Origin of the sequence: Streptomyces sp. NBC_00503 (assembly GCF_036346895.1) — a bacterium.
GTDB lineage: Bacteria > Actinomycetota > Actinomycetes > Streptomycetales > Streptomycetaceae > Streptomyces.
In genome coordinates this window covers 3,294,481-3,349,524 of the sequence record NZ_CP107855.1, presented here as the reverse complement: position 1 = coordinate 3,349,524, position 55,044 = coordinate 3,294,481, and the positions used below count along the sequence as shown (strand labels likewise).

Genomic DNA, 55,044 nt, shown 5'->3' with positions numbered 1-55,044 from the left:
GCATGCCTCCCCGCCGGGCTGGGTGCGGATCAGCCCGAGCAGGCGCAGTCGGGTCGAGTCGGCGACGACCTTGAGCGCGGCAGCGAGGTCGTCGGCCGCCTCATGGGTGAGCGGACCGGCGAGCACGGGGGAGCAGCAGAGCTCCGAGATGGGCGTAGGCATACCCGATCCAACGATGGCCATCTATGGATTGTTCCCCAAACGCATTGACAGTCATCTATGAATCCGACAGAGTTCAACCCATCGACAGCCGTCTATGAGTTGAGTTGGAGCCCCCCGTGCTTGACACCGTCCTCGACATCCTTGGCCGCACGGCCTCGGACGTCGGCCACTCCATCGCCGCGAACTGGCCGTTCCTGCTGATCAGCGTCATCGTGGCCTCGGCCATTCCGGTGTACATCGGCGCGGACAAGCTCTCGTCCTTCCTGCGCCGCAAGACCCTGATCGCGATCATCGGCGCGATCATCCTGGCGACCCTGACCCCGTTCTGTTCCTGCGGCACCACGGCCGTCGTCCTGGGGGCCCTCGCCTCCGAGGTGCCCTGGGCGCCGGTCGTCACCTTCATGGTCTCCTCGCCGATGACCAGCCCCGAGGAGTACGTGTACTCCATAGGCCTGTTCGGCTTCGACTTCGCGACCACCTTCTTCGTCGCCGCCATGGGCATCGGCCTCTTCGCCGGTGGCGTGACCTGGCTCATCGAGAAGACGGGCTGGCTGAAGGGCCAGGCACGTGTCACGGCCAGCCAGGCGTCCAAGAAGGTCGAAGAGGGCGGCTGCTGCGGCGCGGAAGACGACGAGGAAGCGACCGGCGGCGTCGCCGGCGGCGGAGTGAGCGCGGGCAACCCCGCGGGTGGCGGTGGCGGCCTGGCCCGCACCGCGCTGCTCAACCGCCCCATCGCCCCGGCCCCCGCCCCGGCCCCGGTCGAGGAGGACACCCTGGTCAAGCGCTGGAAGCTGGACGAGTTCGGCCGCGAACTCGCCGTCACCAGCAAGCGCCTGGCGCTCTACTTCCTCGGCTTCGCCACCCTCGGGTTCCTGGTGATCAACTCGATCCCCACCCACGTCCTGACCGGCTTCCTCGGCGAAGGCAATGCGTTCGCCGTCCCGCTGGCCGCCCTGATCGGCATCCCCGTCTACCTCAACTCGGACGGTTCGCTCCCGCTCGTCGCCACGCTCATGCAGGGCGGCATGGCCCCCGGCCCCGCCATGGCCTTCCTGATCACCGGCGCGGGTACCAGCGTCGGCGCCATCAGCGGCATGCTGCTCATCGCCCGCTGGCGCGTGGTCTCCCTGGTCGTCGGCATCCTCTTCTTCAGCGCCTGCGTCATGGGCTTCCTCGCCCCGCTGTGGCTCTCCTGATCCACCCGGCCTGAAGGCCCAACGCAACAGACGGCAACGGCCCGCCCCCTGCTCCGGGGCGGGCCGCAGCCATGTCCGGGGCGGGGCGCCGGAGCGCTGGTCCACTGCTGAGATACGGGCTCGATTGCTGAAATGAATCGGGCCTCTATGCGCCGCCCGGCAGTGACGGATCAGGCAGGGGCGCCGCAGGAGTCCTGTGCGAGCGTCGCCTTCATTGCAGAAAGCTGGCTGATGAGGGCGTCCAGGCGATCGGAACGCACCTGGTAGTACACCTCGTTCGCCCTCCGTTCGGAGGACAGCACCCCGGCCTCCCGAAGCTTCCGCAAGTGATGGCTGATGGTCGGCCCCGAGACGGAGAACTCTGCGGCGATCTCGCCCATGCAGACCTCGCCGGCGGGGCAGCAGGCCACGATGCTCGCGATCCGCAGACGCACCGGGTCGGCCAGCGCCTTGAACGCGGCCGCCAGATCCTCGGCTTCGACGGCGGTCATGGGTTCAGGGCAGCAGGAGGCGGATTTCCGGGCAGGTGCGGGCTCGATCATGCGCCCAATCTGGCTGATGGGAGCCCCCGCCGTCCAGATCTGACCGGGAGGCGGGACGCGCCGCCAAATCCATTGACGACTGTCTATGTGTTCTGTCATCCTCAATCCATAGACGCTCATCTATGAATTGAGGATGTCATGCCGTCCATTCGCCGCTCCATCCGCAAGTTCCGCCGGGCCCGCAACGACGCCTTCGTCGCCCGTGTCCGCTTCTGCGACGGCTGCGCCGAAGTCAGCGACCCCGTAAGCCGCTCCGACGACTTCCGCCGCGCCCACGACTCCGTACTCGCCCTCCATGGCGCACGCATCTGACCCCCCTGCCCCCACACCCGCACCGAACCCCACCCCGAGGACCGCCGTGAGCACAGCAACGCCCGCCCCCGAAGCGATCAGCCCCATCCGCCTGGCCCTGCGGGCGGCGCAGGTCCCGCCGTCCGCGACCGCCGCCCTGGACGCCCAGGCGAAGGCGCTGATCGCGCAGGGAGTGGACGTCATCAACCTCACCAGCGGCGAGCCGGCCTTCCCGACCGTCGAACCCGCGGCCCAGGCTGCCCTCGACGCCATCGCCACCGACTTCACCCGCTACACACCGGCCGCCGGCATCCCCGAACTCCGGGCTGCCACAGCCGACTTCATCAACCGGCACGGGACGGCGTACGAGCCCGGTCAGGTGGTCATCACGGCCGGAGCCAAGCAGGCCCTCCACTACGCCTTCACCACCCTCGTCGAACCCGGCGACGAGATCCTCATCCCGGCTCCCTACTGGGTCAGCTACCCCCACCTCGCCGCCCTGGCCGGAGGCACTCTCGTCCCCGTCCAGCCCGCCCCGGGCGCCGGACTGAAGGTGACCGCGGACCAGCTGCGCGCCGCGGTCACCGACCGCACCCGGGTCCTGCTCCTCAACAACCCGTCCAACCCCTCCGGCGTCGTCTACGACCGGACCGAACTGGCCGCCCTCGTCCAGGTCGCCATCGACCACGACCTGGCGATCATCAGCGACGAGATCTGCGACCACTGGGTCTTCGGCGACTCGGAACACACCTCCGTCGCCGCCCTCAGCCCCGAGGCCGACCAGCGCACCCTCACCATCGGCGGCGTCTCCAAGACCTTCGCCATGACCGGCTGGCGCATCGGCTGGGTCGCCGCCCCCACCCCCGTGGCGGCGGCCATCACCGCCATCCAGAGCCACACTGCCTCAGCCCCGTCCTCCATCTCCCAGAAGGCAGCCCTCGGCGCCCTGACCGCGGACCTCGCCCCCGAGCTGGAACGCCGGCGCCGCGAACTGGACGACCGCCGCCTGACCACCCTCAAGGCCCTGGCAGCGATCCAGGGCATCGAGGTCGACGGCGACCCGACGGGAGCCTTCTTCCTCCTGGCCGACGTCTCCGGCACCTACGGCCACACCCTGGCGGATCGCACCGTCATCTCTGCGGCTGACTTCGCGAAGCTCCTCCTCACGGAGGCCAACGTTGCCGTCGTCCCGGGCGCCGACTTCGCGGCCCCGAACCACGTCCGCATCTCCTACACGGTCCCGCCGGACCGCCTGGCGGAGGCGCTAGATCGAATCGCCGACTTCATCGAACGACTTGGACGGGCCTCCGGTTAGGTCCGACTCATGACCACGGAGTGTCCTCGGTCTCGCCAGCCCAGCCGTGAATCCTCGCCAGGTTCTGGTGTGGGCCCTGGTAGCCCAGTGACTCAAGGACCAGCAGAGACAGGTAGTGCCGGGTAAGCAGCCATGTCTCCATGATCAGGCCCGGGATCCGGTAGATCTTCTCCTGTGCTTCCTCAGGGTGCACGAGTGAGTTGCGGATCCTCGTCACGACGTCCGGTCCATCCAATTGTTCCCCGGTTCGCTGTCGAGCGTCGTCGATGAAGCTTGCGATGGCGGGCAGCTGGGTCCGGTCGATGTCTATGGGGGCGTTGATCCCCTGGAGGACCTTGCGTAGCTTCTTGTGCGCCTTCCACACTCTGGTGTTCTTGTACTCAGCGCGGGTGAGCACCCCGGTCAGGACGAGCCTCTGCCACATGGCGTGCTCCAGCCCAGCGGCGCCGATCATCACGCGCTGTTCCACGAATCCAGTGTCTTGGATCGCGGTGATCGCGTAGCTGATCTGAAGTCGCAGTGGCTCGGACTTGATGGGGTCGGAGAACGCCGGCACGAGACCGTCCATGAACCGGGCCAGCGCATCGGCATCCCACGGCTGCCACCAGCCGGAGGATAGTTTTTTGGCAGGGTCGCAGTGCAGGACTCGCCAGTCTTCCCAAGCAGCATTTCCGTCGGCCCCGATACCGACCGGAAGGAGCGGGGCGACCCACCGGCCCAGGCTGAAGGACATTCCGAACTGCAGGGCCGTGAGTACGTGGGCTGCCGCGGTGGCGGTGAACAGTTGCCCGTCGGCTCGGCTGATCTCCATCGTGTGTGTCATCGCGTAGAGACGGGTCTTGATCAGCTCGTCCCAGATCTCTCCGTGGTCCGGCCGGACGTCCAGAAGAATCTTCCAGCCGTCGACTTCGTGGGACCAGCGGCCGGCGGACCAGGACCGATGAGCACCGTCGATCCGTTCTGTCAGATGCTGCTGGCCTTTGAACCGAGGGAGGTTGAACCAGTGGGCCACGATGCGAGTGAGGGGCGCCTCGCCATCGCCGAGAGTGGCCCCGTTGGTCCAGCCTTCGTCGTGGTTCCGGACCCAGGCATGTACCTCGGCCTCCCCGTAGGGCCGCTGGATTCGCAGGGTGGCCGTGTTCCCGGAGTAGGGGTGGGAGTCTGCTTTTGGGGTGACAGTCCAGTCGAGGCTGAGGGCCGGCGAGCACTGGAGAATGATTTCCCCGGGCAGATGGGTGTCCTGCACACCGCCGATTCCTCCGTGGTGAAGGCCGACCGGCTCACCGACACCGTTGAAGGGGTAGAAGGGCTTGATCGGCGGGAGAGCTGAATCCCAAGGTGAACCGGACATGACGCTCCTGTCTTCGATCTAAAGCCATCCGTTGAGCGAGACCTGCGGCCCGTCGGAGAGAAAAGCGAGCAATGCGCTGCGGGTCGTTGGGACAAACTCGCCCGGCAGAGCGGCAGTGTCGACCCAGCGGACCTCGGAGTGCTTGCGGGGTTCGCGGTTTTCGGGTTCGCCGGTCCATTCGTGGGTGGCAAAGACGACGGTCAGGAAGCCGTTGGGGGCTTCGACGCCCCAGGCGCCGTGGATGATGTGGACGACCTTGAGGGACTCGGGCTTCACAGCGAGGCCCGTCTCCTCGTAGAGCTCGCGCACCGCCGTTTCCGTGATGGGTTCGCCCGGCTCGCTCTTGCCGACGGGGAGGTCCCACATGCCCTGGGCGAACTTGGCGTTCTCGCTGCGCTGGAGGAGCACGACGCGGTTGTTGACCTCGTCGTGGACGATGACGGCGGCGACCAGCAGGGTCATTGAGTCGAGCGCTGGCTTGAGGGCGGGGGAGCGGTCGTCAGTCTGCTGAGCCACGGAGCATTTCCCTTCATCGGGCTGATTGTTGGGCATGTTAGGCGAGGGCCTCGCGGGCGCGGCGGGCGAGATCTGCGGCGCCTGGGACACGTCGGCGCTGGTAGACCGCGAGTGTGGAGCGGATCGAGGTGATCGCCTTGCGGGTGCGGTCGGATGTCATGCCCTCCATGAGGGCGAGGGCCTGCGTCCAGGCGGCGACCGCTTCGTCGGCTCGGACCTGAGCGGCGAGGCTGTCGCCGAGGTCAGCGTGGGTGAGGGCGTGGACGCGCTTGTACTTCTGCGGGTCCCAGCGGGTGAGTGCGTCGCGGTGTTGTTGCTCGGTGCCGATGTGGTCGGCGAGGTCGGTGAGCGTGCGGGCTGTGTGACTGGCAACGGTGCCGGCGGCGGGGCCGCTGACACGGGAGTAGCTGGGCTGGGGTCCGTCCTCGCGCAGGAGAGCGTCTTCGGCGGCGAGGAGGGCGCGTGCGGCCAAGGGGTTCTCGCCGACGGCTGCGTAGGCGCGGGCGTGGGCGATGTGGAGGAGGGCTTCGGTCTGGCCGTCGACGTGGCCGAGGCCGCGGGTGAGGGCGCCCTCGACGAGGTCCACGCAGTGGTGTGGCTGCTTGAGGCTGAGGGACTGGTGGGCGAGGGCGCGCATCATCCAGGCCGCGTGGCCGTGGGGGTCGGCTTCGCAGGCGAGCTGATAGCCGACCTGGTAGTAGCGCTGGGCCGCGCCTTCGTGGCCTAAGTCGTGATGCTTCCACCCGGCGAGGTAGGCCAGCTCGGCGACGGCGCCGAATGCGTCCTGGCGTAAGGCTTCGGAGGGGAAACGGCCGCGGAGCATAGGTGCGGCAGTGTCGGCGAGGTAGGCGGTGACGGTGGTCAGGCCGTGGCCGCCGCCGAGGCGTTCGTCGGCGGCGCTGAAGGCGGCCGTGATCTGCCGCACGACGTCGATGTCCTCGCCGCCGACGAGGGAGCTGCCGGTGCGGGCGCGGAGCATCCGGGAGGTGGCTTCGTGGTCGTGGAGCAGCGGCATGGCGACACCGGCCGTGGTGAAGGCGGCGATGGCGAGGAAACGGCGGCGTTCGACGTCGGCTCGGCCGAGGTCGGTGACGGTCACGACCGGGTCGCCGTTCGAGGTAGCTTCGGTATCCCTGGACTGGACGCCGATCTCGGTCTGGGTGACGACGCGGCCGAGGCGGCGGGAGAGGGCTTCGGCGAGGTACTGGCCGACCTGACCCGAAGGCGTACGGATGCCGTTCGCCCAGTGGGAGATCGCCGACTTATTGGTCTGGAGCAGGTCGCCGTTCTCAGCGGCGATGCGGCGTACATCCTTGGCGAGTGCCTCGTACGTGCACCCGGCAGCGTTGATCGTTTCGTGCAGGCGGGAGTTAGGGATGTTCAGCGCTGGCACGATCGTCTCCGCTCCGGAGCTGTAAACCGCGTATACCGCTTGGCCTCGGTCACACCGTACCCACTCTGCGTAGCGGGCGGTTCACTTGTCGACAGCCGCCCGGTACGGCACACCACCGCGACCAGGCTCCCTCTGGACCGGGCGGCATCCACGTTCCGTACGCCCTGTCCGGGTCCGGGCATTCCTATGCCCCGGCCCGGCTGATCAGAGACGGAGAACCGGTGAACATCATCGACACCGCGACCATCACGGTCGAGCTGCCCGACGCCTTCGACCCGCGCTGGAGCCGTTTGCCCGGCATCCAGGTGGACGGCAGGCGCATCACCATCGACCCGGCCGAGTACTTCTTCCGCTTCGAGTCCAACACCTGGCTCGTCGCCGACTGGGACCTGGTCAGGGCCCAGCTCCTCGACGTGGACGAGACGACCGAGAGCGCGGTCGAACAGCTCGCCCTCGACTTCATCAAGAACCACGGCGAGTCCACCTCCGATGCCGCCCGCGTGCTGGCGACGGCGTACGGGGTCTACTCGTACCTCTTCTGCGAGGAGCACCTGGACGTCCTCGGCCTGCCGCAGATCACCGCCGATCACCTGCGCATGCTGCGCGAGGCAGCCACGCTCATGGCCCTCAACAAGGTCGAGCTGGACGGGCACATCTCCAACGTCGGCCCGTGCTGGTTCTTCCCGGCCGCCACTTCCGTCGTCTTCGACCTGGACGACGAGGTGGGCGGAATGCTGGACGAGGTCTACCACGGCGGCTGGTTCAACGAGCACCGCCGGATCGAGTCCATCAAGGCCCACACCGCGCTCGGCGGCCGGCTCGTGCACGGCTGCCAGTCCGTACCGAACCAGTCCGGCGGGGTCGTCGCGCCCTACGGTGCCTCGATGGCGAACTTCCTTGACGACCTGGCCGAGTTCAAGGCGGGCTGGATCGAGCAGGTCTACGCCCACCGCGTGACCGCGGCCGAGTAACGCCCAACCCCCGTACGGCTCCGGGGCGGGCTGACCCGCTCGCCCGCCCCGGAGCCCACCAGCCCCTGGAGACCCCCATGGACCAGAGCCTCACCGCCGCCCTACTGGACGACCTCTGCACCCTCGTAGGCAAGCCCATCCCCGAACGCGCCGACATCCGCATCTGGGGCATGTCCGGCGTCGAACGCGTCACCTTCCCCGACGGTGAAACCGCCGTCTTCAAGTACGCCAAGGAGCCCTTCGACCGCGAGGCCCAGGCTCTGCGGGTAGCCCACCAGCACGGACTCCCGGTCCCCGAGCTCCACGCCACCGCCATGCAGGGCAAGTGGCTCGGGATGCTCATGGACGACCTCGGCACCCCCGTACGGGATGCCGACGACCTCGATGGCGTCGCCGCCGCCGTGATGCTCCACGCCGCCCGCCCGGCGGGCGGCCTGCCCCTCCTCGACGGCGCGGGCCTTGCGGCCCTGCCCGGCCGAGCACTCGATCACCTCCAGCGGCTGCGAAAGTCCGACCGATGGACGGACTGCGACGACATCGAGACCGCACTGGGGAAGGTCTCCGCTGCGGCCGATGCTCGCGTCCAGGGGGCGACGCTCGACCCGTTCGGCTGGGTCCACTCCGAGTTCCACCCCACGAGCATCCACATCGGGGAGAACGGCTGGCACCTCCTCGACTTCGCCCGCGCCTTCACCGGCCCGGGCCTGATTGACCTCGCCTCGTACCACGGCACCACCGACGCACCGAGCCCCATCCGGCTGCGGGTGCTCCTGGAGCAGTACGTCGTCGCGGGCGGCCACGAGGACGCCCTCGCCGCCCGGGGCGGCCTGGCCGCCGAGGCATGGGCTCTGGGCTGGCACCGCATGTGGGCCGTGGAGTGGTTCATGGAACAGGCCATCTGCTGGATCAACGACCCGGCCAAGGACCCCGCGTACATCCCCGTCGTCCGCCGCCACCTGAACGACGTGGTCCAACTCCTGGAGGTCTAGGTGCTCGCCCAGATCTCCCCCTGGTACGCCCACGCCGCCCAGCGCATAGCCGCTTCCCCCGCCCAGGCGCTCACCGCACCGGCCCGGATGGAGTGGAGCACCCACGCGGGCCTCGGTCCCGGAGCAGAGATTCTGGGACGGGACCTGCGCGGCAAGCACCTCCTGGAGCTGGGCTGCGGCCCCGGCCACAACGTGGCCCACCTCGCCAAGCACCACCAGGCCCGCGTCACCGGCGTCGACCTGGTCGGACTCCAGATACGCCGCGCCCGCTCCCACTACGGCCACCTCGACGGCGCCACCTTCGCCGCCGGCCACGCGCTGCACCACCTGCAGGCCACCAGCCAGGCCTTCGACGCGATCTACTCGGTCTTCGGCGCCGTCGGCCTCGTCGCCCCCGAGCTCCAGCTCGCCGCGATCTCCCGCCGCCTCAAACCGGCTGGAGTCCTGGCCTTCTCCGTCCCGCACCCGGCACGGGCCGGAAGACAACCATCCACGGACGACCGTCCGCGCGAGGACTACGTCACCATGCCCGACCACACCCGACTACCCATCGCCCGATGGGAGTTCGACGCCCACCGCTGGGAGGCCCACCTCGGCCGCACCGGCTTGCGCATCACCTCGGCGCTGGAACTGCTGCATCCTCACCGCGACCCATGGCCGACGACCCTCCTGATCACCGCCCGCAAACGCTGACCCCGGAGGCACCGATGACCCTGCCCTACCTGCTCCTGGACATCGACGGCGTCCTAATCCCGTTCCCGGCTGCAGATGGCAGCACCCCACCCACCCACGTCCGCCACACCGTCCTGCCCACGGGCCGGCACCCCGACGCCCCCGTCCCGATCTGGCTCGACCCCAGCCACGGCCCGCTGCTCACTGACCTCCTGGCCAGCGGTCTTGTCACCCCGGTGTGGTGCACGAGCTGGCGCAAGGACGCCACCACCATCATCGGGCCGCTCCTGGGACTGCCGGACTTCCCCTACCTCGACCTTCCCCGGCCACAGATCACCACCAGCCATCCCGACGGCTACCTGTGGAAGCGCGACCACGTCGACGCGTGGCTCGGTAGAGCACCTGCCGTGTGGATCGACGACGACTTCACCGCTCTCGATCACGCTTGGGCCGCCGAACGCACCGCCCGCGGCCACTCCACCCTCCTCGTTCAGCCCGATCCGTACGTCGGACTCCAGCCGCAGCACGTCGCAGCCGTCGCGAGTTGGGCGCCATCCAGGGTGTTGCCTGAGGTGGGTGAATCCGTGAACTCGGCAGCAGTGATGGGGTGATGGCGGTGGTCTTATAATTCTGACGCCGCGTCTGCGGTAGCCTTCTTATAAGTTCTTCCGTCGCTCACCGGAGGCTCCATGGCTATGCCCCTCGTCGCCCCTGTTCCCGATGACATCCGAGCCAAGCTGGCGGCTCTCGGAACGAAGTGGGAGTACCTGCACCCGGCGCTGTATGCCGGCGAAGCGGCGCGACGGACGGCCACTCCAAACCACCCGGCGAACACGGCCGGGACCCGGGCATACCAGGAGCACGTACGGCTCCTTCGGGAGGAGCACATCCGCCACGAGGGCTGGAAGCGGCTCCTGCACGACCATCTCGAAACCGTCTGCAACCCGCAGAAGACGCTCGCGATCGGCACGATGGTCGGGGACTCGGCCACGGGCATACAGACCCTTCATGCCACCAACCTCCACAAGCGGGGTGCCGCCACCGAGCGAGCGGCCGAGGCGAACCTGCAGCCCGGCCTCTTCCCCACCCCCGTCGGGCCATATGAGGCTGTCCTCGACGCGGATGAGGCGCGGGCACTGAAGACCTGGTTCCTCGTCTCCTACCGGGTGGAGATCGAGGACGCGGTGCGGATTCACAGTGAGCTGTCGCTGCCCGTCCAGGTCGAGCGCGGATTCGTGGAGAAGTGGGCCCGGCGGATACCGCTGCCCGTCATCAAGATGGACGGAATCGAACGACCTGACGAAGATGGACCCGACGAGATCGACATCCCCGTCGAGTTTCGCTGAGGCCCGTCATGTGGGGTGGCCGCGATACTGGCCGCCCCACCCGCACCACCCAGATCCTGAGGCAGTCCCACCATGGTCACCCCGTCCCGCATCACGCTGGCCCGCAAGCGCCGGGGCCTGACGCTCGCGGAGCTTTCCGAGCTCGCGGGAGTCTCCCTGCAGAGCCTGTCCAACTACGAGACGGGCCGGACCACGCCGCGCCGCACCACCGTGGGACGCCTCGCCGAGGCCCTCGACTTCCCCGAGCACTTCTTCGAAGGTCCGGAGGTCGACGAACTCCCGGTGGAAGGGATCTCGTGGAGGGCACGAAGCAAGACCTCAGCCCGCACCCTGGATGCCGCCCGCGCCGCCGGCACGCTCGCCGCCCTTCTGTACGACTGGATCGACGAGCGCTTCCGGCTGCCGGCTGCCGACATCCCCTCCCTGGGAAAGCCCGATCCGGAGACCGCGGCCGAGATGGTCCGCACTCGCTGGGGCCTGGGCAGCGCGCCGGCACCCAACATGGTCCATCTTCTTGAAGCGCACGGTGTCCGGGTGTTCTCCCTCGCGCCCGAGTACGCCGAAGTCGATGCCTTCGCGCTTTGGCGGGGGCGAAATCCCTTCGTCTTCCTGAACACGATGAAGTCCGTCGAGCGCGGCCGCTTCGACGCGGCGCACGAGCTCGGCCATCTCGTCATGCACGGCAGCGACCGCGAGTGCTCCGGACCCGAGGCAGAGCGGCAGGCGAACGACTTCGCCAGCGCATTCCTCATGCCCGCAGCGAGCGTCATCGGCCACATGCCGGCCGGAGCCCACGTCGACCAGATCCTCAAGGGCAAGACGATCTGGAAGGTCTCAGCAATGGCGCTGACCTACCGGATGCACGATCTCGGACTCCTCACCGACTGGCAGTACCGTTCCGTCTGCACCGAGCTCAGCACGCGGGGCTACCGCAAGGCCGAACCAGAGGGCATGAAGAAGCGGGAGTCCTCCCAGGTCCTGACCAAGGTCTTCCAGGGACTGAGGTCCACAGGCGTGAAGCCGGCCGCGGTAGCCGCCGAGCTAGGTCTCACCTCGGACGAGATGAACAAGATGCTCTTCGGACTCACCATCACGATGGTCGACGGCGGTGGTCAGCGTTCCGCCACAGAGTCGCGGCGAGCCTTGTCGCTGGTTCCCTGACCGGCAGCGTCAGAGTTCATCGCTGCTCCAGGGGACCGTCTGACGTGTGCCGCAGCAGTGAATTCCGGTGTTGCGGGATCCCGGCCTCGCCGTGGAGTGTCAGAGGCCATTGACCTGCAGTGATGGGCTGAACGTTCCAGGAATGGCCGACAGGCGTTTCGTGGGCCTTCGCAGAGAGGCCTCTGACCTGCGGTTCTAGGGTTTCCGTCAAGCCCCACGAAGGCGACGAAGGCGGGGGCTTGTCGGAAGCGTTGCCGGAAACCCCGGAGGGGTTGCGCGGGTTGCTTCGACAAACATGCTGGTCAGATGACGTGCGCACACCCAGGTGGAGATGCCCTCGCGGACACTTTCCCGGGCACACGCCTGGTAGTCGTCTGACCGCTGACAGCCTAGCGGATCGTGCTGGGAGTGGTCGCATGGATTGCCGTGGGAGCGGGCTGAGGCCAAGGCGTGGTTGTGGCCTGGGGTTTCTGAGCGTCCGGGGTGGTGGGCGGGGATGCCGGACCGCGAGGGAGAATCCGGCCGTTGCGGTGTTGTTGGATCAGCCGGTGTCGGTGGTCAGGCGTGCGAGGCGTAGTAGACGAGGCCCCAGCTGGTGATCTGTGTGGCGTACAGGGCGGGCGGGGTGGCGCGTGGCCGCGACCGGAGCCCCGTCCCGGTCGCGGCCGCGTCGGCCTGGGGGCGTGGCGCGGGGGTCAGCAGCTGCTGGAGGAGGCGGGGGCGCCGATCGTCAGGGTGGCCGGGGCTGCGCAGCAGCCTCCGGCGGGTTCTTCCGCGGCCGCGGGCTGGTCGAAGAGGCCGGCGCCGCCGCAGACTCCGGTTTCGGGGAGGGTGAGTTCGACGCGTTCGGCGGCTTCGTGGTCGCCTGCGAGGGCGGCGGCGATGGAGCGGACCTGCTCGTAGCCGGTCATGGCCAGGAAGGTGGGGGCGCGGCCGTAGGACTTCATGCCGGCGAGGTAGACGTCCTTCTCCGGGTGGGAGAGCTCGGTGGCGCCGTGCGGGTAGACGGTGCCGCAGGAGTGCTGGTTGGGGTCGATCAGCGGGGCGAGCGCGGTGGGGGCCTGGAGGCGTTCGTCGAGGCCGAGGCGCAGCTCGGAGACGAAGGAGAGGTCCGGGCGGAAGCCGGTCAGGACGATGACCTCGTCGACCGGGTCGAGGCGGCGGCCGTCCTCGCCGACGAGGATCAGGCGGCCGTCGGCGTCGCGCTCGAAGGTCTCGGTGCGGAAGCCGGTGACTGCGTCGGCATGGCCGTTGTCGACGGCGGCCTTCGCGGCGAGGCCGAGGGCGCCGCGGGCGGGGAGCTGGTCGGCTTCGCCGCCGCCGAAGGTGGAGCCGGAGATGCCGCGGCGCAGGATCCAGACCGCGTGGGTGCCCTCCTGCTCCTTCGCGAGGTCGGCCAGGTGGGCGAGTGCGGTGAAGGCGGAGGCTCCGGAGCCGATGACGGCGGTGCGCTTGCCGGTGTAACGGGTCCGCACGGCCGGGTCCTTGAGGTCCGGGACGCGGTACGTGATGCGGTCGGCCGCGCTCTTCTCGCCGAGGGCGGGCAGGCCGCTGCCGCCGGCCGGGCCGGGGGTGGACCACGTACCGGAGGCGTCGATGACGGCGCGGGCGAAGATGCGGGCCTCGGTGCCGTCGTAGGCGGTGTAGTGGATGACGAAGGGCTGGGCGTCGCGGTCGGCGTCGACGATGCGGTCGCGGCCGGTGCGGGAGACGCCGGTGACGGTGGCGCCGTAGCGGACGCGTTCGCCGAGGACGTCGGCCAGGGGCTGGAGGTAGAGCTCGGCCCACTCCCTGCCGGAGGGGTAGGTGGCGGCATCGGGCTTGGTCCAGCCGGTGGGGGCGAGGAGCTTTTCGGCGGCCGGGTCGACGACCTCGCCCCAGGTGGAGAAGAGCCGTACGTGCGACCAGTCGCGGACCGCGGAGGCGGCGGCGGGGCCCGCCTCCAGCACGAGGGGCTCGATGTTGCGCTCGACGAGCCTGGCCGCGGCGGCGAGGCCGATCGGGCCGGCTCCGATCACGACGACGGGCAGGGCTTCGGTGGATGCGTTCACGGCGGGCTCCCCTGTAGCTGCTTCGACTAGTTGCTTCGACGTTTGTCGATGTCCTGGCGGATCCAGACTGGCACCAGATATCGATGTTCGTCAACATAGACATCCATCTATTTCCTGGGGATGATGAAGGCATGTCCCCTTCGAAGGTGTTGCCCCTGCTGGAGCCGGACGCCGTGGCGGCGTGCTGCCCGCCCCTGTCGGAGCGCCCGCTGACGGCCGAGGAGGCCGAGCGGACCGCGGTGATGTTCAAGGCCCTGGGGGATCCGGTGCGCCTGCGGCTGTTCTCCGCCGTCGCCTCCCACGAGGGCGGCGAGGCGTGCGTGTGCGACATCTCGGACGTGGGCGTCTCGCAGCCGACGGTCTCGCACCACCTGAAGAAGCTGAAGGACGCCGGCCTGCTCTCCTCCGAGCGCCGCGGCACCTGGGTGTACTACCGGGTGGAGCCCGCCGTGCTCGCCGCCATGGGTGCCATCCTGACCCGGGCCGGCACCGTATGAGCCTGCGTGTCGAGCCCCTGACCCGGGCGCACGCGGACGAGGTCCTGGCGATCTACCAAGCCGGAATCGACGAGGGCAACGCCACCTTCGAGGCCGAGGCCCCGACCTGGGCGGCCTTCGACGCGGCGCGGCTGCCCGAACACCGCTTCGCCGCGGTCGACCCGGGCGGGAAGCTGCTCGGCTGGGTGGCCGCCTCGAGGGTCTCCGACCGCTGCGCCTACGCGGGTGTGGTCGAGCACTCCGTCTACGTCCACCCCGGCGCCCGGGGCCGAGGCGTCGCCCGCGCCCTGCTGGACGCGCTGATCACCTCGACCGAGGCGGCGGGCATCTGGACGATCCAGTCCGGAATCTTCCCCGAGAACGCCGCGAGCCTGGCCCTCCACCAGCGCGCCGGCTTCCGGGTCATCGGCACCCGTCAGCGCATCGGCCTCCATCGCGGCGTGTGGCGCGACGTCGTCCTGCTGGAGCGCCGCAGCCCGGCGATCGGCTGACCGCACCCCCGCCGGGCCTACGTGTCCCCGGCGGCGAGCCCGGACTCCGTGGGCTGCGTCATGCCGCGGGCGACGCGCCGTCCGTCGTGCCGCGCATGAAGATGACCGCCACCAGGGCCAGGCCCACGACCGCACCCACGAGCTGCACGCCGACGAAGGCGGGCACCGAGGCGGGGGCGATGCCCGCGAAGGTGTCCGTGAAGGCGCGGCCGATGGTGACGGCCGGGTTCGCGAAGGAGGTGGAGGAGGTGAACCAGTACGCGGCGCCGATGTACGAGGCCACGGCGACGGGTGCGAAGCGCAGCCGGTCGGTCCGCGCCAGGCCGAAGATCAGCATGATCAGGCCGGCGGTGGCCACGACCTCGCTCAGCAGGAGGTTCCCGGCGGAGCGGTCGTGGGTGGCCCACTTCACCAGCGGCTCGCCGAACATCGCGTCGGCCAGGACCGCACCCGCGATGGCGCCGACGATCTGCGAAGGGACGTAGACGGCCAGCTCGCGGGCGGTGACGCCTGCGCCGCTGCGTCGGCCGGTCCACCACTCGGCGAGGCTGACGACCGGGTTGAAGTGGGCTCCGGAGACCGGGCCGAGGAGGGCGATCAGGACGCCGAGGCCGAAGACGGTGGCGGTGGAGTTGGCCAGCAGCTGCAGGGCCACGTCCTGGGTGAGCTTCGTCGCTTGGATGCCGGACCCGACGACGATCGCGACGAGCGCGGCCGTTCCGACGAGTTCGGCAGCGGCGCGGGCCACCAGTGGGATGGCGGGCGCGCTCGCGCCGGGTGCGGGCTGGGGCGCGTCGGCGGGTATCGCGGTATCCGCTGCGGGTGCGGCGCCGACGTGCTCGGTGGCGGTCAAGGCAGGTTCTCCTCGGGCAGGTGAGGGGGGAACCAAGCGGGCTATGGGCAGGACCGCTTGATGTTCGCTTCGGAAGTGGCACGTGCGGCCTGCGCGAGGCCGGCGAACTGACCGGCGATGGCCTCGATGACTTCCGGGCGGAGTCTGTAGTAGATGAAGCGGCCGCACGGTTCGGTTTCCACGACCCCGGCCTCTCTGAGCACCTTCAGGTGGTTGGAGAGGTTGGTCTGCTTGGCGCCGGTCTCTTCCACGAGGTGCGTGGTGCACAGCGTCTCGCGGGAGAGCAGGGTCACGATCTGAAGCCTGAGGGGGTCTGCCAGGACTCGGATCAGTTCAGTGTCGACTGACGTCATCATGGACTGATACTGTCACATCATCCAGGGCTGATACCAGTCGGTGCTGAGTCGTTGCCGATTGGACGCGATGGACGGTCCTGCTGACCCTGCCGATGAAGGAAGAACCGATGTCCTCCACCCCGCTCGCGTCCGTGTTGTTCGTCTGCATCCACAACGCGGGCCGCTCGCAGATGGCCGCCGGTTTCCTGCGCCACCTCGCGGGCGACCGGGTCGAGGTCCGCTCGGCCGGCTCCGTACCTGGCGAGCAGATCAACCCCTCCGCCGTCGCCGCCATGGCCGAGCTGGGCATCGACATCTCCGACCAGAAGCCGAAGGTCCTGACCCCCGAGGCCGCGCAGGCGTCGGACTACATCATCACCATGGGCTGCGGCGACGCCTGCCCGTACTTCCCCGGCAAGACCTACCTCGACTGGCAGCTCGAAGACCCGGCCGGCCAGGGCGTCGAGGCCGTCCGCCCCATCCGCGACGAGATCAAGGGCCTCATCGAGGGGCTCATCGCAGAGATCGACGCCAAGAACACGCAGAAGCAGGCCTGACCGACGCGAACGCCGCCACCGCTGACGCTCGCCGGTCATCGTCGGAACACTCCAAGACAGGCGCGTGATCGTTGTGGCGGGCAGGGCAAGTGCCCGCGCGCGTGCTGGCGCAGACTTGCAGGGCGCGGTGGCCCGACCGGCCGTCGTGGCGGGCCCCTTCCCCTTCGCCTTCCCGTCTCCGTCCCCGTTCCTGCCGATCCAAGGACTGCCGTCGTGAACGAGCGCGTTCTCACTCCCCGCAACCGGGGCTTCCTCTTCCTCGACTCCCACCCGGCCGGGTGCGCGCAGTTGGTGGCCGACATGTGGCAGGCGTGCCCCGCCCCCGCCGACGTGCCGGAGGGGGACGGGCCGGTCGCGCTGGTCGTGGGTTCCTCCGCCGGATACGGTCTCGCGGCCACGCTCGCCGGACTCAAGCGCGTCGGCATCCGCGGTATCGCGGTGTCCTTCGAGAAGGCCCCCACGGTGCGGCGTACCGCGACGGCCGGCTGGTACCGGACGGCCGCCACCGCCGACATCGCCCGCGCCGCCGGACGCGACCTGGTCTTCCTCAACGGCGACGCGTTCTCCGACGCGATGAAGGAGCAGGTCGCCGACCTCGTCGAGCAGCGCTTCGGCGGCCGCCTGGACTACCTGATCTACTCCGTGGCCGCGCCCCGGCGTACCGACCCCGCCACCGGCGCCACCTACGCCTCCGTCCTCAAGCCGATCGGCCGGGCCAGCCGGACCAAGACCCTCGTCTTCGACGACGAGGGCCTCGGCGAGGTCCGCGAGGTGGAGACCGGGCCCGCAGAGGGCGACGACGTGGAGCAGACGGTGGCCGTGATGGGCGGCGCGGACTGGGAGCGCTGGATCGAGCACCTCGACGGGCGGGGCCTGCTCGCCGAGGGATTCGCCACCGCCGCACTGTCCTACATCGGCTCGTCGCTGACGGAAGCGATCTACCGGCAGGGCACCATCGGCGCGGCCAAGGCCGACCTGGAGGCCACCGCCCGCACCCTGAACGAGCGGCTCGGGAAGACGGTGGGCGGCCGGGCCGTCACCTCCGTCAACGGCGCCGCCGTCACCCAGTCCTCCACCGCGATCCCCGGCATCGCCCTGTACACCGGCCTGCTGCGCGGAGTCCTCGCAGACGGCCTGGTCCCGCCGATCCACCAGCTCGCCGCCCTGTGGGACCAGCTCACCGGCGTCGCCCCGCTCGACCTGGACGACGAGGGCCGCGTCCGCCTGGACGGCTTCGAACTGGCCGACGAGGTCCAGACGGCCGTCGCCGAACGCTGGGAGGGCGCCACCACGTCGACCATCGCCGACCTGGCCGACCTCGACTGGTTCCGCGCCGAGGTCCGGCGCCTCTACGGGTTCTCCGTGCCCGGCATCGACTACGCGGCGCCGGTGGCCACCGACGTCCCCTGGCCCGACCACACTCTCTGATCCCCTCGCCCGTCTGATCGTCAGACCGTCACACCGCCCGCCCGCCCGCCCGCCCGCCCGCCCGCCCGCCCGTCAGTCCGTCAGCAGGCGGGCCCGCAGGGCGGCCTTCGTGGCCGGGGTGATGCCGACGCGCTGCGTGAGGTAGGCCTCGACCGAGCCGTGGCGGGTGGTGAGGTCCGCGAGGGTCAGGCGAAGGATGTCGGCCGGAGCGCGGCCGTAGGACGGCCAGCGCATGGTGCGGCCGGGGTTGGCGGTGTGCCAGTCGGCCGTCAGGCGGGCGGTGGCCAGCTCCGTCAGGGCGAAGTCGGCGAGGACCTGCTCCTCGTCGACGCCGAGGAGGGTCAGGACGAGGGCGGCGATCAGACCGGTGCGGTCCTTGCCCGAGGTGCAGTGGAAGACCGCCGGTCCGGGGCCTTCGGCGATCAGCTCGATCGCGGCGCGGATCTCCTCCACCCCGTCCTCGGCGACCTCGGCGAACCGGTCCGCGAGGAAGCGCCAGGGGTCGATTTCCGGGTCGATCTCCGCCTGGTCGTAGGGCCGGTGCTCGATGCTGAGGTTGGCGTACGTGAACCGCTCGGGCTCCGGTATCCGGCCCTTGGCCTCGGCTTCCCACGGGTAGCGCAGGTCGATGACGGTACGGATGTCGAGGCCGAGGAACCGGTCCCAGTCGGCGCCGTCCAGCTTGCCGAGCGAGTCGGCCCGGTAGAGGACGCCCCACGCGACGGTGGCGCCCTCGGCCGTGCGATAGCCGCCGAGGTCGCGGAAGTTGTGGAGTCGCTCGAACTCGATGTGGCGGGTCATGGGCGGTTCCCCCTGGGCTTGAGCCGGTGTACTTCGGTGATCCACATTCAATACATCCCGCCGGATCTGGGCCAGGACCGGCCAGGACCGGCCACGACCGGCCGGAAGCCTCCCCTCCGAGCGGCCCCGCTGGGAAACTGCGCCCCGTGGACTCGTACGCGGGCTCGGGCCCGGACTCGGTGAACAACAGCATCTCCGGCGGGAACTTCTACGGCCCGGTCATCATGGGCCGCGACACCCACATGCCCGAGCATGGCCTCATGGCCGCGCCCGTACCCCGCATGCTGCCCTTCGGCCCCGACGGGTTCGTCGACCGCGAGGTCCCGCGCGCCCGCCTGGACGAGCTGCTCGCCGGGAGCGCCGGCCAATCCGCCCCGCAACTGGTGCTGTTGCACGGCACGCTGGGTGTCGGCAAGACCGGCCTGGCGCTGCACTGGGGCCAGGAGCGCCGGGAGGCGTTCCCCGGCGGGGTGTTCTACGCCGACCTGACCCCGCAGGGGCTCGGCCACCCGGTGGAAGCGGATGCCGTGCTGGAGTCCTTCCTCGGGCAACTCCGCATCCCCGTCGCGGAGATGCCCGCATCGGAGGCGGAGCTGGCGGCCCGGTTCCGCAGCCTCACCGCCGGGCAGCCCGCCCTGGTGGTGCTCGACGGGGTCCCCAGCGCCGCGGCCGTCCGGCACCTGTTGCCCGGGCATCCCGCGAGCATGGTGGTGATGACCAGCCAGTTCCGCCTCGGCGCCTTCGCCGAGGGCCGGCTGCCGGTGCGGCTGCCCGTCCCGGCGCTGGACGAGGAGGCGTGCGCCGCGCTGTTCCGTGCGGTCGTCGGGGAGGACGTGGCCTCGTCGGACGCACTGCGTACGGTGCTGCGCGCCTCGGCCGGGCTGCCGTACGTCGTCCGCATCGCGGCCGCGCACGCGGCGGACCCGGTGAGCGGCGGAGTCGAGGAACTGGCCGCCCGGATCGAGCGGGAGAACATCCTGGAGGTGCTCGAGGTGCCGGGAGACGAGGGCGGCGACCCGGACGGGGCCCTGGATCCGCTCGATGGCCAGGCGACCGCCCGCCGCGTCTTCGATCTGGCGCACGAGCGCCTCGACCCCCGGCTGCGCGCCGGGTTCCGGCTGCTCGGGCTGCACCCCACCCCGGAGTTCCCGGCCGCGTTCCTCGAAGCCCTGGCCCCCGGAACCCTGCGCGGGCTGCACGGTGCCGGGCTGCTGGAGCCCGCCGAGCCGGGCCGGTTCCGGATGAACGGGGTCCTGCACGGCTATGCCCAGACCCTGGCCGCGGCCGACCCCGCCGCGCGGGGCGCGGGGCTGGAGCGGGTGATCGACTGGTACCTGCGCCGGGCGGCCGCCGCCGAGCGGAAGATCTCCCCGCGCTGGCGGGCCGGCGAGCTGTTCCCCGACCCGGACCCGGACCGCGGCACCGGTCCCGACGGCGCCCCCGGCCCCTTCGCCACCAGGGCCGAGGCGATCGGCGCCCTGGAGGCGGACCGGCACACCCTCGCCGCCCTGGCCGAGCTCCGCGAGACCGGCCCCGCCCGGCTCTGCCTGCTGGCCCAGGCCGTCCACGCGATGTTCCTCGACCGGGGCCACCACACCCTGTGGATCCGCATCGCCCGCCTCGCACAGGAGGCCGCTACCGACACCGGGGACGGGCTGATGCTCGCCCGGATGCACTACGAGCTGGCCTTCGCCCTGGGCGACCGCGGTGCGGCCGAGGACGTGGAGGAGGCGCGGCTGCACTACGACGCGGCCCGCGAGAGCGCCCGCCGCATCGGCCACGAGCGCACCGAGTCCTCCGCGCTGGAAGGCCTCGGCCGGATCGCGGTCGCGCAGGGCCGGCCGCAGGACGCCGCGGAACTGTACGCACAGGCCCTCACCGCCCTCGGCTCGGTGGAACACCCGCGCGGGCGCGCCCTGTTGGAGTACCACCAGGGCAACGCGGCCGCAGCCGGCGGACAGTACGACCGGGCCGCCCGCCACCTCGCTACGGCGCTGCGCGCGTTCGAGACGTTGAAGGACGAGGCGAACGTGGCCAAGACCCGGCTCCGCTCGGCCGCCGCCCTCCTCGCCGCGGGCCGCCCCCGGGAGGCGGCCGCCCCCCTGGAGCTGGCGCTGGAGGCCTTCGCCGAGGGGACCCTCAACCGGGCCGACGCCGTCCTCGTACGGGGAGACCTGCGCGCGGCCCTCGGCGACCCGGAAGCCGCCCGGTCCGACTGGCAGGCGGCCCTGGCCGCCTACGAGTCACTGCGGAGCATCCGCGCCGAGGAACCCCGGATCCGCCTCGCCCGCATCCCGGACCAGGGCGAGCCGGGCCACTGAGACCACCCCGCCGGCCCGGATCCCGAACTCGCCCTCCACCTCCCTGCCTTCGCCGAGCAGGGCCACCAGCACCGACCCGGCCAGCGAGGGCTCCGCGCCGCCCGACACCGCGAACTCCCGCCCGTCGCGCAGCCGGAGCCGCCCGCCGGACACCACCAGTCCGCAGTGGGAGTTCCGGGCGAACACGGCCGCCGGATCCGTCCCCGGCCGCGCGACCAGCACGTCGGCCATCCCGCGCAGCCGGGGGTCGGGCTCGGCGGCATCGGCCGTGACGTGCGCGTCGGGCCCGAGGTGGGCGGTCATCCGGCCCTGGAGCTCGGCCGGATGGCGGCGGACCCGTACCTCCCGGTCCCCGATGGCGGTGGAGACGTAGGACGCCGGGACCAGCGGGCTCGGCGCGGCGGCGGGCTCCGGCAGCGGCGCCGGCCGGGCCACGACGGAGAACTCGGGCTCGGGCAGCCGGAGATGGCGGTAGCACAGCACCCGCAGCAGGGCGGCGGCCCGCCCGGCCCGCGAGGTCAGCCGGTCCGCGGCTGCGGGCAGGGCGCGGGCCCGGGCGAGCTGCGCGGCCAGCGGCCGGCCCGGGTCGAGGCGCGGCAGGGCGCCGCCGAGCCAGGCCATGGCGGACCCGGCGGCGACGGCGGAGTCGTCGAAGGCGGCCAGCATTCCGGGCATCCCGCGCGCGGCGGCGTACAGGCTCAGTGATCCGTGGTCGCCGAGGTAGACGTCGGCGGCGCACAGTGCGGCCTTCCAGCCCTGGCCGGCGGGCGGCGGCAGGATCAGCCCGGCCCGCAGGGCCCGCGCCAGCCACCTGCGGATCTGGTCCTCCCCGTGGCCGTACCAGGCATTGGGGTGGACGGCGGCGAGGACGCGGAATTCATCGGAGGGCAATTCGGCGAGGGCGCGCTCGACGAGCGCGATATCGGTGCCGAAGAGGGAATCGCCGCCCCAGGTGGAGGTGATCAGCAGGAGTTTCTGCTCGGGCCCGATTTCGAAGGCCGCCCGGTAATCCGCGCGGAAGGGGTCCGAGGCGTCGAGCTCGTCGGCCACCGGATCGCCCACGACGTGGGCGTACGGGAGGGCTTCGGGGCAGTCGCGGCCCAGGCGGGCGAGCTGTTCCTCGTGTGAGAGGACGATGACGGACGGGACGACCTCACCGTCGTGGAGCAGCCACTCGGCAGTCAGCCCGAAAGCCCCGGCCCCGGCCCCGGCCTCGGATTCCGGATTCCGGATTCCGGATTCCGGATTCCGGATTCTTGCTGAGCTTTTTATTGTATCCAGCCCCGTGCGGGGCGCCAATGAGCGGTGCGGAAATATCTTCCAGATTTCCGCCGCGGCTGGTGCTCACCGCCAGATCGAACCGCTCCTTCAGCGCGCTCTCCCACGGCAGGAAGAACAGCCCGTGCGCGGAGACGAATTCCGCGATCCCGTCCTCGAAGGCCGAGGACCCGGTGCACGTGAACACCACCCGCACCCGGGGGTCCGCCTCGAAGACCTGGAGCACGTCGAGGAGCCGGGTCGCGGAGGTGACGTTGTGGATGACGCCGAGGACCGTGCGTTCGGCCGGCACCGTGAGCCACCGCCGTGCCGGGAGGCCGCGCTCCGTCCGCACCCGCACCACCGCCGCTTTCCCGATCCGCCCGCGCCGCCGCCAGCCTACGGCTAGCGTGCGGACATGGATGTTGCGGCACTGGTGACGGCAGGCGCGACCACGATCGTCGGGCTGATGGCCTCGGACGCGTGGAACTACGCGAGCGGCCGCTTCGCCCGCCTCCTCGGGCGTACGGACGACAGGGCGCGGGCCGGGGCGGACGGCGGCCTGCGCGCTTCGCGCGCCGAGCTCCTGCTGGCCCGCGCCGACGGCGACGAAGCGGCGGTCGCCCAGGTCGAGGAGGGCTGGCGGAACCGGCTGAGGCTGGCGCTGGAGGCCGACCCGCAGGCCGTGCGGGAGCTCACCGAGCTGCTCGACGAGGTGAACCCGGGCTGGCGCGAGGCGGCTTCGACCTCCGTGGTCCAGAACACCATCACCGGCGGGACCTTCAACGGCACGGTCATCCAGGGCCGCGACTTCGGCTCCACCAACCCCGCCTGAGAGCTGAGCCCTGAGGGCTGACGCCTGCGGGCTCACGCCCCCATCGGCGCGTCCGGCCGGGGGAAGAGGATGACCGGCTTGATCATGCCCGGCTCCCCGGCGGCGAGCCGGGCGAAGGCCTCCCCGACGCGGTGGAAGGGGAACTCGTGGGTGGTGATCACCGTCGGGTCCACCAGCCCGTCCTCGATCAGGTGCAGCGCCCGCGCGAGGCGCGCACCGCTGCTCCGGGGCGGCCGGCAGCGGGCGTAGGTGATCCTCCCGCCCTCGGCGAGCCCCCGGCGGGCCGCCGACGCGGCGGCGGACGAGGGGCTCGCCATGATCGCGCGGTCGGCGCCGCGGCCGCCCGTCAGTTCCAGGATCCGCTCGGCGGTGTCCTCGTAGGCCGGGTCGATGACCACGTCCGCCCCGAACCGCAGGGCGAGCCGCTGCCGCTTCATCTCCGGCTCGACCGCGATGACCCGGGCGCCGCGCAGCCGGCCGGCTCCGATGGTCGCGCTGAGTCCCACGGCGCCCTGCCCGAAGACGACGACGGTGCCGCCCGCGGGCGGCCCGGCCTCCTCGGCGGCGGCGAAGCCGGTGGGGAGCGCGCCGGCCGCGTAGAGGGCCTGGTGGTCGGTGATGGTTCCGGGGAGCGGGACCAGCCCGGCTCCGGCCGCCGGGGCGCGGAAGAACTCGGCGAGCCTGCCGTGGCCTTCGACGCCGACGCGCCGGGTGACGAAGGACGGGCAGACCCCGGGGCCCACTGCCTCGACGACGCCCACGGCTTCGTGGCCGAGCCCGGTGGGTGCTCCGGCGGCGGTGTGCCCGTCCCAGGCGCAGATGAGCGCGGCCGTGGTGCGTACGAGGACCTCGCCCGGCCCCGGCTCGGGGACGGGCCGCTCGATCACGGTGGGCGGTGCGCCGGTCCGGGGCAGCGCGAAGGCCTTCAAGGGGTCTCCTGTACGTCGTGACACGGCTGGTCCTTCAACCTTCGCCGTACGGCCGCGGTCCCGCGGGGGGCCGTAGGTCGCGAGACGCCGGGCCGAGCGACTCGATCTGACACCGCTTCCGTCCCGGGCAGGACCGGGCATGACCGGGCAGGCCCCGGCGGGGCGCGGCGTGACGGGGCACCGCGCCGGGTCGGGAGCCGCGTCACGGACGGGTGACCCGGACCTGGTAGCTGCCGTTGCGCAGTTCGCCGACGACGGAGACGCTGATGCCCGCCTTCTCGTCGGTGAAGGTCTCGCCCGGCTTGTACGGGGCGTCCGAGAGCTCCGCGTGGACGTTGGGCCGCCGGGTGCAGCCGCCGCTCGCGCCGGCGCTGTCGGCGACGGTGACCGGTCCGCGGCCGGTGTCCACCTCGGAGTCGACCTTGTATATGAGGACCCCGGGCTTGCAGACGGCCTCGTCGTTCCCGGCCCGGGTGCGCACTTCCACCGCGTAGCCCGCGCTCTCCGAGACGGGGATGAACGCCAGCTTGGTGCCGCCCTCGGTGGCCAGCGGGGACAGGATGTGGTCGCTGGTCCCGGATTTTCCGGCGCAGCTGATCTGGGAGCTGTCGAGCCAGCCCAGCTTCCACTTGTGCCAGCCCAGCAGGTCGTTGTTGGCGCCCCAGTCCTCGCTCATGACGTCCCAGTGCCCGACGGTGCCCCCGCCGTCCGCGGTGTAGAGGTCGGGCAGGCCGAAGACGTGCCCGTTCTCGTGGGGGAGCACGCGGTAGCCGGTCTCCCGGTAGGAGCCGGAGCCGTCGTCCTGGCGGCTGTAGATGAAGGAGGTGTTGGCGAGCGGGACGCCGTCGGCCATCGGGGCCTCGGCGTTGCCGGAGAAGGTGACGGAGAGGACGGTGTCGAGGGCGGAGGGTCCGGCGTTCGGGGTGACCAGGATGTTGATCAGGTCGTACCGGGAGAAATCGACCTCGGCGTCGGCAGCCTTCACGATGTGCTCGACGAGCTGGCGGTAGCCGGGCTCGTACGCGGACCCGCGCTCGATCCCGTACGCCGCGAACGGCATCGGCATCCGCAGCCAGTTCCGTATCGGGGACTCGGCCCGGTAGCTGAGCCGTCCGTAGGAGCTGGTGCGGAACCAGTCCGAGGTCTGCGGGAAGAACTCCGCGAGCCGGTCGGTGGCCGCGCCCTCGCCCTTGGCGTCGGGGAAGTCGATCATCAGGTTCAGGGCCCGGACCTCGCCGGTCGAGCGCGCGTATCCGGGCGGGGTCGGCAGCCCCTCGGACATCTGGACACCCATGGCGCCGGCGATCCGGCAGGGCGCGAGCGCCGATTCGACGCTCGTCGCGGCCACCGGGCCGGCGGCCGAGTGGCCGCGGTTGGCTATGCCGGTGCTGGCGGTCGCGGTGACGCCGAGGGCCAGCGCGGTGATGCCTATGTAGACGCTGGTGCGGTGCGGCTTGCGTATCCGGTGGCGCGTCTGCGGCATGGCGATCGGCCTTCGGGTCCGCGGCAGCCGGCCGGGTCCGGTCTGCGCTCTGTTCGATCACCCTCCGACGGCCGGGACGTGCTCGCGCGCCGGGAGAGGCCAAACGGGAGCAGTGGGCCTGGAGTGGTGTGACCCAGGTCACACGGGAGAGTGAAATAACCGGGGACGCTCTCCCCGTTTGAACGAGAGTCCCCACGAACCGGGGAGCTGCTCCCCGTTTCGAGTGGACGTACGAGCAGACCTACGCGTCACCGTGCCGAGGAGGCCCCGGATGAAGAGCCCCGCCACCACCGCTCCGGCGGCCCTGCCCGTACCGGGACCGGAGGTGGCTCTCGACCTGTCGGCACCGGTCTGCCGGGCATCCGCGGCGGCATCCGCGGCGGCGTCCACGGCGGGGCCCTCGGAGGCGCTCGCGGCCGCCGTCGGCGCGCACCCGGTCCCGCGGCCGCGCGCCGATGCGGTCCGCAACCGGGAGCGCATCCTGGCCGCCGCGCGCGAGGTGCTCGTGGAATTCGGTCCGGCCGCCCCCCTCGACGAGATCGCCCGCCGGGCGGGCGTGGGCAATGCCACGCTCTACCGGCACTTTCCCGACCGGCCCGCGCTCATCCACCACGTCGTGGTGTTCGTGATGGACCGGGTCACGGAGCTGGCCACCGACTCGCTCACCGAGGAGCCCGACGCCTTCGCCGCGCTCTGCCGCTTCACGCACGGGGCGGCGGACGAGCGGATCGGCGCCCTGTGCCCCATGCTCTCCAGCGACTTCGACAAGGAGCATCCGGAACTTCTCGCCTCCCGGAACGCGTTGGAGGATGCGGTGGAGACCTTGCTGGCCGTCGGCCAGTCCACCGGGCTGCTGCGCTCCGACATCGGCGTGGGCGATCTGATGATCGCCCTGTCCCAGCTCAGCCGCCCCCTTCCCGGCACCGCGTGCTTCGACACGGACGTCTTCGTCCACCGTCATCTGCAGCTGTTCCTCGACGGGTTGAGGGCCCCGGCCCGCTCCGTCCTGCCGGGCGCCGCGACGACGCTGGCGGACCTGAGGCGGAAACCCATGTGACGCGCCCGGTCCTCCTCGGTTCTCCTTAGCTTTCAGGCATTTTCAGTCATCTCGCACCAGAAAATGGGTATCCCCATGTCAAAAACAGCCGCGAATCCGCCGCTGGCTGCCTCCGCCGACCCCAGTCGCTGGAAGGCCCTGGTCTTCATAGCCCTGGCGCAGCTGATGGTCGTCCTCGACGCCACCATCGTGAACATCGCGCTGCCGTCCGCCCAGACCGACCTCGGCATCTCGGACGGCAACCGCCAGTGGGTCATCACCGCGTACGCGCTGGCCTTCGGCGGACTGCTCCTCTTCGGCGGCCGCATCGCCGACAAGTGGGGCCGCAAGAACGCCTTCATCACCGGTCTGATCGGTTTCGCCCTGGCCTCCGCGCTGGGCGGCGCCGCACAGGGTGAGGCCATGATGCTCGGCGCCCGCGCCTTGCAGGGCGCCTTCGGCGCACTGCTCGCGCCCGCCGCGCTCTCGCTGCTGGCCGTCATGTTCACCGACGCCAAGGAGCGGGCCAAGGCCTTCGGCATCTACGGTGCGATCGCCGGTGGCGGCGGCGCCGTGGGTCTGATCCTCGGCGGGTTCCTCACCGAGTACCTCAACTGGCGCTGGACCTTCTTCGTCAACATCCCGTTCGCGATCATCGCCGCCGTCGGCGCCTGGATGATCATTCGCGAGCCGGCCGGCGGCCGCAACCGCGCGCCGCTCGACATCCCCGGCGTGATCCTGTCCACGACCGGCCTGGTCGCCCTGGTCTACGGATTCACCCGCGCCGAGTCGGCCGGCTGGTCGGACGGCCTGACCATCGCCATGTTCATCGCCTCGGTGGCGCTGCTCGCCGCGTTCGTCGGCGTCGAGTCCCGCACCCGCTCCCCGCTGCTGCCGCTGCGCGTCCTGCTGGAGCGCAACCGCGGCGGTGTCTACCTCTCGCTGGGCCTCGCCGTCATCTCGATGTTCGGCCTGTTCCTCTTCCTCACCTACTACCTCCAGGTCGTGAAGGGCTTCTCGCCCGTCAAGACCGGCTTCGCCTTCCTCCCGATGATCGCGGGCATGATCACCGGCTCCACGCAGATCGGCGCCCGCCTGATGACGCGGGTCCCCCCGCGCCTGCTGATGGGCCCCGGCTTCATGGTCGCCGCCGCCGGCATGCTGATGCTGACGCAGCTGGAGGTCGGCTCCTCCTACCCGGCGCTGATCCTGCCGGCGCAGGTGCTGCTGGGTCTGGGCATGGGTACGGCGTTCATGCCCGCCATGTCCCTGGCCACGTACGGGGTGAACCCGGCCGACGCCGGTGTCGCCTCCGCGATGGTCAACACCTCGCAGCAGGTGGGCGGCGCGATCGGCACCGCCCTGCTGAACACGATCGCCGCCTCGGCGACGACCGCGTACCTGACCGACCACGCGGCCGCGGCCGCGGCGGGCGGCCCGGCGGCGAAGCTGATCCAGGCGCAGGCCATGGTCGAGGGGTACGCCTCGGCGATCTGGTGGGCCGTCGGCATCCTGGTCGCCAGCTCCCTCATCGCCCTGACCCTGATCACCACGGGCCGTCCGGGCGCGGGTGGCCCGGTCGCCGGCGGCGAGGGCGCGGAGGCCGACGTACAGGTTCCGGTGATCGCCCACTGACCCGCGGGGCCCCGGCTCCGGGGTAGCGCGAATGACTGACGACCCCGCATCGTTCAAATTTGAACGATGCGGGGTTAGTCTTTTCTCAGGCGGCCCGCCGCGACGATTCCTGGAGCCCCTGATGACGACGACCGGCACCACCGGCACCACCGGCCCGACCCACGGCGCGAGTGCCCGGATGCCCGCGCTCTACCTCAGCCACGGAGCCCCGCCCCTGGCGGACGACCCGGTCTGGCCCGGCGAACTGGCTGCCTGGTCCGCGGCCCTGCCCCGCCCCCGCGCCGTCCTGATGGTCTCCGCGCACTGGGAAGAGGCCCCGCTCGCCCTCGGCGCCACGACACGGGTCCCGCTGGTCCACGACTTCTGGGGCTTCCCCGAGCACTACTACCGGGTCCGCTACGGGGCCCCGGGCGCCCCCGGGCTGGCGGCGGCCGTGCGGGGGCTGCTGAAGGCCCCGGGCACCCCGATCCAGGACATCCCCGACCGGGGGCTCGACCACGGCGCGTACGTCCCGCTCGTGGAGATGTTCCCGGAGGCCGACATCCCGGTCCTCCAGATATCCATGCCCACGCTGGACCCCCGCCGCCTGATGGAGATCGGCCGCAGGCTCGCCCCGCTGCGCGACGAAGGGGTCCTGATCGTGGGCAGCGGCTTCTTCACCCACAACCTGGCCGCCCTGCGCCACCCCGGCCCCGGTGTGCCCGGCTGGTCGGCGGAGTTCGACGAGTGGGGCCGCGAAGCGCTCGCCGGCGCCGACGTCGACGCCCTGCTCGACTTCGAGGCCAAGTCCCCGGCCGGCCGCCTGGCGCACCCGCGCACGGAGCACTTCGCCCCGCTGTTCGTCACCCTGGGCGCTGCCGAATCCGACCTCGGCTCGGCGATCGCCACCCCCATCGAGGGCTTCTGGATGGGCCTCTCGAAGCGGTCCCTGCAGTTTGGCTAGGCCCGGAGCGCCCGAGGCCGCCGACGGAGAGCCGCTGTGGTGCCCGAGCGGATCGGCGTACGCGCCCGAGTCGGTGGTGCTCGCGGTCCGCGCCGGACTCGACGGCCCCCCGGCCTACCTCCCGGCCCCGCGCCCGACGGCCGAGGCCCTGGCCGAGCTGGAGCCCGGGACCGAACCGCGCCGACTGCTGCGCCTGGCCTCCCACTGCGTCCCGCACTGCCTCAACCGCGCGGGGGACACCTGCACCCTGGCCGTCCGCCTGACCTCGCCCCCGCCGGGGGCCGCCGCGCTGCCCGACTGCCACCTGCGCCCGGCCTGCAAATGGTGGACCCAGTCGGGCCCCCGCGCCTGCCGCGCCTGCCTGCAGGTCGCTACCCGCAGCCCCGCCCAGGACCGGTGACGTCCTCCCCGACGGCGAAGCCCTTGGCGGGACCGATCGGGATGGTGATCGTGGTGCCGTAGGCCGCCCGGACCTCATCGCGGTAGGTGGCCGCGTCCGGATCGGGGGCGGTCAGCACGGTCACGGTGCCGTTTTCGTCGTGGTCGTCGATGAGGACATAGACGGGAATGCCTGCCCGCGCGTATTCGCGCCGCTTGCGGGTGCGGTCGCGCGTAATGCCGTCGCTGCCGGGGGAGACGACTTCGACGATCAATTGGACGGCGGAGGCCTTGATGCCGATCCCGTCCTCGCTGCTGTGCTCTTCCGCGTCCTCGGGTGCGACCAGGACATCGGGGATCCAGGCCTTCCGTGCCTGGATGACATTGGTGTCCTGGAACGCCGCGAACTCGCTCCGGTCCAGGAACTTGTCCAAGGCGCGGCGGAGACGGTTGGCGGCCTGGCTGTGCGACAAGCGACCCGTGGGTGACACCTCGATGAACCCCTCGACGATCTCGGCGTGGTAGCCCTCGGGGAGTTCCATTGCTTTCCATGCCTGCCACAGGGCGTCGTCCAGGTCCGACGGGGGAGTCGCGACCTTCGGCATTACGGCCTCCAGCGTCTCGTGGGCGAGAGCGGTCATGTGCAGCACCTCCTCTAAGTGTGGGCGTCGCCGGCCGGGCGGCACAAGCGACTCCCCGACGCTAGGAGCGCCCTGTCGCATGCCGCAGGAATATGCCCGAAGCTCACTCGGACGAGTGGCCAGCCGGTTTGGTGCGAAGCGCGCAGTTTGTGACGTATCCGGCGATTCGATCGCCAGTCCAGGCAACCAGAAGCCGGCGCGGGCCGTCTTCAGGGTGGGAGTGCAGTCGTGGGCGGTGCTGTCCGGGAGTGAAAGCGGTCGTGGCGCATGTGACGGCGGTCTCATGGGGCCAGTGGTCACACAGGTCCGTGAGGGGTTCCGGATCGGCCTCGAATCCGGGTCTGACCTGCACCTCTTCGAGCTCTGACGGCATCGCGGATCCACTCGGATCGAGTGGTGGCGGCGCAGGATACTGCAAGATCTCGAAAACGAGGAGGAGGTGTGGGAATTCTGTCCCGATTCCAGTCGTTGTTTCCTTCGGAAGCGGGCACTCGGGAGAGTGTCCAGGCAGCCGCACCACCGCGACAGAACTCATCGCAAAGGGAGCACGCATGGCAACCCGCGCCGTCGCCCGTCGTCAGTCCACGAGCAGCGCTCGCGCAGTGGGCGGGGAGATCGCAGACCGCGACCTGGTCGGCATGTACCTCGACGAGATCGCGCGTACCCCGCTGCTCGACGCAGCCAAGGAAGTCGAGCTCTCGCAGATCATCGAGGCGGGCGTGTACGCCCAGCAGATCCTCGACGGGGCGATAGAGCGCAAGGGCGGTACGCCCTCCCAGGAGGAGCTGGAAGCACTGGCCGCCGAAGGCGAGCGCGCCAAGGAAGTCTTCATCCGCTCCAACCTCCGCCTGGTCGTCGCCGTCGCCCGCCGCTACCCGCGCAGCGGCCTGCCGCTCCTCGACCTCATCCAGGAGGGCAACGCCGGCCTGGTGCGCGCGGTCGAGAAGTTCGACTACGCCAAGGGCTTCAAGTTCTCCACATACGCCACCTGGTGGATCCGCCAGGCCATCACCCGCTCCATCGCCGACCAGTCCCGCACCATCCGCCTCCCCGTCCACTTGGTGGAGGAGCTCGGCCGGATCCGCCGGGTCCAGCGCGAGTTCAACCGCGAGAAGGGCCGGGACCCGGAGCACGCGGAGATCGCCGCCGAGCTGGACTCGACGGAGAAGCGCGTGGGCGACGTCCTGGACTGGGCGCGCGACCCGGTCAGCCTGAACATGTCGGTCGACGAGGACGGCGACACGCAGTTCGGCGACCTGCTCGAGGACACCTCGGCCATCTCTCCGGAGCAGTCGGTCATGTCCTTGCTGCGCAGCGAGGAGCTGGAGGACCTGCTGGGGAAGCTGGACCAGCGAACCGCGTCGATCATCAAGATGCGTTACGGCATAGATGACGGTCGGGAGCGTACGCTGACGGAAGTGGGCAAGCAGCACGGCCTGACCCGTGAGCGGATCCGCCAGATCGAGAAGCACGCCCTGCTGGAACTGAAGCGGATGGCGCGCGACACCGGCTTCGACGCGGTGGCCTGACCGGCCCCCGACGCAGCCCCCAAGACGAGCCCCCGGCGCCTATCCCCCCAGGCGCCGGGGGCTCCCTCGTGTGAACGAGGAGCCGGGAAGCCGGGGAGGGGGAACGCCCCCGCCCGCTAAGCCCCCGCCGACTCCGTCAGGCGCGCGGCCAGCGCGCGGGCTCCGGCCGCCAGGGCCTCGGGCCCGTGCACGGTGAACGGCACCCCCGTCAGCGCCAGCCGGGCCGCCAGCCACTCCGGGGAATCCGCGGACTCGAACCGCACCCGGACCCCGTCCCCCGCGCCGGGCCCCTGCTCCGGCTCCGCCCCCGCGCCGGGCCCCTGCTCCGGCTCCGCCTCCGCCCCCGCCCCCGCCTCCGCCCCCGCGCCGGAGACCACGTGCTCGCGCAGCCACTCCGGCAGCGCCTCGCCGGGTCCCGCGAAGGAGACGTCCACCTGGTGGGTCTCCCGGCCGTGCAGGCCCCGGCGGACGAACTCCACCGGGTCCATCGGCAGCTCCCGGCCCGTGTACCGGGCCCCCGTCGCGGTCGGCTCGGCCATCCGGTCGACCCGGAAGGTCCGCCAGTCCTCGCGTTCCATGTCGTACGCCACCAGGTACCAGCGGCTCCCGGTGCTGACCAGCCGGTACGGCTCCACCAGTCGGCGCGAGGCCGCGCCGTCCCGCGCCCGGTAGGCGAACCGCAGCCGCTCCGGCCCGGCCACCGCCGACGCGATCGCCGTCAGTGTCCGCGGGTCCACGCTCGCGCCGTCCCCCCGGGTCGCGGCGACCGTCGCCGACTGCAGCGCGCTCACCCGGCGGCGCAGCCGCCCCGGCAGGACCTGCTCCAGCTTCGCGAGGGCCCGTACGGACGCCTCCTCCACCCCCTCGATCGCATGCCCGGCCCCTGCCCGCAGGCCCACCGCGATCGCCACCGCCTCCTCGTCGTCCAGCAGTAGCGGAGGCATCGCGGCGCCCGCGACCAGGCGGTAGCCGCCCTCGGCCCCGAGCGTGGCCTCCACGGGATATCCCAGTTCCCGCAGCCGGTCGATGTCGCGCCGGATCGTGCGGGCGCTCACCCGCAGCCGCTGCGCCAGTTCGCTCCCCGGCCACTCGCGCGGGGTCTGGAGGAGGGAGAGCAGGCTGAGCAGCCGGGCCGGGGTGTCGGTCATGGATTCAAGGTTGCCAGCCAAATAGGACACCAACTGACCTAGATCCCGTCTAAGTTTGTACTCATGAGCACCGAGACGACCCAGTCATCGCCCGAAGGAAAGAACGGGCCCGTACAAGAAGAGCGGACCGACACCCCCGTAGAGACCAGCTCTCCCGCCGACCGCCGCCGCTGGCTGGCGCTCGCCATCGTGATGACCGCGTCCTTCATGGACCTGGTCGACGTCACGATCGTCAACATCGCGATACCCAGCATGCGCCAGGACTTCGGCGCCTCGACCAGCGCGATCCAGTGGATCACCGCCGGCTACGCGCTCGCCTTCGCCGCCGGCCTGATCACGGGCGGCCGTCTCGGTGACATCTACGGCCGCAAGCGCCTCTTCCTCGTCGGCGTCGCCGGCTTCACCATCGCCTCGCTGCTCTGCGGCATCGCGGCCGACCCCGCGATGCTCGTCGCCTCCCGCCTGCTCCAGGGCGGCATGGCGGCCATGATGGTCCCGCAGGTGCTCGCGATCATCCACGTCACCTTCCCGCCGCACGAGCGCGGCAAGGTCTTCGGCATGTTCGGCGCGATCGTCGGCCTGGGCGCGGTCTCGGGGCCGATGCTCGGGGCGCTGCTCACCGAGTGGAACCTCTTCGGCCTCGAATGGCGCACGATCTTCCTGATCAACCTGCCCGTCGGCGTCGCGGCCGTGATCCTGGGCCGCAAGTTCATCTCCGAGTCCAAGGCCCCCAAGGCCCTGCGCCTGGACCTGGTCGGCGTCGTGCTCGCCACCCTCGCCCTGGTGATGCTGATCTTCCCGCTCACCAACGGCCGCGAGAACGACTGGCCGGTGTGGGGCTTCGCGAGCATGATCGCCTCGCCCCTGGTCTTCGCCGCCTTCATCGCCTACGAGAAGTACAAGATCCGCAAGGACGGTTCCCCGCTCGTCGAGCTCTCCCTCTTCGAGATCAAGAGCTTCGCCGGCGGCATCACGGTCCAGCTGGCCTTCGGCCTGGCGACCGGCATCTTCTTCCTGGTCTGGACGCTCTACATGCAGATGGGCCTCGGCTGGACGCCGCTGCACGCGGGCAGTACCGGCATCCCCTTCTCCCTCGCCGTCTCCGTCGCCGCCGGCCTCTCGGTCGAGAAGCTCGTCCCGCGCTTCGGCCGCAAGGTGCTCCAGGCCGGTGCGCTGGTCATGGCCGCGGGCGTGCTCCTCTACATCTGGGAGGCGGAGCGCTACGGGAAGGACATCGTGTCCTGGCAGATGGCCGCCCCGCTGATCGTCATGGGCATCGGCATGGGCCTGATCGTGGCCCCGCTGAACGACACCATCCTGTCCGAGGTGCCGCGCGAGCACGCCGGTTCGGCGTCCGGCCTGATCAACACCACCGGCCAGATGGGCAACGCGCTGGGCCTCGCCCTCACCTCCGTGGTCTTCTTCGGGCTGATCGACGACGACATGGTCCTCGGGCTGCCGTACGTCGAGGCCTTCCACAGCGCGCTGTGGTGGGTCGTGGCCGTCCTGGTCGCGATCTTCGCGGTGATGTTCGTGCTGCCGCACAAGCCGGTCCCGATCGACGAACGCGAGGGCGGCCGGGCGCACACCCCCGAGCAGTCCGCGGACGGGTCCCCGGAGCGGGCCCAGGTCGGGTAGACGATCCTCCGCACCCCTGACGGGCATGTCCGCTTCTGTTGGCGGGCATGCCCGTTTATTTTGTTTTCGGGCCGAAACGGGCGTACGGTAAGGAGTAATCCACAGAGTCGGGCATCGAACGGATCTGAAACCACATGTACGCACCGGAGCGCCAGCAGGAGATCCTCCGCCTCGCCCGCGAGGCGGGCCGGGTCGACGTCCTGTCCCTGGCCGACCAGTTCCAGGTCACCGCCGAGACCGTGCGCCGCGACCTCAAGGCCCTCGACCGGGCCGGCCTCGTCCGCCGGGTGCACGGCGGCGCCATACCGGCCGGACGCCTCGACTTCGAGCCGGACCTCACCGAGCGCGAGGCCACCGCCGCCGACGAGAAGGACCGCATCGCGGCCGCCGCCCTCGCAGAACTCCCCGACGGCGGCAGCATCGTCCTCGACGCGGGCAGCACCGTGGCCCGCCTCGCCGCCGCGATCCCGGTGGACACCGCGCTGACCGTCGTCACGCACGCGCTGCCCGTCGCCGCCCGGCTCGCCGACCACACCGGCATCGACCTCCACCTCGTAGGAGGCCGGGTCCGCCACCGCACCCGGGCCGCCGTCGACGCGTGGGCGCTGCGCGCGTACGCCGAGATCCGCGCCGACGTCCTCTTCCTCGCGACCAACGGATTCAGCGCCGAGGGCGGTCTGACCACCCCCGACCTCGCCGAAGCCGCCGTCAAGCGGGCCGCGATGGCAGCCGCCCGCCGGGTCGTGCTCCTCGCGGACTCCGCGAAGGCGGGCCAGGAGCACTTCGCCCGCTTCGGCACCTTCTCGGACGTGGACCTCCTCATCACGGACTCGGGGCTCGACCCCGCTCAGAAGGCGGCGATCGAGGCCGCCGGTACGGAAGTTGTGCTCGTATGATCCTCACCGTCACCCCCAACCCCTCCCTCGACCGGACCTACGAGGTCCCCTCGCTCGACCGCGGTGAGGTACTGCGCGCCACCGGCGACCGGGTCGACCCCGGGGGCAAGGGGGTCAACGTCTCCCGTGCGGTGGCCGCCGCGGGCGTCCGTACGACGGCGGTCCTGCCGCTCGGCGGTGCGCCGGGCACGCTGATCGCCGAACTCCTCGCCGCCCAGGGCGTGGACGTCACGGCGGTCTCCATCACCGGCCAGACCCGTTCCAACATCTCGCTCGCCGAACCGGACGGCACCCTCACCAAGATCAACGCGACCGGACCGGAACTGACCCCCGAGGAATCGGCCCTGCTCCTGGAGACGGTCCGCACCTGCTCGGGCGGCGCCGCCTGGATCGCCTGCTGCGGCAGCCTCCCGCGCGGCCTGCGGCCCGAGTGGTACGCCGAACTCGTCGCCCGCGCCCACGAAGCCGGTGCCCGGATCGCCCTGGACACCTCCGGCCCGGCGCTGCTCGCGGCGCTGCCGGCCCGCCCGGACGTGATCAAGCCGAACGCCTCCGAACTCGCGGCGGCGGTGGGGCGGCCGCTGGCCACCCTCGGCGACGTGCTCAAGGCGGCGGAAGAGCTGCGCGGGCTGGGCGCGGGCGCGGTCCTGGCCTCCCTCGGCGCGGACGGCCAGCTCCTGGTCTGCGAGGAGGGCGCGTACTACGGCACGGCGGCCGTCTCCTCGGTCCGCAGCAACGTCGGCGCGGGCGATGCCTCCCTCGCCGGTTTCCTGATCGCGGGAGGTACGGGGCCCGAGGCCCTCGCCTCCGCGCTGGCCCACGGCGCGGCCGCGGTCCAGCTCCCCGGCAGCGCGATGCCGGCCCCCTGCGACCTGCGCCCCGACGCGGTCCACATCACCCAGGACCTGCCCCTGGACCTCCCTCTGTCCGAAATGAGCGACGAGCGATGAGCGAGATGATCACCCTCGAACTGGTCGACCTCGACCTGTCCGCCGATTCCAAGGAGGGGGCGGCACGTGCCCTCGCCGAACGGATGGTGACCCTGGGCAGGGTCACGGACCTGGACGGCTTCCTGGCGGACGTGGCGGCGCGCGAGGCCCAGATGCCGACCGGCCTGGAGGGCGGGATAGGCATCCCGCACTGCCGGTCCGCCCACGTGACGGCCCCCACTCTGGCCTTCGGCCGTTCGCCGTCCGGCGTGGACTTCGGCGCCCCGGACGGCCCGGCGGACCTGATCTTCCTGATCGCGGCCCCCGCGGGCGCGGACGACGCCCACCTGTCGATCCTCTCCACCCTGGCCCGCCGCCTGATGCGGCCCGACTTCGTCGAAGCCCTGCGTTCTGTCGAGACCCCGGCCGAGGCCGCCGCCCTGGTCGCGGGCGAGCCGGTGGCTGACGCCGGGGCCGGTGCCGCTGCGCGGGGCTCTTCCCCCACGCCGCCCCTTCCCGACCCGGGCTCTGCCCGGACCCGCGCCTCAAACGCCGGCGAGGCTGACATTGCCGCTGCGCGGCAATCCAGCCAGCAGCCGTTCCGGGTGGTCGCCGTCACCTCCTGCCCCACCGGCATCGCCCACACGTACATGGCGGCGGAGTCCCTCCAACAGGCCGCGGCCGAAGCCGGTATGGAGCTCACGGTCGAAACCCAGGGCTCCGCCGGCTTCACCAAGCTGACCCCCGAGGCCATCGCCGCCGCCGACGCGGTCGTCTTCGCCCACGACGTCCCGGTCCGGGAACGGTCCCGCTTCGCCGGGAAGCCCACAGTCGACGTCGGCGTCAAGGCGGGCATCAACCGCCCCGCCGAACTCCTCCAGGAGGCCCGCGACAAGGCCGCCCGCGGCGAGGTCGCCGATCACGCGCCGACCCCCGTCGAGACGGCCGGGGAGGACGGCGACGGCTACGGCGCAAAGCTCCGCACCTGGCTGATGTCCGGCGTCAGTTACATGGTCCCCTTCGTGGCCGCGGGCGGGCTCCTCATCGCCCTCGCCTTCGCCATCGGCGGGTACGAGATCAACACCGCTCCCTCCGTCGCCGACCACTTCGTCTGGACCGAGGCCGCCAGCTGGGCCGCGCTGCTCTTCCAGACCGGCGGTCTCGCCTTCGGCTTCCTCGTCCCCGTCCTGGCCGGTTACATCGCCTACGGCATGGCCGACCGGCCGGGCCTGGTTCCCGGATTCGTCGGCGGCGCCGTCGCCCTCACCATCAACGCCGGGTTCCTCGGCGGTCTGATCGCCGGTCTCATCGCGGGCGGCACCGTCCTCGCCGTCCAGCGGATCAGGATCCCCACGGCCCTGCGCGGCATCATGCCCGTGGTCGTCCTGCCGCTCATCGGTTCCGCCGTCACCGGCTTCCTGATGTTCCTGGTGGTCGGCAAGCCCGTCGCCTCGCTCCAGCAGGCCCTCACCGACTGGCTGTCCGGGCTCTCCGGCGCCAACGCGATCATCCTCGGCGTCATCCTCGGCCTGATGATGTGCTTCGACCTCGGCGGCCCGCTCAACAAGGTCGCCTACGCCTTCGCCATCGGCGGCCTCGCCACCCCCAACGAGGGCAGCCTCAAGGTCATGGCCGCCGTGATGGCCGCCGGCATGGTGCCGCCGCTCGCGATGGCGCTGGCCACCACCGTCCGCGGCCGGCTCTTCTCCAAGACCGAGCGCGAGAACGGCAAGGCCGCCTGGTTCCTCGGGGCCTCCTTCATCAGCGAGGGCGCCATCCCGTTCGCCGCGGCCGACCCGCTGCGCGTGATCCCCGCCTCCATGGCCGGCGGTGCGGTCACGGGAGCCCTCTCGATGGCCTTCGAGTGCACCCTGCGGGCTCCGCACGGCGGCATCTTCGTGATTCCGCTGATCGGGAACCCGTTCCTCTACCTGATCGCCATCGCCGCCGGTACGGCCACCACGGCCGGTCTGGTCATCCTCCTCAAGGGCATGCGCAAGCAGGCCGCGCCCGCCGCGGGCTCCCCGGCCGAGGAGCCCGCGAAGGTGGCCGTAGCGGCCTAGCCGGACCGCCTAGCCGGACCGCCTAGCCCGACCGCCTAGCCCGACCGCCTCACCGGAGCGGCTGCGCGCGGAGCTTCATGGCTCCGCGCGCGGCCGCTTCGGTTTCGTACACCTCACACATGTGCCGCCCGTCCGGAGTCGCCGTGTGCTCGACCTCCCACAGGCTGAACTCGCTCCCGTCCAACAGGATGAAGGCGTGCTCGTACAGGCTGAAACCGGCGTCCCGCCCGTCCGCCAGGTACTGCCGGGTGCCGAACGCCTGGGTGATGCGGTGCGCGTAGGCCGTCCGCAGCAGCAGCGCCACCCGCCCTCCCGGCCGGTCCGGGTTCTCCGCGCGGCGCAGGACCCGGCGGGCGTGGTCCGCGGACTCCTCGACCGCGTACTCGCGGTGCCGCTGGGCCGGGGTCGGGTTCGCGAACAGGGCGCTCAGCACCGCGATGTCGCTCTCCGGCTCCTCCTCGGCCCGCGCCTCCGTCAGGTCCCGCGCCACCGCTGAGGGGACCTCGTCGAAGAGGCGGGCCACCGCCAGGCATATCTCGGGCCTGCTCGCGAAGAGTTCGTACCGGATCGCCCGGCTGCCCTCGGGGCGGTGCGCCAGCTCCCACAGGGCCACCGAATCGCCGTCTGCCAGCAGGTAGGTGTACCGCCGGATCTCCCGCCACTGGCCTGCCGCCGCCGGGCCGTGGCGGGTGGTGTGGAGCGAGGAGCTGTGCGCGAGCGCCGTGGCGAGGCGCTCGGCCAACCGGTCGGGAAGGTCGAAGGAGTTGAGGGCGCGGCCCAGGAGTCGATCGAGGTGGGCCTCGGTTGTCTCGTACGGATCGCTCAAGGTGGGTCTCCAGGCCGTCGCAGCTTGTCACTTCGAGGGAGCTCAACGTAGCCCCTGGGTCTGACATCACGTCCGGGGTTCGGTAAAACGTCCGGGAAGCATCAGGGGTTCCCGCCACCCCTTGGGGTCAACCTCCGTGCGCATGGGCATGGTTGGAGCCGGTATCGGATGGAAGGCGGGACTATGGGCCACATGGCAACGAATACCGTAGGCGTCCCCCGCCAGCAAGGGCAGCCGCATCGCAACGACGCCGAACCGCCCCCCGCGCCCCGTGCGCTGGCCTGGCTGCTGGTGCTCTCCGGGGCCGCCGGGGTGCTGGCCTCCTGGGTCATCACCCTCGACAAGTTCCTGCTGCTGGAGAACCCGGGCTTCAAGCCGGCCTGCAGCCTCAATCCCGTCGTCTCCTGCGGCAGCGTGATGAAGAGCGTCCAGGCGGCGGCCTTCGGCTTCCCCAACCCGATGCTGGGGCTGGCCACCTACGGGGCGGTCGTCTGCGTCGGCGCGGGCCTGCTGGCCGGCGCCCGCCACCGCGGCTGGTTCTGGCTGGGACTGAACGCCGGCACGCTCTTCGGAGTCGGCTTCTGCTCCTGGCTGATGGTCCAGTCGCTCTACGAGATCAACGCGCTCTGCCTGTGGTGCTGCCTGACCTGGGTGGCCACCCTGGTGATGTTCTGGTCGGTCACCGCGTACACGGTCCGTACGGGCATCCTCCCCGCGCCCGCCCCCCTGCGGGTCTTCTTCGCCGAGTTCGGCTGGGCCCCGCCCGCCCTGCACACCGGAGTGATCGGGATGCTGATCCTGACCCGGTGGTGGGAGTTCTGGACGGGCTGAGGGGGCGCCGGACACGCGCGAGGGCCCCGGCAGCTGGAAGCTGCCGGGGCCCTCGCTACATCTCTACATCTGCATCGCTCCACGGGCGCCAGGTGCCCGGACCGCAAACGGGAGCGGAGATCAGCTGCCCGAGGAGAGGTTGCCGGACAGGACCGGGATGTTGTCCAGGATGTGCGAGAGCGGCTCGTCGCCCTTGGCCTGGGTGGAGTTCTCGGTGCACTGCTGGTTCTGCGGGTTCGACAGGACGTTGATGTCCTGGACACCGACGTTGGCGATCAGGGCGACCAGCGACTGGGCGTTGATCTTGGCCGGCAGGCCGATGCAGGGCTTGTTCAGGGTGCCCTGAACGACGCCGAGCTGCGGGCTCATGTCGCCGTGGGTCTTCTGGTTGCCGTAGATCTGCTGGGCACCGTTTCCGTTGACGGTGTTGATCCCGTTGTCGTTGCCGATGGCCATGGCCGGGGCCGCGACAGCAGCGCCCGCGCCGACGGCGGCGGCGGTGACCGCGGCAGCAGTCATGATCTTCTTAAGCATCTTGATCCTTTTCTCGCACGAGTGCCCGCTAGTGGAGCGCCCTGATCAACTGCCCGCACAGAGGGTTGGTTCCGCTGCTTCACTCAAACGGCCTGCGGGCCGTCGGCTTTTCCCCGGGCCGGGCGGGGCCGCCCCCGGACAGGTGCGCGAAGCCCGTACGCAGCCCGGAACGGCCTACGGGCCCACGCGCTCCTGTTGCGGTGCGTAGAGGGTGTTCGCACGGTGGGTAAGGAGGCGGATCGCTCGGGTCCGCTTTCGTACGACCATCAAAGGAACACCCATGCACCGCACCAAGGCCTCCCGCATCCGCGTCCTCGTCCCGTCGGCCCTCGCGGTCGTCATACTCTCCGGCGCGGCCGCCCCCGCGGGCGCCGCCGAAGGTGCCGGTGCCGCCAGGGAACGAGTGGCGGTCACCCAGGAGCTGATCAACGAGCAGGTGGCGGCCGCCGGCCCCATCGACGACCTCCTCGCAACGGTGAGCAAGCTCCTGGCGGACCTGACCAAGAGCCTGGGCAGTCTGCTCCCGGGGGTCAAGATCCCCGAGATCAAGCTGCCCACGCTCCCGGCCCTGCCGGGGATCCCGGACATCAAGCTGCCGGAGCTCCCCGCGATCCCAGGGCTTCCGGACATCCCCAAGATCCCCGACATCCCCGCCATTCCGGCCCTCCCCGTCTCCGATCCGGTCGGAGCGGTGCCGGCGGTACCTGCGGTGCCCGACGTACCGGCGGTGCCGGCGGTGCCTGCGGTGCCTGCGGTGCCTGCGGTGCCCAAGGTTCCGGCGGCGGTTCCGGCCGTGCCGGGGGCCCAGGCCAAGATGCCGATGGGCATGGTGCCCAAGCTCCCCGATTTCCGCTGGTAGGGGGGCTGGGAATCGAATACGGACCCGCACGTGGTTACGACTATTGGGCTGAACAGGTCTGATCGCGTGCGGAACCGTGTCGTCTGGCCAGGTGGACCGTTTCGCTCGATGTGAGCCCCGGAATCGGGGCAGAACATCGAAGAGAAGGTGCACTTCCCATGAACACTGCCAAGAAGGCCGCCCTGGTCCTGGCCACCGCTGGTCTCGCTGCGGCCGGTGCCGCCGGCTCCGCTATGGCCGACTCGTCGGCCGAGGGCGCGGCCGTGGGTTCCCCCGGTGTCCTCTCGGGCAACCTGGCTCAGGTCCCGGTCCACGTCCCGGTCAACGTCTGCGGCAACTCCGTCAACGTGATCGGTGCGCTGAACCCGGCGTTCGGCAACACCTGCGTCAACGACTGACGTCAGACGCATCAAGCGACTGTGGGCGCCCCGGCCTCGCCGGTGGCGCCCACAGTCGTTTCCGCGTGTCCGGCGGCCCTCGTTTCCGACGGTTGCGCCGTTCCCGCGGGGAGACGGTACGGACCCGTCAGTGGCCGTTGGCGCCGCCGTTGAGCTTCACGCCGCCCAGCAGCGGGGACGCCTGGGTGGCCCCGTTCGCGAGGTGCATGACCTCGCCCGGCGCGTTGTTCTTGACCTGGTTGACCCCCTGGACGGTGGTCACGACCTTCTGGACGCTCTCGCCCTGCTCCGCCATCCCGTTGGCCAGGGTGTTCGGGAGCGACTCCGAGACCGGGTTCACCGCGCCCAGCACCTCGGTCAGCCCGCTCGTCGCGCTCATGGGGACGGCCTCCGAGGCGAATGCGGGGGCGGCGGCGCCGAGGGCGGCGACGGAGCCGACGACTACAGCGGCGACCTTCGAGAGCTTCATTATCAAGTCCTTTATCCGGGGGCGGCCAGTGGCGACCGTCGCGCCACTTTCGTCCTGGCTAACGATTCCCCGCCGCTACGGAAACGCGGGAACCGAACACGGCAACGGCCGGAGAGTCCGACAAGGGACTTTCCGGCCGATATTTATTCCGATTACCGGTATTGCCGTCAGGCGATACGGGACCTCCGGTAGAGAATGGCGCCGCCGAGGATCAGGGCCGAGGCGAGAGCCGCCGCGGCGCCGGACTGCCCGGCGCCGGTCGCGGCCAGCTGCGCCGTCTCCCTGACGGTGGCCTGCGCCGGCGGAGCCTGCACCGCGGCAGGGGCGGTCACGGGCGCGGGAGCCGGGGCGGGCGCCGGTGCGACGGGTGCCGGAGCCGGGAGGAGGTGGACGGGGAGGTCACCCGCCGGGGCCGCCGGGGGCTGGTCGGCCGGCTGGACCTCCTGCGGCTGGACCTCCTGAGGAGCAGGCGCCGGGCGCTCCGTGACCTGGCTGCCGTGCGGAGGCATCGGCGCGGGCGCCTCCTCCGCGACGGGGGCCGGGGCGGGGAGCGTGTGCGGCGCCTCCGCTACGGGGGCGGGCGCGGGGACCGGAGCCGGAGCCGGGGCGGGAGCCGGGAGCGGCTGGGGGGCCTCCTGAACCGGTGCCGGGACGGGCGCCGGAGCCGGCTGCGGCGCAGGTTGCGGCGCAGGCGCCTCCTCCACGGGGGCGGGCGCCGGCTGCGGCGCGGGCAGCGGCCTGGGCGCCGGGTGCTCCGCCTCGGGCTTCGCCTCGGGCTTCGGCTTCGGCGCCGGGGGCGCGTGGTGCGGAGCCGGAGCGGGGGCCGGAGCGTGCTCGGCGTGCTGCTGCGGGGGATGCTGCGGCTTGGGCGCCGGGTGCTCCGGGGCGGGGTGGTCGTCGCACTCCTCCTCGCCGCCCTGCGGGCCCGACTCTCCGTAGCCGCCGCCCTGGTGCTGCGGGGCCCGCTCCTCGGGGCCACGGTCCCCGTAGCCGCCCTGTGCGTGCTGCTCCTCGGGGCCGCGGTCTCCGTAGCCGCCCTCTTCGCGGTGTTCCCCGGGCCCGCTCCCGTGCGACTCGCGCCCGTCGCGTTCGTCGCGCTCGTCGAGGTAGTGCTGGAATTCCTCGGCCTGCTCCGGGCTGAGGTAGCGCCCGTAGTCGGCCGCAGTGTCGGAGCCGGCGTCGGAGCCGGTGGTGGTGGCGCAGTTGTTGCCCATCGCGGGGTTGAGGCCCGCTCCGGCGTCCACGGTGTTGCCGCACACGTTGGGTGTGAAGGTGATCGGTACCGAGACGCTGTTGCCGGCCAGCACACCCGGTGAATGCGAGGCCTCGGCCATGGCTCCGGGGTGCGCGTACGCAGCGCCGGTCGCGATCGACAGCAGGCTCGACGCAGCGGCCGCGGTGAGCACCCCCTTGCCCAGTACCTGTCGGCTCAGTACCTGTCGCATGGGTCCTTCCCTGTCTACCGGCTCAGCAGCCGGTGCTGAATCGAAGGTGGCCTCGGAGTGCACCGCCGTGCACTCCGAGGCCACCCCGAGGAGGTCTGCCCTTGCGGGCAAAAGCGCTTCGTCAGGCGTTGACGCAGGTGTTGCCGAACGCGGGGTTCAGCAGCGCGATCACGTTGACGGTGTTGCCGCAGACGTTGACCGGGACGTGCACCGGGACCTGGAGCAGGTTGCCCGAGAGGACACCGGGGGAACCCACGGCCTTGCCCTCGGCCGCGGAGTCGGCCATGGCGGGGGCGGCAGCACCGGCGGCCATCAGAATGCCGGCGGCCAGGACCACTGCCTTCTTGTACGTCATTTGTTTTCGTTTCCTTCCCGCAGAGGCGTATCCACTGCAGAAATAACAACGAGTGGGTCAGGGAAAAGAAACCGGGTGTTTTTGCGGGTGCTGCGCCAATTCACTCAGATGCTCGTGCGTCCTGAATTCCGACCGGATTTCGACGGATCTCCATTCGGGTCCCGGCATGCGGCGAGGCCGCCGCGACCCGAAGGTGCGACGGCCTCGCTGGCGCGGTGCGCGGGGTGCTGTCAGCTGCCCGCGGAGGCGTTGCCGGACAGGACCGGGATGTTGTCCAGGATGTGCGAGAGGGCCTCGTCGCCCTTGGCCTGGGTGGAGTTCTCGGTGCACTGCTGGTTCTGCGGGCTGGACAGGACGGGGATGTCCTGGACGCCGACGTTGACCAGAGCCAGGACGGACTGGACGTTGGCCTTGGCCGGCAGGGCGACACAGGGCTTGTTGAGCGAGCCCTGGATGAGCGCCATCTGCGGGCTCATGTTGCCGTACGTGGCCTGGTTGCCGTAGATCTGCGAGGCGCCGTTGCCGTTCACGGTGTTGATGCCGTTGTCGTTGCCGACGGCCATGGCCGGGGCAGCCATGGCGGCACCCAGTCCGACGAACGAGGCGGCAACCGCTGCGCCGGCCGCAAACTTCTTGATCATGATGGTCCCTTTTTTGCAGGATTGCCCGGTACTCAAGCACCCGGATCAACGGTCCAACCACGGTTCGGGTTGCGTCTGTTCACTCGGATGCCGAAGTTTCGGGCGGCACGGTTGACGTCAGTGGTTGACGCAGGTGTTGCCGAAGGCGGGGTTCAGCAGGGCGATCACGTTCACGGTGTTGCCGCAGACGTTCACCGGGACGTCGATGGGGACCTGGAGCAGGTTGCCGCTCAGGACGCCGGGGGACTCGCCCGTGAAGCCGTTCGCCGTCGCGCCGTCACCACCGTGCGCGGAGGCGAGGCCCGCGCCGCCCATCAGCATCGCGGCGCTTGCGACCGCCATGGTGGTGCCGCGCACCAGCCTCTTCTTCATCTCCGTTTTTCCTTTCGGGTTCGAACAGTCTTGCAAGCCATAACGACCTCCCTGTCCCGAGGGTGCGTGCTATCGCCCAAAAGGCCGTATGAGCGAGTCCGGCGTGATTTCCCGCCGGAGTTCTGACAAAGTTCACTCCTGTTTTGTCCCCTTGATCGAAATTGGAGACAGGGTCATGGGTTCCTCCCGCAGAATCCTCGGCACGCTCGGTCTGCTGTCCTGCCTCACACTTTCGGTGAACGTGCCCGTGGCAGGAGCCGCGGCCCCGTCGGGGGTACGGGCTCCGCTGGTCAAGGAATCGCCGAGGCTTCCCTTCACTCAGCGTTATCAGGCCGTGCAGCACGGCGGCCTGGTCCGGGCCTCCAACTCGTCCATCGGCTGCCGCAAGGAGGAGAGTCCGCAGGCCGAACCCTGCGCGGAGGTCAACAAGGGCGCCGCGGGGACCAACGGCGACTTCGAGATGTTCTACGACGAGGTCGACAAGGACCCGGACACCTACAACTCGACCCGGGCCGAGCTCAGGATCCCGCAGGGCGCGAAGGTCTCGTACGCCCGTCTCTACTGGGGCGGGAACCTGCGCGTCGGCGAGCAGAAGCCGCCGGAGGACAACGGCCGGGTGCTCGTCGCCGAGCCGGGCGGCGCGTACCGGGAAGTGCTGGCCGACACGGTCATCGGGCACCGCAGCGACGAGGGCAGCGACGCCTACCAGGCCTCCGCCGACGTGACCCCGCAGGTCCGCAAGGGCGGCGCCGGGATGTGGACGGTGGCCCAGCTGAACATCGCCATGGGGCACTCGCAGACGGGTGCCTGGGGCGGCTGGACCCTGGTGGTGGCCTACGAGCACCCGCGGGAGCCGCTGCGGAGGGTCTCGCTCTGGGACGGCTTCGAGCAGCTGGCCGCGGGGGCCGGCGAGGCGGCGGGCGAGACGGTGGAGGTCGCCGGTCTCGATGCCGCGCCCGGTGCTTCGGGGCGGGTCGGGGTGGTCGGGTACGACGGGGACCGCGGGGCCCTGGGGGACTCACTCACGGTGACTGCCGACAGCGGCCGCCGGATCAGCCTCAGTGATGGTGAAAATCCTTTTAATGATGTTATGAATTCCACGATCACGGATTTCGGACATCCCTCGTTCGTGCGACAGCCCGAACATATGAATAATCTCGGATATGACGCGGACGTGTTCGATCTGAGCCCCGCCCTGTCCGGTGGCGCCCGCAGCCTAACCTTCGGGTTCACGGGCGAAAGTCAGGGTCATTTCCTCGGTGTGCTCTTCGTTCAGACAGACGCGCGCCGCTGAACGCAGGAGACCGCTCCACGTGCCGAAACAGCCTTCTTCTCCCTCAGCTTCACCCTCGGGTTCACCTTCCTCCGCCTCGTCGCCGCCCGGCCGGGCGGCGACCGTGCTGCACCTCGTCCAGCCCGTGGACGGCGGGGTCGCGCGCGTCGTCGTCGACCTCGTCCGCGCCCAGTCCGCCGCCGGGCTGCGGACCGTCGTGGGCTGCCCGCGCGGCGGACAGCTCGCCGAAGCCGCCCGCGCCGCCGGGGCGGAGGTGCTCACCTGGCGTGCCGGACGGGCCCCCGGGCCGGGGCTCGCCGCCGAAGTGCTCGGCGCCCGCCGCGTGATCGCCCAAATCCGGCCCGACATCCTGCACGCCCACAGCGCCAAGGCCGGGCTCGCCGGACGGCTCGCCGTGCGCGGCGCCGTCCCGACCGTGTTCCAGCCGCACGCCTGGTCCTTCGACGCCGTCGGCGGGGCCACCGCCGCGCTCGCCCTGCGCTGGGAGCGGTTCGCAGCCCGCTGGGCCGACCGGGTGCTCTGCGTCAGCGAGGCCGAACGCCGGACGGGGGAGTCCGAGGGGATCACCGCCCGCTGGTCGGTGATCCGCAACGGCGTCGACCTCGACCACTTCCGGCCCGGCGGCCCGGACCCGGTGCGCGACAAGGCCGCGGCGCGTACCGAACTGCCGTTGCCCGCAGCCTTCCAGGGCGACGGGCCGCTCGCCGTGTGCGTCGGCCGGATCTGCCTGCAGAAGGGCCAGGACATCCTGCTGCGGGCCTGGCCCGAGCTGCTCGGAGCCGTTCCCGGAGCCCGTCTCGCACTGGTCGGGGACGGCCCCGACATGGAACGGCTGCGCCGCGCCGCCCCGCCCGGAGTCCACTTCGCGGGAGCCGCCCGCGACATCCGACCGTGGCTTCGGGCCGCCGATCTCGTTGTACTGCCGTCGCGGTGGGAAGGCATGGCGCTCGCCCCGCTCGAAGCCATGGCCTGTGGCCGCCCGGTCCTGGTCTCCGACGTCAGCGGTGCCCGGGAGAGCCTCCCGCCCGGCCAGGGGCGGCTGTGCCTGGTGGAGCCGGAGGACCCGACGGCGCTGGCCAAGGCCCTCGTAGGGCTGCTGGCCGAGCCGCGGCTGCTCGCCGAACTCGGGGAGCAGGCCCAGCGGCACGCGCGGATGGAATTCGACGTGCGGCGGACCACGGACGCGGTCACCGGTCTGTACCACGAACTGCTGGGCAGGCCCCGGCCCTTGAACCAGGAGCGCATCAGCCGATGACGATGGACAGCGCACCCGCCCGGCACACCGGGCAGGGCGGCACGGGGCCCGTGGGAAGCAGTGCCGGTACCAGTACGGCCGGCACCGCCGCGAGCATCGCCTCCGCGGGCAGTACGACGATGGCCGGCACTACGACTGCCTCCATGGCCGGTGCCACGATGGCCGGCACCACCACGGCCGGAAACACGGCCGGTACCGCCACGGTCGGCGCGGGCTCCGGCGCCGACGGCTCCGGCACCACCGCCGTCCGCCGTACCGTCACCGCCATCCACCCGCCGCGCGGACCCAGGGCCGACCGGGCCCGGCCGGCCGTGCGGCCGCGGCGGGTCCGGCGCCGCGACGGGATCCTGCCGCTGCTGACCGCCGACGCACTGGCCGTCCTGGCGACCGCCGCCTCCATCCCCCGGCTGGAGCTGCCGGGCGGGGCTGCCGGGCCGGCCACCGCCCTGCTGCCCCTGCTGCTGGCCGCGCTGCACGCGCAGGCCGGCCTGTACCGGCCGCGGTTCGCCCCCTCCGCACTCCTCGACCTGCCCGCGCTGGCCGGGCGGGCGGCCGTCCTGTGGTGCGGGGCCGCCGCCGCCCTGGCCGCCTTCGCCCCGCACGCGGCCCTGAACTGGGTGGCGCTGCTCGCGGCGATCTGCCAACAGGCCGTACTGGCCTGCGCGGGACGCGGGTTCGTCAACCAGCTCCGCCGCCGCACCCGCGTCCGCCGGCCCGCCTCCGCGCTCGTCGTCGGACCCGTCGCCGGAGCCGGCGCGGTCGCCGCGGCCCTGCACGGCCGCCCCGAGTACGGGCTGCGCCCCGTGGGGCTCGCCGACACCGGCGCCGCCGAGGACGGGGGCGCGGGGGTCCCCGTACTCGCCACCCACGAGGACATCCGCCGGGCCGTCATCCAGAACTCCGTGCGCCACGCGGTCTTCACCCGCCCTCCCGAGGCCGACGAGCGCACCGCCTCCCTGGTGCGGCTCTTCCACGACCACGGCTGCCGGCTCTGGCTCGCCGACCCGGCCGGTACCGCCAAGGTCACCGGCATGCGCGTCGCGTCCCCCGCAGACCAGCTGTGGGGGTACGCCGTCCAGCCGCTGCTGCCGCGCCCCTCCCGGCCGGTGGAGCGCTGCGCGAAGCGGGTCATCGACTCCTCGCTCGCCGCGTTCGCACTGCTGGCCGCGGCCCCTGTGATGGGCGCCTGCGCCCTGGCCGTACGGGTCTCCGACGGGCCGGGGGTGATCTTCCGGCAGGAGCGGGTCGGCCTGTACGGGCGGCCCTTCACCCTGCTGAAGTTCCGTACCCTGCGCGCCGACGCGCACGAGTCCGCCACCCGCTGGACGGTGGCCGGCGACTGCCGGATGAGCCCGGTCGGCTCCTTCCTGCGCAAGTCCTCGCTGGACGAGCTGCCGCAGCTGTGGAACGTGGTCCGGGGTGACATGAGCCTGGTCGGTCCGCGCCCCGAACGGCCCTTCTTCGTGGCCAAGTTCAGCAGCGTCCACCCCGGGTACGAGGCCCGTCACCGGATGCCGGTCGGCATCACCGGCCTCGCCCAGATCAACGGCCTGCGCGGGGACACCTCCATCGAGGACCGGGCCCGCTTCGACAACCACTACATCGACACCTGGTCGCTGTGGCAGGACCTGTGGATCCTGGCCCGCACCGCGGCCTCCTTCTTCCGCTTCCGGCTGGGGGGCAGCTGAGCATGAGCCTTGCCGTGCACCACTCGTGGGAACGCCCGGACTTCGGGACCCTGCTGCGCCGCCACTGGCCGCTGCTGCCGCTGGCAGGGACCGTACTGGCCCTGCTCGTTCCGGTGCCGGCGGGTGACGCGACCGCCTCCGGGAAGGTCGGCCCGGCCGACGCCGCCTCCCTGTTGCTCGTGTTCGTCTGCGCGGTCCAGGTGCTACGGGGGCGCGTGCGGCCCCTGTCCCCGCTCGGGGTGCTGGTCCTGGGCCTGCCCGCCGTCGGGCTCGCCGTCTCCACCGTGACCGCGGGGGACCCGTACGCGGCCCTGCCCGGCTTCGTGCGCTACCTCCAGGTGTTCGTGCTGGTCCCGGCGGCCATCGTGCTGCTGGTGCGCGACGCCTCGGAGTTCCGGCTGGCCGCCGGGTGCTTCGTGGTGCTGGGGCTGATGCAGGGCGCGGTGGGCGTGGTCCAGTTCGCCACCCACACCGGGGCCTCGTACCAGGGCGAGGACATCCGCGCCGTGGGCACCTTCGGCCCCGGCGACGTGATGGGCATGGCCACGGTCGTCGCCTACGGGCTGGTCGCCGCCACGGCCGCGGCGCTCGCGCCGGGACTGCCGGCGCGGCTGCGCAGGCTCTCCGGCGCGGCCGCACTGGCACTGGCGCTGCCGCTGGTGCTCTCGTTCAGCCGGGGCGCGTGGATCGCGACCTTCGCCGCGGCCGTCCTGGTGATGGGGCTCGCCGGGATCCGGCGGGCCCTGAAGGTGCTCCTCGCGCTGGCCGCGGTGGGCGTGGTGCTGGTGGGCGGGCTCGGCGTCGGCTCCGAGATGGTCGCGGAGCGGCTGACCTCGATCACCCAGGTCTCCGACGCCCCCGACCAGTCGGTGACCGACCGGTACACGATGTGGGCCGCCGCCGAATCGATGTGGCGCGAACGGCCGGCGGTGGGCGTCGGCCTGAAGGGCTTCCCGGCCAACCGGGACGCGCACTCCGGGCTGGCGCTCTCCTCGGGCAGCGACACCGCGGGCGCGGGCCAGGCCTTCATCCGCCAGCCGCTGCTGTCCCCGCACAACATGTACCTGCTGGTGCTGAGCGAGCAGGGGCTGATCGGGCTGGTCGCGCTGGCCGGCGGCTGGGCGGTGCTGCTGGTGGCGGGCCTGCGCAGGTGCGTGGCCGGCGGACCGGCCCTGCGGGACTGCGGGCTGGTCGCCACCGGCCTCCTGGTGTGGCAGCTGACCGACTTCCTCTACGCGGACATCGGCGGCCCGTCGACCGTCCTGACCGGAGTGATCATCGGCCTGGCCGCCTGGTGGGCCCTGCCCTCCGGCGGCGAGCCGGGGCGCCTCGCCCCCGAGGGTGCGGCCGGCCGGTGACGGATACCACGCCCTGGCGGCGGCCCGCAGTCGCGGCGACCGAGGTCGCCGCGACTGCGGGCCGTCCGCCGCACCCGCCGGTCCCCGCCCCGGCCCAGCCGCCGGCCGGCCCCGCCGATGCCGACTCCGGCGCCGCGCCGACCCGTTCGGCGCTCGCAGGCGCGGGCAGCGGACTGGCGAAGGCGGCCGCCGTCACCGCCGGGCTGACCGCCGCCGGGGCGGTGTTCGGGCTGGTGCGGGACCAGACCATCGCGCACCTCTTCGGGGCCGGGCACGACAGCGACGCCTTTCTGATCTCCTGGACCGTCCCCGAGATGGCCTCGACTCTGCTCATCGAAGACGCCATGGCGCTGCTGATGGTGCCCGCGTTCAGCCACGCCCTGGCCCGCCGGGCCGCCAGCCGGGCCGGGCTCACCCGCAGGGAGGCCCGCGCGCAGGACCCCGTACGGCTGCTCGTCGGGGCGACCCTGCCCCGGCTGGCCGTGCTGCTGGCCGCCGTGGCCTCCGTGCTCGTCGTCGCCGCGCCCCTGGTCGTGGGGATCCTCGCACCGGGGCTGCCCGATCCCGGACTGGCCGTCGAATGCACCCGGATGACCGCCCTGACCGTGCTGTCCTTCGGCGTCGCCGGATACTTCAGCGCCGCACTGCGGGCCCACCGGTCCTTCGTACCGCCCGCCGCGATCTACGTCTCGTACAACGTCGGGATCATCGGGACCATGGTGGCCCTGCACGCCCTGTGGGGGGTGCGCGCCGCCGCCGCGGGAGTGGCCGTCGGCGGGGTGCTGATGGCGCTGGTCCAACTGCCCGCCTTCATCCGCAACGTGGGCTTCGGCCCGCCCCGCGCCAAGGGTGCGCCGCGCAGCCAGCGGGACCGGGACCGGCCGACGCTGATCGCCTTCGGGGTCATCGCCCCGGTCATCTTCTTCGCCGTCTTCCGGCAGTCGCAGGTCCTGGTCGAGCGGTTCCTCGCCGCCTCGCTGCCGCCCGGCGCCATCTCGCACCTGAACTACGCGCAGAAGGTCGCGCAGATGCCGATGGTGCTCTCCCTGATGATCTGCACCGTCACCTTCCCCGTCGTCGCCCAGGCCATGGCCGGCGGGGAGCGGGAGAAGGCCCGGCGGCGGGTCGAACGGGACCTGGCGCTGGCCTCGCTCGCCGTGCTCATGGGGACCGCGCTCGTCATCGGGTACGCGCCCCAGATCATCCAAGTGCTCTTCGAACGCGGAGCCTTCACCCATCAGGACACCCTCGCCACCGCCTCCGTCATGCGGGTCTACGGCCTGGGGCTGCTCGGCCACTGCCTCGTCGGGGCGCTGTCCCGGCCCTTCTTCTCGACCGCCCGGCCCACCTGGTTCCCGGCGCTCGCGATGGGCGCCGGGCTCCTCGTCAACATCGTCGCCGGAGCCTTCGCCGTCGGCTGGTGGGGCACCTACGGGATCGCCGCCGCCAACGCGGCCGGGATCTCCACCACCGCCGTGCTCCTGCTCACCGGACTCGGTACGCGGATCATCGCCATCCAGGTCCGCCGGGTCGCCGTCTCCATCGGACGGCTCTCCGTCGCGGCCTTCGCGGCCTGCGTCACCGGCTGGATCGCCGGGCCGATGATCCCCGACCCGCTGGTCAGCGCCGCCCTCGGCTGCCTGCTCGTCCCCGCCATGTTCGGAGCCACGGGCATGGCCATACGGGCGCTGGAAGTCACCGCCCTGCCCGGCCAGATCGCCCAGCTCACCGCTCAGCTCACCTCCCAGCTCACCCAGAGGTTCCGCAATGTCCGCTGACACCGAAACGGCGCCCCCCGCCGCAGTGGTCCCCCCGCGCCGGGCCGCGTCCCCGTGGGTCCTGATGTACCACTCCGTCGCCGAGTTCACCGATCCCGCCGAGGACCCGTACGGCATCACCGTCACCCCGCACGCGCTGGAGGCCCAGCTGCTGTGGCTGCGCTCCCGCGGCCTGCGCGGGGTGTCCGTCGGCGAGCTGCTCCGGGCCCGCGCGGCCGGACGCGGTGCCGGGCTGGTCGGCCTGACCTTCGACGACGGCTACACCGACTTCCTGACCCGCGCGCTGCCGCTGCTGCGCCGCTACGACTGCACCGCCACCCTGTTCGTCCTGCCCGGGCGGCTCGGCGTCGACAACGTGTGGGACCCGCTCGGCCCCCGCAAATCCCTGCTCACCGCCGAGGGCATCCGCGAAGTCGCCGCCGCCGGACAGGAGATCGGCTCGCACGGGCTGCTCCACCAGGACCTCACCGCGGCCGCCGACGACGTGCTCCAGCAGGAGCTGCGGGGCAGCCGCGAGCTGATCCGGGAGCTCACCGGGACCATGCCCGCCGGGTTCTGCTACCCGTACGGGCACCTCGACGCCCGCGTCGTCGCCGCGACCCGGGACGCCGGGTACGGGTACGCCTGCGCGATCGCCCCCGGACGGCTGGCCGGGCCGCACGCGATGCCCCGTACCCACATCAGCCAGGCCGACGGCGGCCCGCGGCTGCGCATCAAGCAGGCCCGCCACCAGGTCCGCGAGCTGCGGCGGGCGGTGCACTGGTGACCCCGGGGAAGATGCTGCACATCATCACGGGCCTGGGCGTCGGCGGCGCCGAACAGCAACTGCGCCTGCTGCTACGGCACATGCCGATGCAGTGCGACGTCCTGACGCTCACCAACCCGGGCCCGGTGGCGGAAGGCCTGCGCGCCGACGGGGTCCGGGTCGTCCACCTCGGGATGCGCGGCAACCGCGACCTCGGGGCGCTGCCGAGGATGGCCCGGTTCATCAGGCGGGGCCGCTACGACCTCGTGCACACCCACCTCTACCGGGCCTGCGTGTACGGGCGCTTCGCGGCCCGCCTCGCGGGCGTGGGCCGCACCGTGGCCACCGAGCACTCCCTGGGGGACGGCGAGATCGAAGGCCGGCCGCTGTCGGCCGGGGTACGGGCGCTGTACCTGGCGAGCGAACGGCTGGGCGTCGCCACCGTGGCCGTGTCGGACACGGTGGCGGCCCGGCTGGAGGCCTGGGGCGTGCCGGCCGCGCGGGTCCACGTCGTGCCGAACGGGATCGAGGCCGTGCGGTTCCGCTTCGACGAGGGCGTACGCCGGGCCACCCGGGCCCGGACCGGACTGCCCGAGCGGGCGTTCGTCGTCGGCGGGGTCGGGCGGCTGGTCCCCGGCAAGCGCTTCGACGTGCTGGTCCGCGCGGTGGCGGCGCTGCCGGGCGCACACCTGCTGCTCGCCGGTGACGGGCCGGAGCGGGCCACGCTGCGCCGACTGGCCGCGGAACTGGGCGCGCAGAGCCGCATCCACCTGCTGGGGGAGCGGGATCCGCTGGGCGACAGCGCGGACGGGCGCACGCCCGGGATCCCGGCGCTGCTCGCCGCGATGGACGTCTTCGTGTCCCCGTCGCGGGAGGAGGCCTTCGGGCTGGCCGTCGTGGAAGCCCTGGCGGCGGGCCTGCCCGTCCTGCACGTCACCTGCCCGGCGATCGACGACCTCCCGGCGGCGCAGGCACCGGGGGCGCGGCGGATCGGCACGGGCACCGAGGAACTCGTCGCCGCGCTGCGGGGGCACATGGAAGCGGGCGTCCGCAGGCTGCCGCCGCCCGCGGTGGTGCGGCGCTACGACATCGCACGGAGCGCGGCGCAGCTGCTGTCCGTGTACGAGCTCGCGCTGGCCGCTCCGCCGGGGCCGGCTGATCCACCCACCCCGAAGGGGCCCCCGAAGCGGGGGCCCGAGAGCACTCCCACCCCTTCAGGAAGGCACGTACATGGCTGACACCGCCGATCAGAAGAAGTCCACCCGCCGTCGCCGGGTACGGCTGGCGCCGCCGCCCGCCTGGTGGCCCCTGCCGGCCGCCGCGCTGCTGGGGCTGGCCGTGGGCGGGGCGTACGGGGTGCTCAAGGCGCCCGAGTACGCCGCCACCAGCTACGTCGTCGCCGTGCCGAACGAGACCACCGAGCCGGCCACCGCGCTGGGCTTCGCCCAGGCCTACGCCCGCATCGCCACCAGCAGTTCGACCCTCGCGTACGCGCAGCCCCGCGCGGGCATCGGTGTGCAGCAGCTGCGTACGCAGGTCCGCGCCGAAACCTCCCCCGAGTCCCCGATGATCGCCATCACGGGGACCTCGAAGAGCGCGAGCGGGGCCGCCGACATC

General features: G+C 71.7%; 58 protein-coding genes (2 of these 58 cut by a window edge). 35 read left to right on the top strand and 23 right to left on the bottom strand.

Annotated elements, in window-relative coordinates:
- A protein-coding gene (locus OG490_RS15515; RefSeq protein ID WP_330296880.1) for an ArsR/SmtB family transcription factor crosses the window boundary here: on the bottom strand, positions 1–162 show its start. The gene continues 189 nt to the left of window position 1, outside the view; the window shows 162 of its 351 coding nt (coding positions 1–162); its start codon is at positions 160–162; its stop codon lies beyond the left edge, outside the window.
- Between the two features lie 116 nt (positions 163–278).
- Between OG490_RS15515 and OG490_RS15510 the strand changes: the two genes are divergently transcribed.
- Positions 279–1,358: a permease gene (locus OG490_RS15510; RefSeq protein ID WP_330296879.1), complete on the top strand. Its 1,080-nt coding sequence runs from the start codon at positions 279–281 to the stop codon at positions 1,356–1,358.
- Positions 1,359–1,528: 170 nt separating this feature from the next.
- On the opposite strand, the gene OG490_RS15505 is transcribed toward OG490_RS15510, so the two are convergent.
- On the bottom strand, positions 1,529–1,849 hold the full coding sequence (locus OG490_RS15505; RefSeq protein ID WP_330296878.1) for an ArsR/SmtB family transcription factor: 321 nt from the start codon (positions 1,847–1,849) through the stop codon (positions 1,529–1,531).
- 189 nt (positions 1,850–2,038) lie between these two features.
- Here OG490_RS15505 and OG490_RS15500 point away from each other — a divergent pair, with 189 nt between their 5' ends.
- Positions 2,039–2,212, top strand: coding sequence for a hypothetical protein (locus tag OG490_RS15500; RefSeq protein WP_330296877.1), 174 nt, complete (start codon positions 2,039–2,041; stop codon positions 2,210–2,212).
- Between the two features lie 46 nt (positions 2,213–2,258).
- A complete protein-coding gene (locus OG490_RS15495) occupies positions 2,259–3,506 on the top strand; it encodes a pyridoxal phosphate-dependent aminotransferase (RefSeq protein WP_330296876.1) in 1,248 nt (415 codons plus the stop codon).
- Between the two features lie 7 nt (positions 3,507–3,513).
- Here the strand turns inward: OG490_RS15495 and OG490_RS15490 are convergent, their stop codons facing one another.
- The 3 genes from OG490_RS15490 to OG490_RS15480 are packed head-to-tail and all read right to left on the bottom strand — an operon-like array spanning position 3,514 to position 6,766.
- Positions 3,514–4,857 (bottom strand): hypothetical protein, encoded by a 1,344-nt coding sequence (locus OG490_RS15490; protein ID WP_330296875.1) that lies wholly within the window; start codon positions 4,855–4,857, stop codon positions 3,514–3,516.
- Positions 4,858–4,875: 18 nt separating this feature from the next.
- A complete protein-coding gene (locus OG490_RS15485; protein ID WP_330296874.1) occupies positions 4,876–5,409 on the bottom strand; it encodes an NUDIX domain-containing protein in 534 nt (177 codons plus the stop codon).
- A 1-nt stretch (position 5,410) separates the two neighbouring features.
- Positions 5,411–6,766: a tetratricopeptide repeat protein gene (locus OG490_RS15480; RefSeq protein WP_330296873.1), complete on the bottom strand. Its 1,356-nt coding sequence runs from the start codon at positions 6,764–6,766 to the stop codon at positions 5,411–5,413.
- Positions 6,767–6,987: 221 nt separating this feature from the next.
- Between OG490_RS15480 and OG490_RS15475 the strand changes: the two genes are divergently transcribed.
- The 6 genes from OG490_RS15475 (at position 6,988) to OG490_RS15450 (ending at position 11,905) form a co-directional block, all read left to right on the top strand.
- Positions 6,988–7,737 carry a hypothetical protein gene (locus tag OG490_RS15475; RefSeq protein ID WP_330296872.1) on the top strand — a complete coding sequence of 250 codons (750 nt, stop codon included), beginning with the start codon at positions 6,988–6,990 and terminating at the stop codon, positions 7,735–7,737.
- 77 nt (positions 7,738–7,814) lie between these two features.
- Complete coding sequence (locus OG490_RS15470) at positions 7,815–8,726, top strand: aminoglycoside phosphotransferase family protein (RefSeq protein WP_330296871.1); 912 nt, start codon at positions 7,815–7,817, stop codon at positions 8,724–8,726.
- Positions 8,727–9,419: an SAM-dependent methyltransferase gene (locus tag OG490_RS15465; protein WP_330296870.1), complete on the top strand. Its 693-nt coding sequence runs from the start codon at positions 8,727–8,729 to the stop codon at positions 9,417–9,419.
- 14 nt (positions 9,420–9,433) lie between these two features.
- Positions 9,434–10,009 (top strand): HAD domain-containing protein, encoded by a 576-nt coding sequence (locus OG490_RS15460; protein ID WP_330296869.1) that lies wholly within the window; start codon positions 9,434–9,436, stop codon positions 10,007–10,009.
- 78 nt (positions 10,010–10,087) lie between these two features.
- Positions 10,088–10,744: a hypothetical protein gene (locus OG490_RS15455; RefSeq protein ID WP_330296868.1), complete on the top strand. Its 657-nt coding sequence runs from the start codon at positions 10,088–10,090 to the stop codon at positions 10,742–10,744.
- Between the two features lie 72 nt (positions 10,745–10,816).
- Entirely contained in the window at positions 10,817–11,905 is a 1,089-nt protein-coding gene (locus OG490_RS15450) for a helix-turn-helix domain-containing protein (protein ID WP_330296867.1), read from the top strand.
- 695 nt (positions 11,906–12,600) lie between these two features.
- Here the strand turns inward: OG490_RS15450 and OG490_RS15445 are convergent.
- Positions 12,601–13,956: an NAD(P)-binding domain-containing protein gene (locus tag OG490_RS15445; protein ID WP_330296866.1), complete on the bottom strand. Its 1,356-nt coding sequence runs from the start codon at positions 13,954–13,956 to the stop codon at positions 12,601–12,603.
- Between the two features lie 131 nt (positions 13,957–14,087).
- Here OG490_RS15445 and OG490_RS15440 point away from each other — a divergent pair, with 131 nt between their 5' ends.
- Entirely contained in the window at positions 14,088–14,453 is a 366-nt protein-coding gene (locus OG490_RS15440) for an ArsR/SmtB family transcription factor (RefSeq protein WP_330296865.1), read from the top strand.
- Positions 14,450–14,944 (top strand): GNAT family N-acetyltransferase, encoded by a 495-nt coding sequence (locus tag OG490_RS15435; RefSeq protein ID WP_330296864.1) that lies wholly within the window; start codon positions 14,450–14,452, stop codon positions 14,942–14,944. Before OG490_RS15440 ends, OG490_RS15435 begins: the two co-directional genes overlap by 4 nt.
- A 58-nt stretch (positions 14,945–15,002) precedes the next feature.
- Here the strand turns inward: OG490_RS15435 and OG490_RS15430 are convergent, their stop codons facing one another.
- Together OG490_RS15430 and OG490_RS15425 are read right to left on the bottom strand one after the other, a co-directional pair.
- Complete coding sequence (locus OG490_RS15430; RefSeq protein ID WP_330296863.1) at positions 15,003–15,797, bottom strand: MIP/aquaporin family protein; 795 nt, start codon at positions 15,795–15,797, stop codon at positions 15,003–15,005.
- 41 nt (positions 15,798–15,838) lie between these two features.
- Entirely contained in the window at positions 15,839–16,153 is a 315-nt protein-coding gene (locus OG490_RS15425; RefSeq protein WP_330296862.1) for an ArsR/SmtB family transcription factor, read from the bottom strand.
- Between the two features lie 107 nt (positions 16,154–16,260).
- On the opposite strand from OG490_RS15425, the gene OG490_RS15420 reads away from it, so the two are divergent.
- Both OG490_RS15420 and fabV read left to right on the top strand, forming a co-directional pair.
- A complete protein-coding gene (locus tag OG490_RS15420; protein WP_330296861.1) occupies positions 16,261–16,689 on the top strand; it encodes an arsenate reductase ArsC in 429 nt (142 codons plus the stop codon).
- Between the two features lie 213 nt (positions 16,690–16,902).
- Positions 16,903–18,117, top strand: coding sequence for an enoyl-[acyl-carrier-protein] reductase FabV (fabV, locus tag OG490_RS15415; protein WP_330296860.1), 1,215 nt, complete (start codon positions 16,903–16,905; stop codon positions 18,115–18,117).
- Positions 18,118–18,189: 72 nt separating this feature from the next.
- Here fabV and OG490_RS15410 read toward each other — a convergent pair whose 3' ends face one another.
- The gene (locus OG490_RS15410) at positions 18,190–18,918 is read right to left on the bottom strand and encodes a tyrosine-protein phosphatase (RefSeq protein WP_330296859.1); all 729 of its coding nucleotides are present in this window, start codon (positions 18,916–18,918) and stop codon (positions 18,190–18,192) included.
- Positions 18,919–19,064: 146 nt separating this feature from the next.
- Here OG490_RS15410 and OG490_RS15405 point away from each other — a divergent pair, with 146 nt between their 5' ends.
- Positions 19,065–21,239 (top strand): hypothetical protein, encoded by a 2,175-nt coding sequence (locus OG490_RS15405; protein WP_330296858.1) that lies wholly within the window; start codon positions 19,065–19,067, stop codon positions 21,237–21,239.
- On the opposite strand, the gene OG490_RS15400 is transcribed toward OG490_RS15405, so the two are convergent.
- Positions 21,162–22,301: a hypothetical protein gene (locus tag OG490_RS15400; protein WP_330296857.1), complete on the bottom strand. Its 1,140-nt coding sequence runs from the start codon at positions 22,299–22,301 to the stop codon at positions 21,162–21,164. The genes OG490_RS15405 and OG490_RS15400 overlap by 78 nt on opposite strands.
- Positions 22,302–22,392: 91 nt before the next feature.
- Complete coding sequence (locus tag OG490_RS15395) at positions 22,393–22,809, bottom strand: hypothetical protein (protein ID WP_330296856.1); 417 nt, start codon at positions 22,807–22,809, stop codon at positions 22,393–22,395.
- Positions 22,810–22,914: 105 nt separating this feature from the next.
- On the opposite strand from OG490_RS15395, the gene OG490_RS15390 reads away from it, so the two are divergent.
- Entirely contained in the window at positions 22,915–23,331 is a 417-nt protein-coding gene (locus tag OG490_RS15390; protein WP_330296855.1) for a hypothetical protein, read from the top strand.
- A gap of 32 nt (positions 23,332–23,363) precedes the next feature.
- Here the strand turns inward: OG490_RS15390 and OG490_RS15385 are convergent, their stop codons facing one another.
- Positions 23,364–24,284 (bottom strand): zinc-binding dehydrogenase, encoded by a 921-nt coding sequence (locus OG490_RS15385; protein ID WP_330296854.1) that lies wholly within the window; start codon positions 24,282–24,284, stop codon positions 23,364–23,366.
- A 178-nt stretch (positions 24,285–24,462) separates the two neighbouring features.
- Positions 24,463–25,743 (bottom strand): M6 family metalloprotease domain-containing protein, encoded by a 1,281-nt coding sequence (locus tag OG490_RS15380; RefSeq protein WP_330296853.1) that lies wholly within the window; start codon positions 25,741–25,743, stop codon positions 24,463–24,465.
- A 271-nt stretch (positions 25,744–26,014) separates the two neighbouring features.
- Here OG490_RS15380 and OG490_RS15375 point away from each other — a divergent pair, with 271 nt between their 5' ends.
- From OG490_RS15375 to OG490_RS15360, 4 genes are all read left to right on the top strand, one after another.
- Entirely contained in the window at positions 26,015–26,800 is a 786-nt protein-coding gene (locus tag OG490_RS15375; RefSeq protein ID WP_330296852.1) for a TetR/AcrR family transcriptional regulator, read from the top strand.
- Positions 26,801–26,875: 75 nt separating this feature from the next.
- The gene (locus OG490_RS15370) at positions 26,876–28,414 is read left to right on the top strand and encodes an MFS transporter (protein ID WP_330296851.1); all 1,539 of its coding nucleotides are present in this window, start codon (positions 26,876–26,878) and stop codon (positions 28,412–28,414) included.
- Positions 28,415–28,535: 121 nt separating this feature from the next.
- Positions 28,536–29,357: a dioxygenase family protein gene (locus OG490_RS15365; RefSeq protein WP_330296850.1), complete on the top strand. Its 822-nt coding sequence runs from the start codon at positions 28,536–28,538 to the stop codon at positions 29,355–29,357.
- The gene (locus OG490_RS15360) at positions 29,350–29,757 is read left to right on the top strand and encodes a hypothetical protein (protein ID WP_330296849.1); all 408 of its coding nucleotides are present in this window, start codon (positions 29,350–29,352) and stop codon (positions 29,755–29,757) included. Before OG490_RS15365 ends, OG490_RS15360 begins: the two co-directional genes overlap by 8 nt.
- Here the strand turns inward: OG490_RS15360 and OG490_RS15355 are convergent.
- Complete coding sequence (locus OG490_RS15355) at positions 29,729–30,376, bottom strand: Uma2 family endonuclease (protein WP_330296848.1); 648 nt, start codon at positions 30,374–30,376, stop codon at positions 29,729–29,731. The genes OG490_RS15360 and OG490_RS15355 overlap by 29 nt on opposite strands.
- Before the next feature lie 551 nt (positions 30,377–30,927).
- On the opposite strand from OG490_RS15355, the gene OG490_RS15350 reads away from it, so the two are divergent.
- Positions 30,928–31,905, top strand: coding sequence for a sigma-70 family RNA polymerase sigma factor (locus OG490_RS15350; protein ID WP_330296847.1), 978 nt, complete (start codon positions 30,928–30,930; stop codon positions 31,903–31,905).
- A 116-nt stretch (positions 31,906–32,021) separates the two neighbouring features.
- Here the strand turns inward: OG490_RS15350 and OG490_RS15345 are convergent, their stop codons facing one another.
- Positions 32,022–33,053: a helix-turn-helix transcriptional regulator gene (locus OG490_RS15345; RefSeq protein WP_330296846.1), complete on the bottom strand. Its 1,032-nt coding sequence runs from the start codon at positions 33,051–33,053 to the stop codon at positions 32,022–32,024.
- Positions 33,054–33,116: 63 nt separating this feature from the next.
- Here OG490_RS15345 and OG490_RS15340 point away from each other — a divergent pair, with 63 nt between their 5' ends.
- The 4 genes from OG490_RS15340 to OG490_RS15325 all read left to right on the top strand — a co-directional run bounded on the left by OG490_RS15340 (position 33,117) and on the right by OG490_RS15325 (position 38,579).
- The gene (locus tag OG490_RS15340; RefSeq protein WP_330296845.1) at positions 33,117–34,691 is read left to right on the top strand and encodes an MFS transporter; all 1,575 of its coding nucleotides are present in this window, start codon (positions 33,117–33,119) and stop codon (positions 34,689–34,691) included.
- A 134-nt stretch (positions 34,692–34,825) separates the two neighbouring features.
- Positions 34,826–35,587, top strand: a complete 762-nt coding sequence (locus OG490_RS15335) for a DeoR/GlpR family DNA-binding transcription regulator (protein ID WP_330296844.1) — start codon at positions 34,826–34,828, stop codon at positions 35,585–35,587.
- On the top strand, positions 35,584–36,537 hold the full coding sequence (pfkB, locus tag OG490_RS15330) for a 1-phosphofructokinase (protein WP_330296843.1): 954 nt from the start codon (positions 35,584–35,586) through the stop codon (positions 36,535–36,537). Before OG490_RS15335 ends, pfkB begins: the two co-directional genes overlap by 4 nt.
- A complete protein-coding gene (locus OG490_RS15325; protein ID WP_330296842.1) occupies positions 36,534–38,579 on the top strand; it encodes a PTS fructose transporter subunit IIABC in 2,046 nt (681 codons plus the stop codon). Before pfkB ends, OG490_RS15325 begins: the two co-directional genes overlap by 4 nt.
- Before the next feature lie 49 nt (positions 38,580–38,628).
- On the opposite strand, the gene OG490_RS15320 is transcribed toward OG490_RS15325, so the two are convergent.
- A complete protein-coding gene (locus OG490_RS15320) occupies positions 38,629–39,405 on the bottom strand; it encodes a DUF6227 family protein (RefSeq protein ID WP_330296841.1) in 777 nt (258 codons plus the stop codon).
- Between the two features lie 192 nt (positions 39,406–39,597).
- On the opposite strand from OG490_RS15320, the gene OG490_RS15315 reads away from it, so the two are divergent.
- A complete protein-coding gene (locus OG490_RS15315; protein WP_330296840.1) occupies positions 39,598–40,236 on the top strand; it encodes a vitamin K epoxide reductase family protein in 639 nt (212 codons plus the stop codon).
- 120 nt (positions 40,237–40,356) lie between these two features.
- Here the strand turns inward: OG490_RS15315 and OG490_RS15310 are convergent, their stop codons facing one another.
- Positions 40,357–40,770, bottom strand: a complete 414-nt coding sequence (locus tag OG490_RS15310; RefSeq protein WP_330296839.1) for a rodlin — start codon at positions 40,768–40,770, stop codon at positions 40,357–40,359.
- Positions 40,771–41,050: 280 nt separating this feature from the next.
- Between OG490_RS15310 and OG490_RS15305 the strand changes: the two genes are divergently transcribed.
- Both OG490_RS15305 and OG490_RS15300 read left to right on the top strand, forming a co-directional pair.
- On the top strand, positions 41,051–41,629 hold the full coding sequence (locus tag OG490_RS15305; RefSeq protein WP_330296838.1) for a hypothetical protein: 579 nt from the start codon (positions 41,051–41,053) through the stop codon (positions 41,627–41,629).
- Positions 41,630–41,787: 158 nt separating this feature from the next.
- Positions 41,788–42,027, top strand: coding sequence for a chaplin (locus tag OG490_RS15300; protein ID WP_328299156.1), 240 nt, complete (start codon positions 41,788–41,790; stop codon positions 42,025–42,027).
- Positions 42,028–42,154: 127 nt separating this feature from the next.
- On the opposite strand, the gene OG490_RS15295 is transcribed toward OG490_RS15300, so the two are convergent.
- The 5 genes from OG490_RS15295 to OG490_RS15275 all read right to left on the bottom strand — a co-directional run bounded on the left by OG490_RS15295 (position 42,155) and on the right by OG490_RS15275 (position 45,309).
- The gene (locus tag OG490_RS15295; protein WP_330296837.1) at positions 42,155–42,496 is read right to left on the bottom strand and encodes a hypothetical protein; all 342 of its coding nucleotides are present in this window, start codon (positions 42,494–42,496) and stop codon (positions 42,155–42,157) included.
- 167 nt (positions 42,497–42,663) lie between these two features.
- Positions 42,664–43,941, bottom strand: coding sequence for a chaplin (locus tag OG490_RS15290; RefSeq protein WP_330296836.1), 1,278 nt, complete (start codon positions 43,939–43,941; stop codon positions 42,664–42,666).
- 121 nt (positions 43,942–44,062) lie between these two features.
- The gene (locus OG490_RS15285) at positions 44,063–44,296 is read right to left on the bottom strand and encodes a chaplin (RefSeq protein WP_330296835.1); all 234 of its coding nucleotides are present in this window, start codon (positions 44,294–44,296) and stop codon (positions 44,063–44,065) included.
- Positions 44,297–44,526: 230 nt separating this feature from the next.
- Positions 44,527–44,937 carry a rodlin gene (locus OG490_RS15280; protein ID WP_330296834.1) on the bottom strand — a complete coding sequence of 137 codons (411 nt, stop codon included), beginning with the start codon at positions 44,935–44,937 and terminating at the stop codon, positions 44,527–44,529.
- Positions 44,938–45,054: 117 nt separating this feature from the next.
- Positions 45,055–45,309, bottom strand: a complete 255-nt coding sequence (locus OG490_RS15275; protein WP_330296833.1) for a chaplin — start codon at positions 45,307–45,309, stop codon at positions 45,055–45,057.
- Between the two features lie 103 nt (positions 45,310–45,412).
- Between OG490_RS15275 and OG490_RS15270 the strand changes: the two genes are divergently transcribed.
- Positions 45,413–46,603 (top strand): DUF3344 domain-containing protein, encoded by a 1,191-nt coding sequence (locus OG490_RS15270; protein ID WP_330300940.1) that lies wholly within the window; start codon positions 45,413–45,415, stop codon positions 46,601–46,603.
- Positions 46,604–46,706: 103 nt separating this feature from the next.
- A complete protein-coding gene (locus tag OG490_RS15265; RefSeq protein ID WP_330296832.1) occupies positions 46,707–47,858 on the top strand; it encodes a glycosyltransferase in 1,152 nt (383 codons plus the stop codon).
- Here the strand turns inward: OG490_RS15265 and OG490_RS15260 are convergent.
- Positions 47,848–48,003, bottom strand: coding sequence for a hypothetical protein (locus OG490_RS15260; protein WP_330296831.1), 156 nt, complete (start codon positions 48,001–48,003; stop codon positions 47,848–47,850). The two genes, OG490_RS15265 and OG490_RS15260, sit on opposite strands and share 11 nt — an antisense overlap.
- Between OG490_RS15260 and OG490_RS15255 the strand changes: the two genes are divergently transcribed.
- The 6 genes in view from OG490_RS15255 to OG490_RS15230 are tightly spaced (at most 11 nt apart) and all read left to right on the top strand, a layout consistent with a single transcriptional unit that may run on beyond the window.
- On the top strand, positions 48,002–49,546 hold the full coding sequence (locus OG490_RS15255) for an exopolysaccharide biosynthesis polyprenyl glycosylphosphotransferase (RefSeq protein ID WP_330296830.1): 1,545 nt from the start codon (positions 48,002–48,004) through the stop codon (positions 49,544–49,546). The genes OG490_RS15260 and OG490_RS15255 overlap by 2 nt on opposite strands.
- 2 nt (positions 49,547–49,548) lie before the next feature.
- Positions 49,549–50,904 (top strand): O-antigen ligase family protein, encoded by a 1,356-nt coding sequence (locus tag OG490_RS15250; protein WP_330296829.1) that lies wholly within the window; start codon positions 49,549–49,551, stop codon positions 50,902–50,904.
- The gene (gene murJ, locus OG490_RS15245) at positions 50,901–52,682 is read left to right on the top strand and encodes a murein biosynthesis integral membrane protein MurJ (RefSeq protein WP_330296828.1); all 1,782 of its coding nucleotides are present in this window, start codon (positions 50,901–50,903) and stop codon (positions 52,680–52,682) included. Before OG490_RS15250 ends, murJ begins: the two co-directional genes overlap by 4 nt.
- Positions 52,672–53,448, top strand: a complete 777-nt coding sequence (locus OG490_RS15240) for a polysaccharide deacetylase family protein (protein ID WP_330296827.1) — start codon at positions 52,672–52,674, stop codon at positions 53,446–53,448. The genes murJ and OG490_RS15240 overlap by 11 nt, the downstream gene beginning before the upstream one ends.
- A gap of 11 nt (positions 53,449–53,459) precedes the next feature.
- Positions 53,460–54,665, top strand: coding sequence for a glycosyltransferase (locus OG490_RS15235; RefSeq protein ID WP_330296826.1), 1,206 nt, complete (start codon positions 53,460–53,462; stop codon positions 54,663–54,665).
- Positions 54,658–55,044: the 5' portion of a lipopolysaccharide biosynthesis protein gene (locus OG490_RS15230; RefSeq protein WP_330296825.1), read on the top strand. The gene runs 312 nt beyond the window's last position; 387 of the gene's 699 nt are visible here — the first part of the coding sequence; it begins with the start codon at positions 54,658–54,660; the stop codon falls past the right edge of the window. Before OG490_RS15235 ends, OG490_RS15230 begins: the two co-directional genes overlap by 8 nt.

Excerpts from the sequence above, each read along its gene's own strand:
- OG490_RS15380 (WP_330296853.1), bottom strand. The coding sequence starts at position 25,743 with ATGCCGCAGACGCGCCACCGGATACGCAAGCCGCACCGCACCAGCGTC.
- OG490_RS15350 (WP_330296847.1), top strand. The coding sequence starts at position 30,928 with ATGGCAACCCGCGCCGTCGCCCGTCGTCAGTCCACGAGCAGCGCTCGC.
- OG490_RS15505 (WP_330296878.1), bottom strand. The coding sequence starts at position 1,849 with ATGACCGCCGTCGAAGCCGAGGATCTGGCGGCCGCGTTCAAGGCGCTG.
- OG490_RS15285 (WP_330296835.1), bottom strand. The coding sequence starts at position 44,296 with ATGACGTACAAGAAGGCAGTGGTCCTGGCCGCCGGCATTCTGATGGCC.
- OG490_RS15500 (WP_330296877.1), top strand. The coding sequence starts at position 2,039 with ATGCCGTCCATTCGCCGCTCCATCCGCAAGTTCCGCCGGGCCCGCAAC.
- OG490_RS15335 (WP_330296844.1), top strand. The coding sequence starts at position 34,826 with ATGTACGCACCGGAGCGCCAGCAGGAGATCCTCCGCCTCGCCCGCGAG.
- OG490_RS15450 (WP_330296867.1), top strand. The coding sequence starts at position 10,817 with ATGGTCACCCCGTCCCGCATCACGCTGGCCCGCAAGCGCCGGGGCCTG.
- OG490_RS15240 (WP_330296827.1), top strand. The coding sequence starts at position 52,672 with ATGTCCGCTGACACCGAAACGGCGCCCCCCGCCGCAGTGGTCCCCCCG.
- OG490_RS15340 (WP_330296845.1), top strand. The coding sequence starts at position 33,117 with ATGAGCACCGAGACGACCCAGTCATCGCCCGAAGGAAAGAACGGGCCC.
- OG490_RS15310 (WP_330296839.1), bottom strand. The coding sequence starts at position 40,770 with ATGCTTAAGAAGATCATGACTGCTGCCGCGGTCACCGCCGCCGCCGTC.
- OG490_RS15485 (WP_330296874.1), bottom strand. The coding sequence starts at position 5,409 with ATGCCCAACAATCAGCCCGATGAAGGGAAATGCTCCGTGGCTCAGCAG.
- OG490_RS15305 (WP_330296838.1), top strand. The coding sequence starts at position 41,051 with ATGCACCGCACCAAGGCCTCCCGCATCCGCGTCCTCGTCCCGTCGGCC.
- OG490_RS15295 (WP_330296837.1), bottom strand. The coding sequence starts at position 42,496 with ATGAAGCTCTCGAAGGTCGCCGCTGTAGTCGTCGGCTCCGTCGCCGCC.
- OG490_RS15375 (WP_330296852.1), top strand. The coding sequence starts at position 26,015 with ATGAAGAGCCCCGCCACCACCGCTCCGGCGGCCCTGCCCGTACCGGGA.
- OG490_RS15290 (WP_330296836.1), bottom strand. The coding sequence starts at position 43,941 with ATGCGACAGGTACTGAGCCGACAGGTACTGGGCAAGGGGGTGCTCACC.
- OG490_RS15300 (WP_328299156.1), top strand. The coding sequence starts at position 41,788 with ATGAACACTGCCAAGAAGGCCGCCCTGGTCCTGGCCACCGCTGGTCTC.
- OG490_RS15280 (WP_330296834.1), bottom strand. The coding sequence starts at position 44,937 with ATGATCAAGAAGTTTGCGGCCGGCGCAGCGGTTGCCGCCTCGTTCGTC.
- OG490_RS15440 (WP_330296865.1), top strand. The coding sequence starts at position 14,088 with ATGTCCCCTTCGAAGGTGTTGCCCCTGCTGGAGCCGGACGCCGTGGCG.
- OG490_RS15435 (WP_330296864.1), top strand. The coding sequence starts at position 14,450 with ATGAGCCTGCGTGTCGAGCCCCTGACCCGGGCGCACGCGGACGAGGTC.
- OG490_RS15460 (WP_330296869.1), top strand. The coding sequence starts at position 9,434 with ATGACCCTGCCCTACCTGCTCCTGGACATCGACGGCGTCCTAATCCCG.
- OG490_RS15490 (WP_330296875.1), bottom strand. The coding sequence starts at position 4,857 with ATGTCCGGTTCACCTTGGGATTCAGCTCTCCCGCCGATCAAGCCCTTC.
- OG490_RS15420 (WP_330296861.1), top strand. The coding sequence starts at position 16,261 with ATGTCCTCCACCCCGCTCGCGTCCGTGTTGTTCGTCTGCATCCACAAC.
- OG490_RS15325 (WP_330296842.1), top strand. The coding sequence starts at position 36,534 with ATGAGCGAGATGATCACCCTCGAACTGGTCGACCTCGACCTGTCCGCC.
- OG490_RS15355 (WP_330296848.1), bottom strand. The coding sequence starts at position 30,376 with ATGACCGCTCTCGCCCACGAGACGCTGGAGGCCGTAATGCCGAAGGTC.
- OG490_RS15315 (WP_330296840.1), top strand. The coding sequence starts at position 39,598 with ATGGCAACGAATACCGTAGGCGTCCCCCGCCAGCAAGGGCAGCCGCAT.
- OG490_RS15455 (WP_330296868.1), top strand. The coding sequence starts at position 10,088 with ATGGCTATGCCCCTCGTCGCCCCTGTTCCCGATGACATCCGAGCCAAG.
- OG490_RS15250 (WP_330296829.1), top strand. The coding sequence starts at position 49,549 with ATGAGCCTTGCCGTGCACCACTCGTGGGAACGCCCGGACTTCGGGACC.
- OG490_RS15365 (WP_330296850.1), top strand. The coding sequence starts at position 28,536 with ATGACGACGACCGGCACCACCGGCACCACCGGCCCGACCCACGGCGCG.
- pfkB (WP_330296843.1), top strand. The coding sequence starts at position 35,584 with ATGATCCTCACCGTCACCCCCAACCCCTCCCTCGACCGGACCTACGAG.
- OG490_RS15235 (WP_330296826.1), top strand. The coding sequence starts at position 53,460 with ATGCTGCACATCATCACGGGCCTGGGCGTCGGCGGCGCCGAACAGCAA.
- OG490_RS15425 (WP_330296862.1), bottom strand. The coding sequence starts at position 16,153 with ATGATGACGTCAGTCGACACTGAACTGATCCGAGTCCTGGCAGACCCC.
- OG490_RS15370 (WP_330296851.1), top strand. The coding sequence starts at position 26,876 with ATGTCAAAAACAGCCGCGAATCCGCCGCTGGCTGCCTCCGCCGACCCC.
- OG490_RS15390 (WP_330296855.1), top strand. The coding sequence starts at position 22,915 with ATGGATGTTGCGGCACTGGTGACGGCAGGCGCGACCACGATCGTCGGG.
- OG490_RS15255 (WP_330296830.1), top strand. The coding sequence starts at position 48,002 with ATGGCCGGTGCCACGATGGCCGGCACCACCACGGCCGGAAACACGGCC.
- OG490_RS15260 (WP_330296831.1), bottom strand. The coding sequence starts at position 48,003 with ATGGAGGCAGTCGTAGTGCCGGCCATCGTCGTACTGCCCGCGGAGGCG.
- OG490_RS15275 (WP_330296833.1), bottom strand. The coding sequence starts at position 45,309 with ATGAAGAAGAGGCTGGTGCGCGGCACCACCATGGCGGTCGCAAGCGCC.
- OG490_RS15410 (WP_330296859.1), bottom strand. The coding sequence starts at position 18,918 with ATGACCCGCCACATCGAGTTCGAGCGACTCCACAACTTCCGCGACCTC.
- OG490_RS15470 (WP_330296871.1), top strand. The coding sequence starts at position 7,815 with ATGGACCAGAGCCTCACCGCCGCCCTACTGGACGACCTCTGCACCCTC.
- OG490_RS15345 (WP_330296846.1), bottom strand. The coding sequence starts at position 33,053 with ATGACCGACACCCCGGCCCGGCTGCTCAGCCTGCTCTCCCTCCTCCAG.